This is a genomic window from Streptococcus sp. HF-1907, from assembly GCF_015594605.1.
Taxonomy (GTDB): domain Bacteria; phylum Bacillota; class Bacilli; order Lactobacillales; family Streptococcaceae; genus Streptococcus.
The window spans coordinates 1-47595 of the sequence record NZ_JADNQT010000015.1; the positions used below are offsets into that span (position 1 = coordinate 1).

Sequence of the window (47595 nt, forward strand, 5' to 3'; positions counted from 1 at the left end):
AACGCTTTTATTCACGGACTTTTAGGCAAACCTTGACTCCTAAGGAGATTGTTAAGAAAATTCTAGATTTATCGGACGAACTCCGCTATTACTATGAGCTGTATCAACTCTTATTATTCCATTTTCAAGAGAAAAATACCGACCATTTTATGGCACTGATTGACGACAACCTTCCCTTTGTCAATCCTATATTTACCGCTGTCTTTAAGACCTTCAAGAAATACAAATCCTACATCGCAAACGCCCTGGAGCTCCCTTATTCTAACGCCAAGCTAGAAGCCACTAACAAACTCATCAAGGACATTAAGCGTCAAGCTTTCGGCTTTCGAAACTTCAAGAACTTTAAAACAAAAATTCTCATCGCTTTGAACATCAAAATAGAGAGAACCAATCTGATTCTCTCTAGATGTTAGTGATAAATCACCCACTACAGTTGACAATGAGCCCTAACTTTTGGAGTGCGGTTCATTTTTACCATTAGGTTTTTATTTGGGAAGGTCAAAGAAGTCCTTATAGTTGCTAATATAATTCTTACCTTCGGTAAGGTCATATTGAATGAGTTTCAAATCATTTGCAACTTTCTTTTCAGACTTGGTAAGTTTCTTTTTATCAACGCTCGCCTTATTCAGAACTTCTGTCAATAGGGCATAATAAGGCGATACTTTTGAATTAGTATGCGCCAAGAGTTCCGCAGAAAAATCACTTGAATTAACCAGTGGATAATTCTGTTTCTCAGTCTTAAAGTTGCTCCAAATAAAGTAATCTGTCAAATATTGATTTTCTGGCTGATTTGCAAAGATAGAACTAGGATAAAAGCCCGGTAAGTGGTCGCCATAAAAAACAACTGTAATAGGCTTATCAATCTTAGATAATTCTGAAAGAAATTCTGCAGTGCTACTATCTGTATAAGTCAACATGCGTGCATAATTTGTCAGATTCTCATTTTGACCAGCAGTAAATCCATTACCTGTTCCAGTAACATTACTTAGATCTGTATGAGCCCAAGGGCTATGATTTTGCATCGTCATTACTGAAAAAAATTGGCTTTGATTTGTTTTAATATTGGATAAGATATTACGATAAGTTGAGGCATCGCTGTAATATGAGCCTAGTATCTCTGCACCTTCTGGACGTTCATCTGACCCCGAGGAAGCAATAAAATGTTTAAAACCTAAACGTTGATATACCGATTTTCGAGAATAATGTGATGCATCAGATAGATGAATAACGATACGATTAGCTGGACTAAAAGCATCACTAATAGAGGGAATGTAGGTCATATCTGGAATGATTTCTGTATATAATAATGAAATCATTTCATCGAAGTTGTACATCGGTAAGCCAGTCAAAGTTTGAAATTCCATATTGGCTGTTCCGCCGCCATAACCATCCGATTTCATCATTCCACTTGTCGTCTCTGACTTAATCTGATCAATTTTCGGCAAAACATTTTCTGAAAGAGTAATTCCTTGTATGTGATTAGGGTTGGACAAACTTTCACTTAAGAGATAAATAACCGTTTGGTCAGATAAATTATTTGAACGTGATTTGTTAATCTGCTCTGCCTCTAGTTTATATTTTTTATAAAGATTAGCAATTGCCTTTTGACTGTAATCTTTTGGCTTATCCATATCAGTCAGCGTCAATTGTTTTAACCATACAAAACTCAAAGACTTAAATCTTGCACTTGCATTTATCCCTAGCCAATTTATTAAATTGAAATTGTAAACCGAAGTCAAAATTGGAATATGCTCTGGAATCATTCCATTTTCTGAGTTAGAAAAAATTCCTGTTATTCCTCCCAACATTAGTATTGGTATAAACATAAGAGCTATTCTTCTTTTTAGACTTTGGACAATCTTCCCAGAAAGAATACGGTCTTTTAGATAGTATAGGATAATAATCAGCCAAATCAAAGCTATCACTGATAAGAGAACAGCATTTTCAGCAACATAATCTTTGAAAAAGCCAATATCTCCCAGCCAAGTAAGGTCAGCTGCCATCAATGGTTCATTTCTCAATGAATACTTGGTTGCATTAACATAACAAAGTAAGCTAGCAAGAATAATATTAAGTGCAGTCGCTACCAAGAAACGATTAATTAACAAGTAAGTAAAGAAAAATAGACTTGATAAAACTAAAATTTGAAAAATAGTTGCGCCTGAAACGATATAATAACCGTACTCTTTTCCTTGCTCAGTGATACCAGCTTGTAAGAAATAATTAAAGATGAAGCCTAATAAAAAACTGAAGAAAACTGGCTGAGAGAGACTGGTTTTATTACTGGCTAAGTCGACAATAGCCTTAGCAGAGAAATAAAAGAGAAAGCTAAAAAACAAATAAAATCCTAAACTATACCAAAAGAGGAACGTTAGAAAATGATAATTATCAACTTTATCAATTGAAATGAGATTATTAGTCAAGAAACGATTTCTATATAGAGAACTCGTCATGGCCAAAAGGACCAAATACTGACTGTAAACCAACTTTTTCCGCTGATTTGACAGAGCAATGATAGAAGCCTTTTTTGATGATTTAGAGAAATAGTTTAGCAAGAAGCTACCGATTAAAATTATTACTGTTGGTATTAACATCTGCCAATCATCAAAGAAATGCTTAAAATGTGTCCACTCAAACTTCACATTATTGAGGTTAAGTGTCATCCTCAAAAAGTATGTACCAATTAAAGATGCCAGATATATGAGGCTAATATAGAGAGTACTTATCCCACTAATGTTTTTGAAAATCTGAAAAATGTAGACTATCAAAAATAAGTAAAAGAGGGTTGGTAAGATTTCCCAACTTTCTCCCCCTTTTTTGCTTACGATTTGATAGGCCGACTGACAAAACATCAGACCAAATACAAGGATATAAGAAAGCACTTCCTTCCTATGATTAATTATCCAATGATAGGCAGTTGAAATACTTTCTTTAGCCTTGTCAATTTGCAAATTCAATGTATTGATTTTCCTTATTTTATTTTTTTGTAAATTCCTAGTAATCGTTCAAATATAGCGCTAGACAGATTGACTCCAAACACTCTTGAAAAAAGGCCGGTGTATTTAAAAAATCTATTTTCAAGTTTAGCAGAGTGTTTGAGGAGGTACTTATACCGTGCTAAAAGAGGTTCCACATCACTATCACGTTTATATTTAGACACAAAAGGTAAAATCGAGATGAAAGAGATGGCGTAATAAATTTCCAAAGCCTCCTCTTTTCCTAATTTCTTAATCTCAGCATCAGATAAGCCAATTTCAATACTCTTTAAAATATCGACTATATTTTTCTTTTTAATCTGATTAGTCAAGCTTCCTTGCCTATTTTGACGGTACATGTATTGTGGATTATCTAGTATTGCATAACTAGTCATTGACTTCAGCAGATTGCCACACCACAGACAGTCCTCCGAAATAAATCCCTGAGGGAAATACATATCTGTTGACTCAAAAAGCTTTCTATTAACACATTTATTCCAAGCTGGAGCCACAATCAATTCTTTAGTGACTAGCTCATTACAATTAGTCTCTAAATCAAAAGATAAGTTTGACGTGTTCAATAGCTTCTCTTTGGTGGTTGTCCCATCATAATAAAATGTATAAGGAAAAATGACAACATCAACTTCTTCACGCATTATCACAAAATTAAGGTCACTCAAGAAATGATCATCTGACCAAAAATCATCACCATCTAGGAAAATTAAATAGTCACCTTCTGAAGCTTTTATACCTAAATTGCGTGTAGCTGAAAGACCTTGATTAACTTGATGAATGACCTTAACCTGCTTATAGCCCTCGCTGAATCTATCAGCAATAGCTCCTGTATTATCTGTTGAACCATCATCTACAACAATAACCTCAAAATCTGAAAAATTTTGATTGACAACACTTGTTAAACACTCATCCAAATAATCAGAGACATTATATGCTGGGATAATTATTGAAAATTTTGACATACTGTACCTATCTACTTAGCCTTTACAATATAAATATGCGAATACTTTCATCAAGTGGAGCCTCTCGGTAAGTTGGAATAATAAAACAATCATTCTATTAAACAAGCTTTCACCACTGATTTTAGGAGACATAGGAGAAATATCACTTACTAAAGCATTTGCCTTTAGAAACTCTTTAACTTGACAATAATAATTAATAAAAGTTGCCTTGTCTGAAGAACGTCCCGAAAATAGCAGATACCAAATATAATAGCGTTCTATAAAATAAGTCAAATACTGATTGGGGTGTTTGTTCCATTTCAAAATTTCTTCTAACAGAACACGGATATCAACTGTTTCCTTCAATCCTCTTTGAGAAGTATTTGAGACACTTTCCTCGTTGTACATCCACTGATAACCTGAGTAGAAAATAATCTTGATTTTATCTGTTTTTGACAAGACTTTCAAATTAAAGACAACATCCTCGCCAATACCATAGTCAAAAAAAGTAATGTGATTGTCAATCAAAAAACTCTTCCGATAAATCCTAGCCCACGGAGCCATAATAATATACTTTGACCACTCTGTATCTTTGAGAAGTTCTTGATGAATGACCTCGCCATTATATTTCATACGTTTATAGCCTGAAATGACTAAATCAAAGTCCGAATCTTTTATAGCATGATAATGTGTCGCTAGATAGTCAGGCTCAATCTGATCATCATTATCAACGAAAACAATATAATCACCTTTAGCCATTCTAATGCCAAAATTACGCGTTTTAGATACGCCTTCATTTTCTTTGTCAATAAAAACGATATTGCTATACTTTTTAGCATATTCTCGACAAATATCGGCTGATTGGTCTTTTGAACCATCATTTAGAAGTATAATTTCATATAAATCATTTGATAAAGTCTGATTCAATAACGAATCTAGACAAGCTGATAAACGTTCTTGAGCATTATAAACAGGAACAATAACACTAATCATTCACTTTTACTCCTTATACCCAATAATATGCCCAAAGTACAGCAAATGAAGCAGCAACATTTGCCAAAATCATAAATACAGATAAATTGGTAATTAGTTTTTGGTCCACTTTCAAATTGAATTTTGAGCGACAAATACTAAATAAAGGTGCTAAGTAAATCAAAAATGGTGTAAAGTAGCGACCTTGTTCACCGTAAGCAATTCTATTTGCTGCAACATTATCAGGATTTGACCTTAATGTCCAAGCAAAGTACATTCCAATAGTAATAACAAGCACTTGAATTGGGAAAATCAATGCTGATGAAATTCCTTCTGTTTTAGTAACAGGAAGATGTTCACTTGAAAAAATTAAGATTAAAACTACAATATCAATAAATATTAACCATAATGGTAATTGAGTTGTTAACCAACCAAATTCACCAAAAATACCAATAGTTAATATACTATTCAAGTTAACATTTTCTTGATGCAAAAAGAATGTATTGAACATTACCCAGATGAAATGTCGCGTTCCACCCCATCCCTTTAAGAAAAAGAAGAAGCTAAATAATCCTAAGCACAATACAACCGCAACAAAATACCATCTATATTTTTGGAAGAATTTATAAAATGGATTAATAAATTTAAGAAATCCTTCAAATTCAAAATCACCCATAACTAAAAATGGTAATAAGAGCAGGTTGTTTGTCTTTGTAGAATAAAGGAATATAGTTAATAAAATCAGCTGAACAAATGACTTGTTTGTGAATTTTCTTTCTTTAATCAGATTTACGAAGAAAACAAAAAAACAAGCAATTGAGACATAATTTAAAACATCATACGAAAGTGATGCAGCTTGTTGCAACATCATTGGTAATAATGAAACAAACATTAACGCCAACTTACCATATTTAGCGAACTTAATGACAAAGTACATTCCAATAATGTAAACCAAAGCATTAACAACTCGTCCCATCAATAAGATAATACCAAACGATGGATAAATTGCTCTACCAATAAGCATTCCAATGAGCTGTGGAAGGTGAGCTAGGGCTTTAATTGACTTTTTTAATCTAAATGGTGCTGCTGAAAAATCTTGTTTTTCAGTAAAAAACTTATTTAATTTTTTCTTATTAAGAACAGCTGGAGCCTCAACAGAGTCATTAGAGATAACTTCCATTTGGTATTTAGCAAGCCACTGAAGTGAATCCTCTTTTGCTGCTTCATGTGTAATATCCCAAGCCAATATCGCATGTGTTGTCTCATCAGGAACCTGCGTTACAGGAACCAAAAACATAAACAGAGCTACACATGGAAGAGCTAATAATAAGAACAACTTTTCTATTTTCATTTTTTCTCCTTATACGAATCCTTAAAAATATTATAAATGATTAAAGAAACAAATAACCAAGTGATCATTGACAAAGTAAATGAGTATGATGCTCCAAGAATACCATAGTTCCTCACCAGAATATCTGCTGTCAAGTAAGACATGATAAAGCCACTTGCAAAAGAAATGACTAACAATTTTTGTTTTCTCAAAACAGTCAATATATTATCACAAACTGTTGCAAATGTGCTAGAGATTCCTCCTACTAGAAGGATAATAAAGCTCAAACAATATTTACCTAAGTCAACTGAATAAATGATATTTAAAATTGGAATACCAATAACAGAAAGTGAAACTAAAATAGCTACTGAACATAAAACCAATAATCTTAATAGTTTTTTTCGATAAGTAACAAACTGCTCAAATTCTTTTCGGTCCAAAAAAATAGCCATTTGCGTCATCATGGGTCTAAAGAAAATCATCGTCAAATTCATCGCAAACACTGGCATAAAGAGAATATTAAAATCTTTTTGCACACCAATTGCCACAATACCTTGCTCAAACATTTTGTCTAAAGCATATTTTGGCTGGTTATAGATAGAAACCAAAAGAAATGCATTGATAAACAGAGGACTACTCTCAATTAAAATCCCTTTGATCTGCTGAAAAGATAATTCAAAAAGATTTATTTTTTCAAAATATCTACTAAGTGGAAAATCAAAGCAGAAAATGAAAAGGAAGGAGGACAATACCATTACAATGATAGACACAGACAGATTTTTTGTGAAAATCAAAGCTAGGGTAAAAACAAGGAAAATAAGAATATTTCTATAAAACAATGACTTTCCAGCAACATCAAGTCTTTCGTGCTGCTGAAACAAGCCCTGAAAGACATCTGACAAAGCATCACTGACTCGATAAAGACAAATTAAGAAGACAGACAAGGCCTTGTAAAAGTCATACCGATGAAGAAAAATATAAACGATAGCAACGAGAATCATGACAATATTAGTTAGTAGCCGTGTTGAAAAATAGTTATTAAAAGAATATTTTTCTTTAACATCTGTTGCTTGGAAATCTCTGACTTGAAAAGTCGCTACCGTAATCAATAAATTTCCAACAGCATAGGCAATACTAAAAACATCTGAATCATAGTTATTGAGTGTCCTAGTCACAGACAAGAGCAGTAGGGTAGAGATAGCCGCAGAAGCGAGACTCCCCAGAATATTCCACAGAAAAACCTTACTTTGAGTCACTTGAGTATTGATAACTTTATTTTTCATTATTCTTTTCACTAAGGGCAAATTGTTGCGCTAATCTCTTAATCTTATGAGATTGAACTGAAATAATATTGGTCAGTATAAACATTATCCATAAACTTAGGCAAAAGCCAACAAAGAATACAAAATTCATTGGTGAATAAATACCAAAAAGGTGAGATAAATCTGTTAGAAGTTTTGGGAACCAAACTAAGATAAGTAGAATCAAGCAAAGAACGTACCAAGACAAAGAGTATTTGATAGACAACTTATCCTTTTTAATTAAATGTACAGTATAAATTACAAAAAGAACAATAACTGCTGAAATGAACAAACTAGCTGTTTTTGTCATACTATTTTCCTTTCAATTTTACAAATAAAATCGCCAGCGTCACCTTCACCATATAGTAAACAGATTTGGTTGCTGAAATAGACGATACCCCACCTTGGCGCTCATTCATAATGACTGGTATTTCCTTGATGCTATATCCTTTATTCAAAACGGAAACAATAGTCTCTGGTTCTGGGTAATCATCAGGATAATTATCAGCAAACAATTCAATTAGGCTTCGGTCAATCATGCGAAGACCTGATGTAGCATCGGTTACCTTTTTCTTAGTCAGTAGTTTAATTAACCACATAAAATACTTAATTCCTAGCCTCCTTGTAAAAGACGACTGGAAGCCTTCATTTTCTAAGAAGCGAGAACCAATGACCATGTTCACTTTGCTAGCCTCTAATTCTTCGACCATCTTAGCCAAAAAGGAAGGGTTGTGCTGACCATCGCCATCAACTTGAACAGCAAGATCATACCCATTTTGCTTAGCATATAGATAGCCAGTCTGTACGGCTCCTCCAATTCCAAGATTGATAGGTAGAGAAACAACATTAAAATGATTTTGTTGACAGATTTCTAATGTGTTATCAGTTGAACAATCATTGATAATGACATAGTCAAAATCTGGGGCATCTTTTTTAATTGCCTCAATGGTATTCTTGATATTACTACTTTCGTTATAGGCTGGAATAATAATTAACTTTTTTAGCAAATTCCTAATCTCCTAGTTATTTGAATTCTGACTTTTTTGATAAAATTTAATCAATAATTGAGCAATTGGCTTTGGCCACAAGAGTTGATACATATACAAATCTTCTTTTGTCCGTGTATTATCAGAAATGGTTGCAGAAGTTTCAGATTCCTCATGAATACGATGTAACATTAAGGGTTGATCAACATAAGAAAACTTTCCGTGATAATCTGATGAAATGGTATACCAAGCAAACCAATCCAAACTCGTCTTCATCTCCTCGTTAAATTTGAAACTCTTTAAGGCCTTCATATTATAAGTAACTGCTGGACAACAAATTGGATTCCCTAAGGATAATACACGATTGCGCCACCATTTATTGCCTGAAGCAAGTGACAATGTCTTTAGCATGAGACGCTTGATTTTCAAATTTTGATTACTTAAAATTAATTCAGTTTTATCTTCTTTGACTTTCAATTCCTTATAATCAGTATAAACAATGGTTGACTCGGGATTTGCTACAAAACTCTCAAGAACTTTTTCTGTAAAGTTTTTATCATACAAATCATCTTGATGCACAATTGTCGCAAAATCAGTTTCACAGTGAGATAGAGCCTGATTCCAATCAGCACCAATTGATTTTCGTTGACCAAGATAAAGTGGAAGATGGTATTTTTCAGCCAGTCCTTTTATATGGTCATTTGGTGTTGAAGTATAAATATAGATTTCTGAAAAGACTGTCTGATTTTTCACAGCTTGAATACATTCTTCTAAATAAGTACTGATACCATAGGCACAAATGACCATGGTGTGTTGCTTCCTTGACATTACTTTTTCCTTTTATATTTTTTTGTTAGATGACTGCGCCTTACGATATAATCAATTGCTAAACTAATTGCTTTTTTTTCGAATTGAAGAACCTGACTCAAGCTAGTGTGTCTCCAAAATTCATTGGGTAATCTAAACTCATTTTGAATATTAGCATGAAAGAAGGCGAATTCATGAATCAAATTAAGACTATTTTGACCTAATGGCAAAATCGAATAATCATAATGTTGCGCCCACACTAAGCTCACAATCAAGTGGCGTAATAGTTTAGGGTCTCCGGTTGGGACATTTTCCAAAATAAACTCCAAGACTTCTTTCCTAATCCAAAAAGTGGAATACTCCGCCTCTAGCCATGGCTGTCTGTTCAAGAAATCAATTTGCTTTTGCAGTCCCAGTTTCTTCCACAATTTTTCTGAAGATAAGGCAAGACTTTTAGAAAAATAAGCCGTTTCATCATAAGTAAAGAGAGACAACTCATCTGGTATGACAATACCAAGCTTTCCATTCTTTGAAAATTCAGCTAAAACGTCAGGGAGATTATCAAAAAAAGATTGATAAAGTTTTTCACTCAGTTGATAATCCACAATTTCTTTATTAAAAAGCCTATCGGTTGTAATGTGACCAACGACCTCATAAGCACCCACTAGGTCTCTAATTTCCTTTAATGCCTCTAAGTCATTGGCTTGCTCAATAGTCATTGAAGAACAGACAGGCAGAGAAAACTGACTTGCTTTTTTCTCTAAAAAAGAGGATGAATAGGTTAGAAAGTAATCGCAAAATTTAGCATATTGCTGAAGATGGGGGAAAATCAGCTGAAATTTTTCTAGATCTGTTACATGAACGTGCAAGGCGACTTTTTGATCATCTACATGCGAACCATCATTTTTTATAATCCTATAAGGTAATAAATAAATTGGTGCAGGTGGCGAGATAAGGGTCAAATGAGCAATCATTATTGACTTAGGATAAGTTGAACTTTTTGAAATTTCATCAAGAAGATAAGGAGATAGTAATGGATTGAAATTAAAAGCCTTAACTTTGATAAAAGGAATCTTATATTTAAGTAGGAGGTCAGGATGACACATTGAAAGATTTGGTTCCAAGTTCATTTCATTTTCTTCTAGAGTATCGCTTACTGCCTCAAAATGAAAATCTGAATCTACTAATTTTTGAGTCAAAGTCGCCTCATAGCTATCAATCACTTGTTGGACATTTTCTAGTTGCCCAACACTGCTCCAAAACTCTCCAAAGGCTTGACTGACAAATACTGACCTCGTAAAAACCATAAAATAGGATTGTAAATGTTCAGCAACGAACGATCCTCCCTTGATGTGACACTCAGGATGTCTCGTCATCCCCCAAAAATCAACTGTTTTTTTAGATTCAAATTTTTGATAAAGAGGCTCTAGATCCCACAGTGGTCCAAAGCAAGTATCATTCATTAAAGTCAATGATTCTATCTGACGCCACTCTTCAGCTATCAATAGTTCTACTCCCTGGCGCCATGCTGCAAAATCATAGCCTACATTGTCTCTCAGGATAACCTGATCTGCTAGTCCCCCCGGTTTGATTTTTTCTTGATCAGCTTGAGATAAGGGGCTATTTGAAATAAAAATAACTTTCGAAAAAATAGGACGAATCTTTTTTAGTTGATAAAGTACATGCTCAGATAATTGCTGATAAGGGTTAAAATGCACATAAACAAGAGCTCTAGACATTATTTTCTCCTAAAGAAATTGATAACCTTCGTAGGAATCTTCCAGCGTCTTGAATTGACAACCATATTGTATTCATTCAACCAAAAGTCGCGTTTATGCTCCAATTCGTCCATTTCTTGGCGTAATTGCTCAATATTTTTCTCAAGTTGTGATTTATTTGTCTCTAAATCTTGAATTAATTGACTATTTTTATTAATTTGATTTCTTTGCTCATAAATAATCTTTTCTTGCTCAGAGACTTCCGAAATCAAATAGCTACTAATTAGAGCGGTGTCAGCCGAAGCATTTTTCTGCAAATACTCTAACTGAGTTTCCTTTAAACGTTCAAAACGCTGTTTGGCTTTCTCGACAGATAGAGGATGAGAGTCCGAACCATCATGTAGACGATAAACAACTGTAGAATCTTCTAAAAAACTCAACTTAGTTTTATTAAACAATTCCAACTGCAAATTAAATGTGTCGTCCACAGCATCTGGAGCAATCAAATCATTCACTTCTTTCATTAGTTGGGTTTCAACTAGCCAAGAAGACGACATGGTCATGCCTTTGTAGGCTAATTCTTCCTCAAAACTTGACATTTTTCTAATGATACCATTTTTAATTGCTTTGGTATGAAGTAATTGACCACTTTCTGAAATAATATCAAAATCTGTACAAGACCACTTTGACTCTTGATTACTTTCTAATAAATTAATCTGTTTTTGCAGTTTTTCCGAATCAGTCCAGTAATCATCACCATCACATCTGGCAATATAATCTCCACTAACCTCTTTACAGACAGAAATCCAAGTTGCGGTAATTCCTTTATTAGTTTTATTGAAAAAAGCTTTTATACGGTCGGGATATTTTTCAGCATAGTCTCTGATAATTAAATCCGAACCGTCAGTTGAGGCATCATCTACAAGGATAATTTCATAGTCAAATTGACATTTTTGGTTCAAGAAACTTTGAATTGCCTCAGCAATCCACGGCTTTTTATTGTAATTCGTACAGATAATTGATATTTTAACCATATATTTCCTCAAATCTATTACAAAATAACTTAGGCTTTAAATGACCAACTTCCATTTCGTTGAATTAATCCCGTAGCAGAATCAACTTCCGATTCATTTTTATAATCAATGTCATCTCGATTCAATAAGATAATTGGGGACTGATTAGCACCAACAAAGCCAATCATTTGACCTTCTTTATCACGAACAGTCACTTCAAGTTTCAACTTCAAATCATTAACATTAGGAATATGACAAGAGTATTTGACTATCTTGTGACCTTTTCCTTGAGTCAGATATTCCATTGAATTATCATTATAAATCCAAATATTTCTATCAATATCGGTAAAAGATAAGGCAACATAAGTTTCTATATCATCTAGGACATCATAAGAAACTTCAAATTCAATTTTATCTTGCGGGGTGATACGATTAGCTGAAAGCAGCTTAATTTTTATGTTATCTGTTTGCTCATCAGCCGATAATTGTCGACCTTCTTCAACCGTTTCCTCATACTGTTGCTCAGTATTGTCATAACTGTATTGATTGGCTACATCGTAGGGTTCTCCGTAAGCCTTAACCAATCCATCTTCGATAAGAACTGCACGATTACAATATTTTTTAACGGCTCCCATATCATGGGTAACAAGAATTGTTGTTTTCCCCGATTTTTTACGTTCAAGGAAATAATCATTACACTTACGTTGGAAGGCTTCATCACCTACGGCAAGGACCTCATCCAAAATCAGGACATCTCCCTCTGCTTTGATAGCAACGGAAAAAGCCAAACGAACCTGCATACCGCTAGAATAATTTTTCAGTTTTTGGTTCATAAAATCACCAAGTTCTGCAAATTCAACGATATCGTCATACATAGCATCAATTTCTTCGGTTGTAAAACCAAGCATAGCGCCGTTCAAATAAACATTTTCACGACCAGTCAGTTCAGGATTAAAGCCGACACCAAGTTCAATGAAGGAGACCATTTTACCATTCACAGTCACTATACCTTTTTCAGGAACATAAATTTGAGAAATAATTTTTAACAGAGTTGATTTCCCAGAACCATTTCGCCCAACGATACCAAAAAAGTCTCCTTTTTCTACTTCAAAATTGATATCTTTAAGGACATGTTGTTCTTTGTACCCCTTAATTCCTCTAAAGCGATTAACCAAGGTTGTTCTCAAACTCTGTGTCGCTTCTGTTGGCAACTTAAAATACTTGCTGACATGTTCAACTTTTACTGCAATTTCTTTTTCTGACATTTATAGAATCTCCGCAAATCGTTTAGCATTTTTCTTAAAGATAACATAGCCAACAATGAAAATGATGACTGGTAAAAGGTAAGGAGTCAAGGCAATCAGTGGCTGACCAATCAAGTCCCAACCGCGTGTACTTCCTGAATAAACAATAAAGTGACGCAAGTCCTGTACAATCTGCGCTAGGGGATTCAACATCATCAGCTTAGCAATTGTCACATGCCCACGTTGTAAAATATAGGTTAGGGAGTAGATGATTGGGGTCGCATACATGCCTGCCTGCATGATGACCTCCCAAATAGGTCCGATATCTCGGTATCTTACAAACAAAGTTGATAGTATCAGAGCAATCCCCATTGACAAAAGGGTCAATTCAATAAAAATCGGAAAAATGACTAAAATTCCTAAAGAAGGATGAATCCCGTTAATCAAAGCAAAAATAAAGACTACAAGTAAATTGATAACATAGTTAATAGCCGCTCCAATAACCGATGAAAAGACGATTATTTCTTTAGAAAAATTAAGCTTTCGCAAAAGGTCGCCACGGCTAACAATGGACAGCATTCCCATGTTGGTTGCTTCAGCAAAGAAATTCCAAGTGACCATCCCAAGCAAAAGTCCTACCGCATAGTGAGGTGTCCCGTCATCAAATTTCAAGAATCGCACAAAGACAAGGTACATGATGGTAAAGAGCATAAGAGGCTTCAAAATAGACCAAAGATGCCCAATCAAGCTTCCTTGATAGCGCAATTTAAAATCTGTTTTGACCATTTCTCTTAGCAAAATGCGATTTTCTTTACTAAAAATGTTCATTTATTTTCTCCTATAACCAAATTTAGTGATAATCAACATTGAAAATACAAAGGTATGGAAGGCTTTATTTTTCCGTAAGTTGTATTTTTTTAAGGTTCGATAACGTTGGATAGGGGATTTTGACATGATGCTGATAAAGGCTTCTGCTAGCTCGCGGTCAGATGGACTCAAATCATCTGTGATAAGAGCCTGCGCTTGCTTTTGAGTCGCCTTAATCAAATCCCAGTATAGTTTAAACAAAAAGTGGGGGCGAAGCCATTTTTTTATTCGCTTACCCCAGGTTCTGGCACCTAGAACGTTATTATCATGCTGGCGATAAAGTTCCCCTGGTTTGTCAATATAAACTAGGCGCCCATAAGCCGTTGCCAATAGAGCTAAGTACCAATCGTGCATGATGATATTGTCTAGGCTCTGCCATTTTTCTGCCAAAGCGTAGTTAATCATAGCCACACCACCGGTTACCGTGTTCTCCGTCAACTCCTGAACAAACGCCGTGTTAGCGTGACCAGATTGGCTGCGAATCATACTGTCTGAGATGGTCTCTAACTGCTGGTTCACTACTTTGAGGTCCATATAAACCATTAGCAATTCATTTTTGGGATAGTTCTCAGCTTCTTTTAATTGAGTTTCCACTTTATCTGGCAACCAAACATCGTCCTGGTCGCTAAAAAAATAATAATCAGCCTTTTCATATTTGACCAAGGTATAAAAGGACTTGATAACACCATAATTATCATTTTGATTAGGATTGATGAACCTTATCCGTTCATCTTTTTCAGCATACTGGGCAATGAGCTGGCGCGTTTGGTCTGACGACCCATCGTCCCTAATCAGTAACTGCCAGTCGGTGTAAGTCTGATTTTGGATTGACTCAATTTGTTCAGCAAGGTAAGTCTCACCGTTGTAGGTTGACATTAGAATATTAACTTTCATGTAAAAATAAGTCCTCGTATTCTCCTACAATTTTGTCCCAAGTATAACGATCTCGAATAATATTTTTAGCACGATTGCCATAATTAGAATAGTCGATGCCTTTGTCAGCATCATTGATCAATTTGGTCAGATTTCCAGACTGTTTATTCCAATAAAAGCCACTCGGTCCAGCAACTGATTTATTAAAATCAACATCTAAAATCAGATTCAAATTGGTATGAGCTAGCGCCTCTAGGAGACCTGGGTTAGTTCCACCAACTTCATGACCATGGATATAAGCAAAAGCATTCTCACGAATATAGGCTAAAAATTCCTTATCATAAACCGTTCCAACGAATTTCACGCGCTTATCACGGTCAAAATGTGTCTTAGCTTTCAGTTGTTCAAGGTAAGCATTGCCGTCATGATTACAGATAATCACCAAATTTCTCTGACTATCTGATGCCATAAATTCACGGATAGCCGTCTCATAGTTATTTTCAGGCACAAAACGACCAACAATTAAATAATAGTGATTTTCTTTAATACCCCATTTTTCAAAGGTTGACCTAACCTGCTCTGAATCGTGAGAAAGGCTACTTGGTTTTACATCAGTGCCATAAGCGATAAAAGTGGTTTTTGCAGCTGGATAAGATGTCTTGATGTAGTCTTCAATAGCAACATTATCTGAAATAATCAAGTCAGCCCTATTAGCCATACACTTCTCTGCATATTTCAAATAAGCTTGAACTGGCTTAGCCCATTTGCTACGTTTCCACTCTAGACCGTCAGGATTGACATAGAGTTGACCGCCAACTTTATGGATTTTATTAGCATAGTGACTAATGAAAGCTCCAATCGTATTTCCCAAAATGTAAAAAATGGAAGACTCAATCTGCTGTTCTTTAATCACTTTCAAACTATAATCGATTGCCATCATGTCATAAGCAATTACACGCGCTGGTCCTAATTTAGGAGCCTTGATAGTAAAACAATCCACCCCTTGATAATCAAAGTGAGTCTGATGCTCCGCATCACTCAAACAAGCAACGTGGTAAGTGATTTCCGAAGAATTCTGATTAGCAACCAATTCGGCTACAAATGTCTCAAAACCTCCATATTTTGCAGGAAGCCCGCGACTTCCAATAATGAATACATGCTTCACTGCATACTCCTTCAGTTTAACTAAACAATCTTATTAATTATAGCATATTTTACATTTATTTGCGATTAAAAAAGGGAAGGCAACGCACCTCCCCTGATTAGTCAATTTATTTTTTAACTTCCTGTTTGTAAAATTCTTTCAAAGCATCTTGCCATGTTGGAATGACAAAACCTGTTGCTTTTGCCTTGGTTAAACTCATTGTTGAGTTGAGTGGACGTTTAGCCTTAGCAGGAAATTGACTTGAATCAACTGGTTTGACTTCAACGTCTGTATCCTTAAGAATTTCAACTGCAAAGTCATACCAAGTTGTATCTTCAGCAGCATCATTTGACAAGTGGTAGTAACCAAATTCTTTTTGGTTTTCTGCCAAGTAAGTCATAAATTCTGCCAAAGTACGCGTCCAAGTTGGACGACCGTGCTGGTCATTAACAACTGTCAATGTTTTGTGAGTTTTGGCAAGGTTTTGCATAGTAAAGACAAAGTTCTTACCGTAATTACCAAATACCCAAGCTGTGCGGATAATGTAGAATTTATCAGCGTATTTCTCAACTAATTCTTCACCCATACGTTTCGTACGACCGTACTCAGTTTTAGGGTCTGGCTGGTCATCTACTTCCCATTCTTGACCAACTGGTTTTTCACCATCAAAAACATAGTCAGTTGAAATGTAAACCAAGGTTGCACCATACTTAGCTGCCGCTTTTGCAACATTTTCAGTACCTGTCACATTGATAGCATAGTCAAGTTCTTTTCCTTCGTCTTCAGCCGCATCAACAGCTGTGTAAGCTGCACAGTGATAGACCAAGCTTGGTTTGACTTCTGCGAACACTTCGTCTACCTTCTCAGCATTTGTGATGTCCATCTCTGCTACGTCTACTGCTACATACTCTTCGTTGCGTTCGTCAAGAAGGTGACGAAGTTCAGTTCCGAGTTGACCATTTGCACCTGTTACTAGAATCATAATTTTCTCCTTGTATTTTCATTAATAGCAATTTTATTTTAACAAAAAAGTCAGAAAAAATCTGCTCTCATAAAATAAATTTTAATCACTTCATCACGACAAATAGTTGATTATCTTTCCTATAAATATCGTACAATTTGGTCGTTTCTAATTGTTTATATTCTAAATTTACGGTAGTCGCATCAAATGGTTTAAAGTCAGCATCTAATTTAGTAATCGCATTAAACCTCATTGTCATATCCCAAGAAACATTAGTATTAGGCATAATTAAACTTCTTATCATTGGATAAACTGAAGCTGCATTCTCATAAATAGGTGAATTAGCAACAAAATGATTAATATTTACCACATTATTTTTATCAGTTAAATACTTATTCAAGCTGTTCCCTAGCATAGTGCTTTGCACCGTGAATGTACTATTCTGTTGCTTTAAGTTGTCAACATAAATAAATGAAAAAGCAAGGAAGTAAAAAATAATTAAACTTGAAAATACTGATTTTAAAATATTAATAAATTGTTTTCTGTTGGTTATTCCCAGAGCAACTACTAAAACGATAGAAGAAAATATTCCGAACCCGTATTCATACCTAGGTCTCAATAGATAAAATTGTTCCGAAAGTATTAGATAACTTCCATAACTAAAAATACTTCCCAAAACAAGCCAAGCAGTTGTTAAAGCAAATGTGAAAATTTTCTTTTGCTTACTAGTACTTATAATATTGAATACCAATAAAACTATAACTACTAGAAATAGTAGAATCCAAATTTTTGAGCTTTGAAGATATATATTTTTTAGGTAACCTTTAGTATTCGCTAACATAATGCTAGGAAGACGCAATAAACTCGGGATACTCCCTTGATCAGCGAAAATTGGTGGCTTGATAGTAATTTGTATTTTATATAAAAACATACCTCCAATATAAGATGAAATTGAGCATATTAAGCACTTTATATTCAATTTACCGCTGTAGACTACCTCTAAAAAGAGAAGTGTGAGCGTCATGAGAATATAAATTCCCGATGATGCTTGGTATGAATTACACATAAGATAAATGCATACAACCGAACATAAACTAAATAGTTTCCTAGACTCCCAGAAGATAAAAGGAAGCATTGATACTAAAATACTAAGTGACATAAATGGGTTGTCAAACCTAAAACTCAAAGGCTCTAAAAACCAAGGATTTATGCCAATAACAGTTGATGCTAAAGCTAAAACAGGAGTAACCTTTTTCGATGGAAACAGTACAAATAACAATATAGTGCTTGCAAAGGTTAATATAAAGGCTGAGATAATATTTGTGGTTAAACCTGGATCTGTTAAATGAGTACCTCCCTGAATAAGTCGTGCTGAGACTTCACTCAAATATCTAGAATAATGTTGAGAGAATCCAGTATATCCCAAAAGTTGTCGACCTATATCATCAATATACGGAAACTCTGCTAAACTGATGTTAATGTTAACCAAGAGGTACAAACCTAAGATAAGAGATAAAACAAATTTATTTTTCCTAATATAGTTCTTTAAATTACTAAATACTCCTAAAAACTCTTCAAGCATTTTCAACCCTTCTCCTTAATTATATACACTGGTCGTTTCTTTGTTTCCAAGAAAATCTTGGAAATATAGTGACCGATGATACCAAGCGCTAAGAGCTGAATCCCTCCGATAAAGAGGATGATAGATACAAGACTTGCCCAACCAGCTACGCTTCCACCAATGGTCAACTTTCTGATGATGACAAAAACAATTCCAACTAAAGAAATCAAGAATGAGAAGGTTCCTGCCCATGTAGCTAGTTTCAAAGGAACTTCTGAAAAGTTGATAAAACCATCTAGAGAATACCTCAATAATTTCCAGAAAGACCACGAGGTTTCTCCGGCAACGCGTTCACGATTTTCATAAGAGACATAGGTCACATCAAAGCCAACCCATGAAAAGAGCCCTTTTGAAAAACGATTAACTTCTTTAAGCTCGAGGATGGCATCGACAACCTGACGAGTCATCAAGCGAAAATCACGCGCTCCATCGACCATTTCCGTGTCTGAAACTTTATTAATCAACCAATAGAAGGCCTTGGCAAAGAAGGAACGAATCGGCGGTTCACCCTTACGGTCGGCACGTCGTGTTCCAACAACATCATAGCCTTCTTGGATTTTGGCGTACATCTCGATGAGAAGTTCAGGTGGATCCTGAAGATCGGCATCCATAACAGTAACGTAGTCACCTTCAGCTGCCTCTAGTCCTGCAAGCAAGCCTGCTTCCTTCCCAAAGTTACGAGAGAAAGAGAGGTAGTGAACATTTTCAAATTGCTTTGAAACCTGTCTCAATACCTCTAAAGTTTTATCTTTAGAGCCATCATTCACAAAGTAATAGTTGAATGCTAGTTGATTGGCTATCTGCTTTTCAACGGCCTGGCAAGCCTCTAAAAATGGATGAATAGTCTCTTCTTCGTTATAACAGGGGACAACGATAGCCAGTGTTTTCATAAACGTTCTCCTAACGAATACCTAGGGCAATACGGGCATAACGACTGAGTTTGTCAACATTCCATGCTGGGTACCAAACCAGTTTAACTTCCAAATTTGTAACCTCTGGAACCTCACGCATAACATCGTGAATTTGGTCTGTCAACAAATCAGCTAACGGGCAACCCATTGTTGTCAAAGTCATATCAATCTCTGTATGACCATTATCTTCAAAACGAATATCATAAACCAAACCAAGGTTAACAATATCAATTCCCAATTCTGGGTCGATAACCATTTCCAAAGCTTCAAGAATACGATCCTTGATTTTTGCGACTTCTTCTTCCGTATATTTCTTTTCTTCTGACATAAGCGTCCTTTCTTTAGGATGTAATTTTTCAGCACTAATAACTCTTGCGATAGACGAGGTGACATAGGCCACAACTAGGTTAAGCACACCTAACTCTAATTTTCAGAGGTACCATCAACAAGTTTTACTAGTCTTCCATAAAATCTTTAAGCTGTTTACTACGACTTGGATGGCGAAGTTTACGAAGAGCTTTAGCTTCAATCTGACGAATACGTTCACGAGTAACGTTGAAAACTTTACCAACATCTTCAAGAGTGCGCATTTTACCATCATCAAGCCCAAAACGTAGGCGAAGCACATTTTCCTCACGGTCAGTGAGGGTATCTAGGACTTCGTCCAATTGCTCGCGCAAGACAACACGCGTCGTATAGTCCACTGGATTTTCAATGACTTCATCTTCGATGAAATCACCCAAATGACTATCATCCTCTTCACCGATAGGTGTTTCAAGCGATACAGGTTCTTGGGCAATCTTGAGGATTTCACGAACCTTATCTGGGGTCATATCCATTCGCTCCGCAATTTGTTCAGGAGTAGGGTCTTGTCCCAATTCTTGAAGAAGATTACGTTGTTCACGAACCAACTTATTAATTGTTTCAACCATGTGAACCGGGATACGGATAGTACGCGCTTGGTCAGCGATAGCACGCGTGATGGCTTGACGAATCCACCAAGTAGCATAAGTTGAAAATTTGAACCCTTTAGAGTAATCAAACTTATCAACGGCTTTCATAAGCCCCATATTTCCTTCTTGAATCAAGTCAAGAAATTGCATACCACGTCCGACATAACGTTTGGCAATAGAAACCACCAAACGCAAGTTTGCTTCAGCAAGACGTTGCTTAGCTTGCAAGTCACCTGCAGCAACAGCGACAGCCAACTCTTTTTCTTCTTCATTTGTTAAGAGTGGCACAACCCCAATCTCTTTAAGGTACATGCGTACTGGGTCGTTCACTTTGGCAGAATTGCTTCCGAGTAGCTCTTCGTCAGTTAATTCTTCAGGCTTAGGCTCTTCGACAACATATTTAGAAGACGGATTCCCTTCTTTATCTGTAATGGAAATACCACCATCCGTCAAACGTTCCAAAAGGTCATCGATTTGGTCCGCGTCAAGCACAAAAGGAATGACGAGCTTTTCAGTCACTTCATCATCAATTGCAGTCCCTGCTTGTTTGTGGTTACGAATAAAATCCGCAACTTGCACGTTAAAAGTTGCATTTCCTTTTTTATCTGCCATATTTCCTCACTCCATATTTCTTTTCTGGGCTATTAAATTTTCTAGGGCGGCTAGGGCACCCTCAACATCACCTTGGTTACTTGACTCTCTGATTAGCTGACTTTGCTTACGCAATTCTTGCTCACGCAGAAGATGGTCTCGTCTACTCTCTAGCGCAGCGATTTCCCCAGGTGCAACTTCGTCCGGCAATTGTTCTTCCAAAACACGATAGTACATTTGTTGCAAATCCTCGGATAGCTGAGACAGTTCATAAGAAGTAATTTCGCCATTTTGCTTCAATAAGAGATATAGTTGCTGTAGCTCTGGTGTTTGGAAGTAAAAATCATCTCTATTGCGGTAATCACTCAACAAATAAGTATGATGCAAGAGCCGGTGCATTAACTGACTTTCTGTTTTTACCAAAGCAGAGACACGCTTGGTCATTGGAAGTTCTGTCATCGTTTGCGTCGGACGCATCAAGTTCTGTTGCCGATTATTCCTATCTGCCAATCGTTGGTTATTAACCGATTGTTCAATTTGAAAATAATCAAAATCAGGTAAGAGCTCCGCTACTTTTGTGATATAGCTATTCTGCGCTATAATTGACGGTGACTTTGCAATGATGGCAGAAATTTTTTCAACATACTGAATTTCAGCCTGCAAATTATCCGTATTTTCCGGTTTTAGGTATTGAATGTAAAATTCCACATCACTGATGCGACCTTGTTCCAACAACTGAACTAAGGCCTCTGCTGAATTAGCACGACTGTACTCGTCAGGGTCCATCTGATTGGGAATACGAACAATGTCAACTGTCATATCAGATAGTAATGCTAACGACTTGCCTATTGCATGTTGTCCAGCAGAGTCCCCATCATAGGTCAATACAACCTTTTTAGTGAATTTTCTCAAATGCTGAACATGCTCTAGTGTCAATGCAGTTCCCATTGAAGCCACTGCATTTTCAATGCCCGAACGATAGGCTGCAATGACATCCATGAAACCTTCCATCAGATAAACCTCATGCTTTTTACCAATAACAGCACGCGCTTTATCTAGATGGTAAAGTTCAAACGATTTATTAAAAATCGGAGTAGACCGTGAATTCTTGTATTTTGCCTGCTTAGCTTCAATATCAGACTTAGTCCAAATTCGACCCGAAAAGGCGATAACATCTCCTCGGTCATTGGTCAAAGGGAACATGATTCGATTGCGAAAGGCATCGTAAAAGCGATTGCTATTTTCAGAGTAATTGAACAAACCAGATGTCGACAAGGTCATCTCATCGTAGCGATTTGAGACACGTTGATAGAGAAAATCCGTTTCATCGGGCGCTAACCCCAAATTAAAATGAACAATCAAGTCATCTGTCAGCCCTCGTTCAAGTAAGTAAGCACGCGCTTGTTTACCAATCTCGGTAGTCATCAAAATCGCGTGGTAAAACTTGGCTGCATCTTGATGAATATCGAGAAGTGTTTGATTCGGATTGCGACGAGCTGTCTCCTGCTCCTGCGCAGGCATCTGCACAGCAATACCGACCCTATCCGCAACCAGCCGCACACTTTCTAAAAAGCTGATTTGACGATATTCTTCCAAAAATTTAAAAACATCACCAGACTTTCCACAACCAAAACAATGAAAAAACTGCCTATCTTCAATGACATTAAAAGATGGCGTCTTCTCTTTGTGAAAAGGACAAAGTCCAAGGTAATTGCGACCTGTACGTGACAGACTGACAACTTCGCCAATAATATCAACAATATTGACGCTATTTTTGATTTCAGAAATCAATTCTTTATCAATTGCCAATCTACCACCTCCGCACAACAAACCCATTATAAGCTTTACACACCATTATAGCATTTCACAGATATTTTGTAAATTTTTTACTACTGGTATTATCGTACTTGGATGGCTTCGGGCAAGTAATTATAATTTGTTTTCAATTATTTTATTTTTAGAAGTCACATTGCTTGATAAAGCCGCCTCTTTTAGCTATAATAACGGGTGAAATCAATACTACTAAAGAGATTAGTTATCAATGCTTAAAGAGCTCAAAGAGTTTTTGTTTAAAGGAAATGTCCTAGACCTTGCTGTTGCGGTTGTTATGGGGGCTGCTTTCAATGCTATTATTAAGTCACTTGTTAGTGACATCATCACACCTCTTATCTTAAATCCAGCTTTAAAGGCAGCAAAAGTTCAAAATATTACACAACTAGCTTGGAACGGTGTTAAATATGGTAGCTTCCTTAGCGCTATCATCAACTTCCTCATCGTCGGTACAACTCTTTTCTTCGTTATCAAAGCTGCTAATCATGCTATGACTCTCGGTAAAAAAGAAGAAGTCGTTGAAGAAGAGCCAGCTCCAACTCAAGAAGAATTGCTCGCTGAAATTCGCGACCTTTTAGCTAAAAAATAAGCTATCGCTATAATACAAAAACAACCGAGAAAACTCGGTCGTTTTTTTGATATTCCCATATCACTGATAAAATAAAAGGTAGTCCTTTCGGACTACCTGATTCTAAAATTAGAACTTTTTACGTTTGCGAGCTGCTTCTGACTTACGTTTACGTTTTACAGAAGGTTTTTCATAGAATTCACGTTTACGTGATTCTTGAAGAGTACCAGCTTTAGTCACAGAACGTTTGAAGCGACGAAGTGCGTCGTCAAGTGATTCGTTTTTACGTACTACTGTTTTTGACATGGATTTCACCTCCTCAAGATAATGTAACATTTTCACGTTCCACACTAGCATACCTAATTTTTTCAAAAATGTCAAATCATTTACTTTAATTATTTTACATTTCCTGTCAAAAAGCTATCAATCAAATACGATTTTTTAATTTTTCAACAAATAAGTAGGCTGCGGGGCAAGTTAAAGTGTTCTTAATCGTAAGGTGATTGATCTGGTAAATTTTCTTACGATCTGTGTGTGGAAACTCACGACAAGCCTTTGGTCTCACATCATAAATGCTACAGAGATTATCGTCTCCAAGGAAGGGGCAGGGCATTGATTTGAAGACTTTATCGCCATCTTCGTCTACTTCAAGGTACATATCTTCAAAAGCCGACAGCTTCATTCGAAAGGCTTTCGAGATACGCTCAATATCCGCCTCCGTAAATAGTGGTCCCAAGGTCTTGCAGCAATTTGCGCAGGCGGTGCAGTCAATTTCGTTAAAGACTTCGGTGTGAACTTCTTGAACAATTTTATCCAGATTTTTTGGAGCTTTTTTCTTCAGGCTTGCTAAAAATTTGCGGTGCTCTTTTTGCTTTTGTTGAGCTAATTCTTTATAACGTTCAATATCGACAGTGGTTGACATATGCTATTTTCTCCTCAGTTTATTAGTCTATCATGACTAACGTGTTTTGTACAGATAAGAAAAGTAGCGATGCTGTCATCACTACTCCCTCTCTTTATTCTGTTACTTGCGTTCCTGTTAATTTAGCAGCATCAGAAATGAATGTTTTATATTTATCCTCTTTAGCCAACTTAGCAATCACTTTATTGACTGTTTTCTTCAATTTACCGCTATTTTTCTTCATAGCAACAGCTTTTGCATCTCCGTCACCTGTTTTTAGTGTGAAGTTAGCCAAGGTCAAATCTGAGTTTTGAGCCAAGTAACCTTCTGCAACTGGTTTTTCAAGGTCAACTGCTTGAACTTGGTCTGATTTCAATTCAGTAATAGCTTCACCCATCGCTGTCAATGAGACAAGATTTGATTTAGACATTTGGTCTTTGACCAAACCTTCTTCGATAGTTCCTTTTTGAACGGCTACTTTCTTACCAGCTAAGCTATCAACAGAAGTGTACTTGTTAACATCAGAAGATTTTACCAAGACAGCATTTTCTGTTTCGTAGTAGGCATCTGAGAAATCAAAGTTTTTCTCACGCGCTTTAGTTTTTGACAGACCTGAAATAGCCATGTCAGCTTTGCCTGATTGAACGCTTGACAAGACATTATTGAAACTCATTTGTGATAATTCTAACTTAACACCAAGCTCATCAGCAATAGCTTGGGCTAGTTCAATATCAGCACCAACGACTGTATCTTTACCATTGACTAGTGCTTTGAATTCAAATGGTGCATAGTCAGGACTGACTGCTACGACCAATTTCCCACTCTTTTCAATTTTACTTTGAGCGTCATTGTTAGATGATGAGCCACAGGCTGCCAAAGCGACGATAGAAGTAAGCGCAAGTGCTCCAAACAATAATTTTTTCAATTTCATGATAAATCTCTTTTCTTTTTTTCTACTCTTAAGATTATACAGCCTAGTGATTATTTTGTCAATAATTATACAAAACATTTTCTATTTTTATTCATTTAATTCTTGAGACAGCAAAGCCAAACCTTTTTTCAAGGTTTCTTGTGGGCAACAATAGCCGATTCTAACATGTCCTTCAATATCAAATCGGTTACCTGGAATCACCAAAACACCTCTCTTTTTCAAGAGATTTAGGCAAAAAGTTTCAATAGGAAGGTCTATTTTCAATTTTACAAAGGAGGTGGATACGGCAGCTGGTCGAATCAGCTCCGCCATTGGCTCTTGAGCCGCCCAATCCATCAAAATTGCAAGATTTTCACGAACAATCTTAGCATTACGCTCAAGAATTTTCTGGCGATTTTTGAGGGCAAGGCAAGCCACCATGTCGTCAAAGACACCTGCGCAAATCATAGTATAATCTCGGTAATCACGCAAAATGTCAGCAACTTCCTTATGCGAAGCCACCCAACCAACCCGAATACCAGGCAAAGAGTAAGTTTTGGACAAACTATTGACCGAAATACCCTTGTCATAGAGGTCAACGATGGCAGGGATATCTTTGTCGTCAAAAGAATGATAAACTTCGTCGGACAGAATATAGGCTCCACAAGACTGGGCAATGGCAACCAATTCTGTCAAATAGCTACGATCCATGATTGCACCCGTCGGATTGTTCGCGTTGTTGATGCAGATGAATTTCGTATTTGGCTTAATCATCTGGCGTAATTCATCGAGGTCAGGGAGCCAATTCAATTCCTCCTTGATTGGCCACAAATCAACTGTAGCTCCCAATGATTCTGGGATATCATAGAGTTGCTGATAGGTGGGGTAGAGGGAAATCACGTGGTCACTAGGTTCTACCATGGCATATAAAACAAGCATATTAGCCCCAGTTGCACCATTAGTTTGTAAAATATTCTCTTCTGCTACGTTCTCATAAAACTTCGCCACCTCTTTTTTGAACGTTGGTGAGCCTTCAATCCAACCATAATCTAAACGTTTCTGTGATAATTCTTGGTAAAAATCCTTGCTGTTCGTTTTTGTTAAGTCAAATAATTCTTGAACAGTTAAGGCTGAAATCGACACACCTGCAATATCATAGGTTGCCTCTTTTTCGTGTACATTTAGCCATTCTTCAACGCCAAAACGCGGTAATTTCATTTTTTCATCCCCTTCTCTCTTATACTTTGATAATACTTAATTTTCTGCTATTTATCAACCTAAAATATAGAAAGTCTGCGCAAAATTGCCCAGACTTTTCTCATCTTGAAATATTCTATTAGTCAGCTGATGAAACTGATAAATCGTAAGCTTCTTGAACTTGCTTGTCCAAAGTGCCATCTTTTTTCAATTTAGTGATGACTTTATCGATTTTTGCTTTCAAAGCTTTGCTACCTTTTGGCATAGCAACTGCATAGGCATCTGAATCACCTGATTTCAAGTCAATTTCTGAAATGGCAAGGTCTGAATTTTTATCAACATAGGCTTGCGCGATTGGTTTTTCAAAGACAACCGCATCCACTTGACCATTCTTCAACTCGTTAATCATTTCACCATTTTGAACCAAGGAAACGACTTTAGCACCTTTAAGCTGGTCTTTGGCAATATTTTCTTGGATAGTTCCTTTTTGTGTCGCAACTGATTTGTCTTTCAATGAAGTTGTCTTGGTATAATCAGCCAATTTATCCTTTTTTACGATAACAACATTTTTAGATTCATAGTAGCTAGTTGAGAAATCATAAACTTTTTGACGTTCTTTTGTCGCTGAAATCCCTGAGATAGCAATGTCAGCTTTGCCAGATTGAAGGCTAGCCAGAACGTTATTAAATGACATTGATGAGAATTTCACCTTAACGCCCAATTCTTTACCAATAGCTTTCGCCAATTCTACATCTGACCCAACAATAGTATCCTTACCGTTAACCAAAGTTTTAAATTCAAACGGTGCAAACTCTGGATTCATAGCAACGGTAATAGTTCCCTTTTTCTGAATATCTTTGACAGAAGTATCTTCCTTGGTTGAAGAGCCACAAGCTGTGAGTAAAAATGCAGATACTGCTAGGACTAAACCTGTTAAAATTCTTGTCTTTTTCATAGTTTTTCTCTTTTCTTAATTGATATGTATACATTTTATATTATAAATATTCACTTGTCAAGGTGGAATTTGATAAAATTCATATTTTTGAAAAATAATTTTGAAAAGCTATAAATAAACATTCATTTAGATTACTGCAAAAAAAGAAGCTGAGCCATGCCCAACTTCTTTGAGTTTGATGAGATTAGTTTGAATGCCAGATATCTTCGTTATATTGTTCAATAGTACGGTCAGATGAGAAGAATCCAGCTTTAGCAATGTTATGAATAACTTTGCGGTTCCAAGCATCATGGTCTTCGTAGTCAGCAAGAACTTGTTCTTTGACTTGGATGTATTCTTCTAAGTCAATTAAAGTCATGAACCAGTCTTTGTTGAGCAATTCTTGGTAGAGACGTTCAAGACGTTCTTCATTTCCGAGATTTAGCAACTCTTCACTGATGATAAAGTTAACAGCTTCTTTAATCACAGGGCTAGCTTCACAGTAATCTCTAGATACATAACCGTTTGTTGCGTAAAGGTTAATGATTGTATCTGAATCTTTACCGAATGTGTAGATGTTTTCTTGACCTACAAGCTCTGCAATTTCCACGTTAGCACCGTCCATAGTACCAAGTGTAAGCGCCCCGTTAAGCATGAATTTCATGTTACCAGTACCAGATGCTTCTTTTGAAGCCAATGAAATTTGTTCAGAGATATCAGTTGCAGGAATCAATTTTTCAGCAACGGTAACATTGTAGTTTTCTACCAAATGAACATTGAGGTATTTGTTCACTTCAGGGTCGTTGTTAATCAATTCAGACAAGCAAAGGATAAGGTGAATGATATCTTGTGCGATAGTGTAGGCTGGTGCAGCTTTACCACCAAAGATAACGGTTACTTTGCGTTTTGGAAGGTTACCACGTTTGATTTCCAAGTATTTGTGGATAACATACAAAGCGTTCATTTGTTGACGTTTGTATTCGTGGAAACGCTTGATTTGAGTATCGATGATTGAGTTTTCATCCAATTCGATACCTTTATTTTCTTTAAGGTAGCGTTTAAGAGCTAATTTATTTTTATACTTGATTGATGCCAATTTATCATGGACTTCATTGCTATCTGCGAATGCCATCAATTTTTCAAGTTTTGTAGCATCTGTTAGGTATTCGTCACCAATCAAATCTTTGATGTAATCTGCCAAGTCTTGGTTAGCAAATTCCAACCAACGACGGAAGGTGATACCATTTGTTTTGTTGTTGAATTTATCTGGGTAAATATCGTAGAAATGTTTCAACTCACTGTTTTTAAGGATTTCAGTGTGGAGGGCAGCAACACCGTTGACAGATGTTGAGAAGTGAATATCCATGTGTGCCATGTGAACACGGTTGTGTTCGTCAATAATTTGAACACTTGAATCATCGTATTTGCCACGAACGATGGCATCCAATTTCTTGATGATAACAACAAGATGTGGAACAACTTCTTCAAGGTAGTCAAGTGGCCATTTTTCTAGGGCTTCTGCCAAGATAGTGTGGTTTGTGTAACCAACCATTTGTGATACGACTGCAACTGCTTCGTCAAAGTCGAAACCATGTTTTTCAGTCAAAAGACGGATAAGTTCAGGAATGACCATTGATGGGTGAGTATCGTTGATTTGCACATAAGCATACTCTGGCAAGTCATGAAGGTTAGAACCACGTTCGATAGCTTCATCAATCAAAAGTTGTGCAGCATTTGATACCATGAAGTATTGTTGGTAAATGCGGAGCAATTCTCCGTTTTTATCTGAGTCATCTGGATAAAGGAAGAGGGTCAAGTTTTTCTTGATTTCTGTTTTATCAAATGATATACCGTCTTTAATCAAACCATAGTCAAGTCCGTCAATATCAAAAAGGTTGAGATAGTTTTTAGTATCTTTCTTGTAACCAAGGACATCAATACGGTCCAAGCGTGATTTCAAAGTGAAGTCACGGAATGGCACATCATAAGAAATATCAGTTGGTACAAGCCAAGAATTATTTTCAATCCAGTAGTTAGCTTCTGCTTCTTGTTGGTTGTTACGGAAGACTTGTTTGAAAAGCCCACAGTGGTAATTAAGTCCGACACCTTCACCGTTGATACCTAATGAAGCCATTGAATCGATGAAACATGATGCCAAACGTCCAAGACCACCATTACCAAGTGATGGTTCTGGTTCAACATCTTCGATTTGAGCGATAGATTTCCCAGCTGCTGCTAGTTCTTTTTTGATATCTTTGTAGATACCAAGGTTAATCAAGTTATTTGAAAGAAGTTTACCAATCAAAAACTCGGATGAGATGTAATAAACTTTACGTTTTCCAGTGTTTTTGCCTTTAGCTGCTGCTTCTTGTTTTACGTAGTTCAAAAGTGATACATAGATGTCTTCATTTGAAAGCTCAGCTAATGTTTTTCCTTGTTGTTCAACGTATGATGTGAATGTAGTTGTCATTTTTATTACCTTATTTTCCTCTGTTATAAATTGTTGTGATTTCCTTCAAGAAAGCTTTACGGTCATCTGTTAAATCTTCCTTGAGCATGCGCCATTCCCAGTTACCACCGACTGTATTTGGAATGTTCATACGGCTATCTGCTGCTTTATCAAGTAAGTCTTGCATGCAAGTGATGGTTACTTTACTTACAGATGCGTAAAGGGTGCGCAAAGCAGTTTCTGTAATTGGTTCACCTGGCAAACGACGCATGTAATTTTCAGCGTAAGCTTTTTGCTCATCTGTCAAGTTATCGAACCAACCGTTGATAACTTCGTTATCGTGTGTTCCTGCGTAAGCGATAGTATTCTCAGTGTAATTGTGAGGGATATCAACGCTATTGCCAGTTGTGTCGTAGAAACCAAATTCAAGAATTTTCATCCCTGGGAAGCCCGTGCCTTCAAGTAATTTTTCTGCTTTTTCATCGATGTAACCAAGGTTTTCAGCGATGATTGGAAGGTCACCGAGAACTTCTTTAACTTTCGCAAAGAGTTCTGGTCCTGGTGCTGGTTGCCATGAACCATCGTTGGCAGTTTCGTAATCGCCACGGATTTCCCAAAAATCTGAGAAACCTTTGAAGTGGTCGATACGAAGGTAATCATACATTTTGATACCTTCTTGAATACGGTAAATCCACCAAGCAAAGTCTGTTTTTTGGTGATTTTCCCAGTTGTAGATAGGATTTCCCCAAAGTTGACCATCATCTGAAAATTCATCAGCAGGGACACCAGCAATAGCAAGGGGACGTTTGTCTTCATCTAATTTGAAGAGATTTGGCATTGTCCAAACTTCTACACTGTCAGCTGAAACATAGATTGGCATGTCACCGATAATTTGGATACCGTTTTTGTTAGCGTAAGCTTTCAAAGCTGTCCATTGTTGGTTGAAGAAATATTGTGTTACCTTGTGGTAAGCAATTTTGTCTGCAAGTTTTTCACGGTAAGCTTCAAGAGCTTCTGCTTCACGGCGAATGACTGCTTTGTCATCCCATTCTTGAAGAGCTTTGTTGCTAAAGTATTCTTTGCAAGCCATGAATTCCGCAAAATCAATCACCCACTGAGCTTCTGCAACGAAGCTATCAAGTTTTTCAGCTGCGCCATCGCTTGCAAGGAAGTTAGCGACAGCTTTTTCCAAAACAGGACGACGTGCTTCGTAGATTTGTGCGTAGTCAACTTTTTCAGGATTTTGACCAAAGTCGACATCTTGGTAATCCTCTTCTGTGAGGTAACCTTCTTTGGTTAATAAGTCAAAGTCAATTAAATGTGTGTTTCCTGCGACTGCAGAGAAAGATTGGTAAGGAGAATCTCCATAACTTGTTGTTGTCAATGGAAGAATTTGCCAAAAACTTTGGTCAGTCTCTGCTAGGAAATCTACAAAGTTATAAGCCTCTTGTCCAAATGTTCCTACTCCTAATTCACCTGGAAGTGAAGTGATGTGCATCAACACACCGCTAGCACGTTTCTTCATAACTGTTCTCCTTTTTCATTTCGTATGTTTAAATTTTAACGCAATCGTTTGCATAAGTCAAGCAATTTTAGCAAAAAAACTTCTATTTCATATTGATAGAAGTCTTTTAACCATTGATTTTATACGATTTCTAGGCACTTATTTTTTTTTGAGATCTCGAACACTTTCTCGTTCTTTCAATAAAAATGGCACAATAATTTTTTCACTAAAGACCATTTTGGGCGTACGGATAATTTGTAGAAGTCGTCGAACACTTGTCCGCCCTAGGTTATTAACATTGATATCAAAGGTTGTTAAATAAGGGTGAATCAATTTCGAGAATGTCGAATTATTGAAAGTAATAATCGAAATATCGTGGGGGACATTGAGTTGATAGAATGAAAGAAATTGCATAAGACGGACAGATACCGTATCACCAATAACAATCAAACCAGTTGTCTGATTTTCTTTAATAGAATCAATTAGTTCCTCTAGCACGACAGGGTCATTGGAATCAAAGAGCTGAGCTGGGTGGCTAACGAGGTCTAGCTTTCCCGCCCCTCGGACATAACCGACATAGCGTTCTTCAGAAATTTCAGAATCTAAATCATCCGTAATAAATTGAATAGCTCGATGTCCTTTTTCGTAAAGGTATTCCAAGGCCATCTTCCCCATCAATTGATTATCATTATCAATATAAGTAATCTCTCGTTCAAATCCATCAGATGCACCAACAATCACAAAGGGCGTCTTTTGTTCCATCAAATATTGACGAACAAGATCCTTGCCGTCAGAGTAGAGAATAATAAAGCCATCAACACGCTTTTGCAGGTGCATCAGTTTTACTTGTTCTTCAAGCTCGTCCTTTGTCATACCAGTCGCAATCGAAACGGTGAATCCTTGCTCTTTCGCTTCATTCGTGATGGTCGTTAAAATTTGCATAAAGAAAGGTTCACTGAGTCGGTCCGGTGTCAATAGTGGGGGGAAGACCACTCCAATATTATAAGTTAGACCACTTGCCAACATCTGAGCAGCAACGTTAGGTACATAGCCTAGTTCAGCCATTGCGCCTCTGACTTTTTCTTTCGTCTTTTGAGAAATAGAAGCGTTATCCTTCAACACTCGACTTACTGTAGAAGGATTTACACCAGCTTTCGCAGCAACATCTTTAATTGTTACCATTGTTTTCCTCCTAATCATTTCATTTTCATACCATGGTAATTTAGTTTCTCAGCTTTTAATAGCAAAAGAACTATCTTCGTTACATTATACAGTAACTTTCAACAATTGCAAACGGTTGCTTGTGAATTTTAGAATCATTTTTACTTTTTTTGACATAATTGCCATTTTTCGAAAAAAAATTCACGTTTTTTAAAACTTTTTCAAAAAAACGCTTGACAAACTTTGCAAACGGTTGCATAATGTAGGTGTAAATAAAAAATTCTCTAGGAGGAGAAAATGATGGAAAAGAACACTTGGAAAAAATTACTTGTTAGCACAACTGCTCTTTCTGTAGTTGCGGGTGGCGCTATTGCCGCTAGCCAAGCAAAGCCTGTGGAAGCTGCTTCAAAAACAACAACTCTTAAACTTTGGGTTCCAACTGACACCAAAGAAACGTATACAGAGATTGTTAAAAACTTTGAAAAAGAAAATGCCGGCGTAAAAGTTAAAATTGTTGAGTCTAACACCGCTAATGCACAGGAAAATGTAAAAAAAGACCCAAGTAAAGCTGCTGATGTCTTCGCCCTTCCACACGACCAACTTGGCCAATTGGTAGAATCAGGTGTTATTCAAGAAGTACCTGCTAAGTATGCTAAGGAAGTTAAAGCCAACAACACAGGCCAAGCTGTTGCTGGTGCACAATACAAAGGTAAAACTTACGCATTCCCTTACGGTATTGAATCACAAGTTCTCTTCTACAACAAATCTAAGCTCTCTGCTGACGATGTTAAATCTTATGAAACCATCACATCAAAAGCAACATTTGGTGAAATGTTCAAAGAAATGAACGCTTACAAGACAGCACCTCTATTCCTTTCAGTTGGTGACACACTCTTCGGTAAAGATGGTGAAGATGCCAAAGGAACAAATTGGGGTAACGAAGCTGGTGTATCAGTTCTTAAATGGATTGCTGACCAAAAGAACAACAAAGGATTTGTTAACGTAACATCTGAAAACATCATGTCTAAATTCGGTGATGGTACTGTAGCTGCTATTCAATCAGGACCATGGGACTACGCAACTGCTGAAAAAGCTGTTGGTAAAGACAATATCGGTGTTGCTATCTATCCAACTATCAACATTGGTGGTAAAACTGTTCAACAAAAAGCCTTCATGGGTGTTCGTCTCTTCGCTGTCAACCAAGCACCTGCTGGTTCTAACACAAAACGTATCTCAGCAAGCTACAAACTTGCAGCTTACATCTCAAATGAAGAAAGTCAAAAGACTGTCTTTGAAAAAGTTAACACAATTCCAGCAAATACAAACGCACAAGAAACTGATTCAGTTCAATCATCAGACCTTGCCAAAGCAGTTATCACAATGGGTAGCTCAGATAAATATACTACTTTGATGCCTAAACTTAACCAAATGACAACATTCTGGACTGAAAGCAAAGCTATCCTCAGCGATACTTACAACGGCAAAATCAAAGAAAGCGACTACCTCAAACGCTTGAAACAATTTGACAAAGACCTTGCCAATACAAAATAAACCTATTTAACTAGCGAGATGAGATGAGTCAGTTCTCTTCATTACCATTGACGAGCTATGACTCATCTTTTCTTATATGCTGAATTTGGTTACAAATATTTTACCCAGATTCAGGACTACGAAGGAGATTCTCAATGAACAAAAAACTATTGTCTCTTGATGGTATGTCTCTAAAGGAACTTTTCCAAAAAGGAGATATTGGAACCAAGTTATCATTCTTAATCATGGGATTTGCTAACTTGAAAGAAAAACAATGGACTAAAGGATTGCTCTTCCTTCTTTCTGAAATTGTTTTCCTTATCGCTTTTGTCAATCAAGTCATCCCAGCCTTCCAAGGGTTAATCACTCTAGGAATTAAACAACAAGGGCTTACAACAAAAACTGTTGACGGTATTAAAATCCAAGTAGCAACGGAAGGTGACAACTCAATGTTGCTCTTGATTTTCGGTCTCGCATCACTCATCTTCTGTTGTGTGTTTGCTTACATCTACTGGTGCAATATCAAGAGCGCAGCTCATTTGATTACCTTGAAAGAAGAAGGACGTAAAGCTCCATCATTTAAAGAAGACCTTAAAACCTTGACTGATGGTCGTTTCCACATGACACTTATGGCTATTCCACTTATTGGTGTCCTTCTCTTCACTATTCTCCCTTTGATTTATATGGTCTGCTTAGCCTTCACCAACTACGATCACAACCACTTGCCTCCTAAGAGTCTTTTCGACTGGGTAGGGCTTACTAACTTTGGTAATGTCTTTAGCGGTCGTATGGCAGGAACTTTCTTCCCAGTTCTTTCTTGGACTTTGATTTGGGCAGTTTTCGCGACAGTTACCAACTTCTTCTTCGGTATCGTCCTTGCGCTCATTATCAATACTAAAGGACTGAAATGGAAAAAAATGTGGCGTACGATTTTCGTTATCACCATGGCTGTGCCACAGTTCATTTCCCTCCTCATCATGCGCAATTTGCTTAGTGATTCTGGTCCAGTTAATGCCCTTCTTGCTAAATGGGGCTGGATTTCAGCTTCACACCCACTCCCATTCTTGTCAGATCCTGTTTGGGCTAAATTCTCAATCATCTTCGTCAATATGTGGGTTGGTATCCCAGTTACTATGCTAGTCGCAACAGGTATCATCATGAACCTCCCTGCTGAACAAATCGAAGCAGCTGAGATTGATGGTGCCAACAAATTCCAAATTTTCCAATCTATCACTTTCCCTCAAATCTTGTTGATTATGACACCAACCTTGATTCAACAATTTATCGGAAACATCAACAACTTCAACGTTATCTACCTTCTTACTGGTGGTGGTCCTACTAACTCAACTTACTACCAAGCAGGTAGTACAGACCTTTTGGTAACATGGTTGTACAAATTGACCGTAACTGCGGCTGACTATAACCTAGCATCCGTTATCGGTATTTTAATCTTTGTTCTCTCTGCGGTATTCAGCTTACTTGCTTACACGAGAACAAATTCTTACAAGGAAGGGGCTGCTAAATAATGAATAAGAAAAAACGTCTTAATCTAACTTTTGTTTATATTTTATTGATTGTCCTTTCAATTATCTGGCTCTTCCCGATTGCCTGGGTTATTCTTACTAGCTTCCGTGGTGAAGGAACAGCCTATGTGTCTTACTTTATTCCTAAGACTTGGACATTTGACAACTATGTCAAACTCTTCAATCAATCAACCTTCCCATTTGGTCGATGGTTCATGAATACTTTGATTGTCGCAGTCTTCTCATGTATCATTTCAACCTTCATCACCGTTGCTATGGCTTACTCACTTAGCCGTATCAAATTCAAACACCGCAACGGCTTCTTGAAATTGGCTTTGGTTTTGAATATGTTCCCTGGTTTCATGTCTATGATTGCCGTTTACTATATTCTTAAAGCCCTCAACCTTGACCAAACACTGACAGCCCTTGTCCTTGTTTACTCATCAGGTGCTGCGCTTGGTTTCTACATTGCCAAAGGGTTCTTTGATACCATCCCTTACTCACTTGATGAATCTGCCATGATTGATGGTGCGACTCGCTTGGATATTTTCTTCAAGATTACCCTTCCATTGTCAAAACCAATCATCGTCTACACTGCCTTGATGGCTTTCATCGCACCTTGGATGGACTTCATCTTTGCTAAAGTTATCCTTGGTGACGTGACAAGTAAATACACTGTTGCCATTGGGCTCTTCTCAATGCTCCAACAAGATACCATCAACGACTGGTTCATGTCATTCACCGCTGGTTCTGTTATCATCGCCATCCCAATCACATTGCTCTTCATGTTCATGCAAAAATACTATGTGGAAGGTATTACTGGCGGTTCTGTTAAATAGTTATCACATTTTGATAAGACCTGAAAAGGAAGCCCGTTCTGGACTTCCTTTTTGGTTTGTAGACAAATGACTTCTGAGATGTCTCTGCTCAGTTTTCTTGAAGATAGTCAACAGCCTCCCGACGACTGGCGACAGTCTGAAAACTGAGTTTTGGGGTTTGAGGATTGGGTAGGGGAGCTTGAAACTAGCTGGATACTCAGTCAATAAGAGTTTTGAGACTAGTCCTAGACGAGAGTAACCTGTTTACCATGGTTTTTGACTTACTCCGAAGTGAATCGTTTGCCTCGGTTGGCGACTTACTCCTGACTAAGAGTAACTATTTACCGCAGTTTTCAAACTGCTCTCAGAGAATCCTTGGTCACATAACACGCTTGTGACACTAGTCCAAAAACGAGCGGTGCGGGCACTTCTTCTGTTGTTTTTGACTACCGCATAAAAAGCCTCTGCGGTTAAGACCGCAGGGCGCTAGCAGATTACCAAAACTCACGAACAAAATCGTCTTCTAAGCGTTCGGCATAGAATAGCTCTGACAGGTTGTCCTCATCAAAGATGCGCAGCAGGTTGAGCATGTCATAGGCCAAGTCCATCGTTGCCAGCTCACTACGCTTAACCCACTTGACTTCGCCTTCATTCGAGGAGCACAGTTGCCCCTCAAACTCTGTCGTCCGATAGAGAAAGACTAGGTAGCGGACACCCTCCTTGGTGTACCAGTGCTTCATGCCGACAAGTTTAGGGTTAGAAATCGTGAGACCCGTTTCTTCGTAAACCTCACGAACAACTGCTTCATGCAGAGATTCTTTTTCTTCGATGTGACCGCCAGGCAGGGCAGCACCTGACCAAGCATACCTTTCAGGGTCGCGAATTTGCATGACGATATTGTGGTTCTCATCTTCGATGAGACACATATTGGTTAAGATAACTTCTTGACTTCTTGCCATTTTATTCTCCTATTTTTTCGACTAATTTTTTAAAGGTGTTGGTATTGCGGACGGAGGCCTGCTTGTAGAAGGGGAGTTTGCCCAACTGCTTATGGTAGGCAGAACGGTTATAATCTTTCTGCTCTGCTATTGTCCAAAATAAAGCATAGTCCCCAAAGTAAAGGCGCTTACTCCCAGTCGCAGCGACTTGCTCTTGGGATAAAGCCACATCCGCCTCTGGCAGGTAAAAGAGGACATTTTTCCGATAAGCCTCCTCCTCCCACCAGTCGGGAAGGGCTTGCGCTTCTGCCAAAAGCTGAGCCTCACTCAACATCACAAAGGGGATGGGGAAATCATAGTGCTGCTCAAACAAATGAGTCAAGTACTCCCTGATAATTTTTTCAGACAAAGCCGACTGGAAAAAGAGATTGCCTGAGTTGATGTAAGAGCGCGGTTGGTCAAAACCAGCATCTAAGAGCTGATTCTTCAGCTCAGCCATGTCAACCTTATGATTGCCACCCACATTGATGCCACGTAATAACAAAACGTAATTCATCTTGCCTCCTACTATAAAAATAACGACTGAACCACATCAGTCGTTACTCTCTACATTATACCATTATTTCTTCATCAACTGTTGGAAGGTCTTTGACAAACCACTAAGGTAATATAAGATATAGGCTAGTACAGCACCAATAATAGAAGCTAAAATATCAAATGGAAGTTTCATGATAGCGTAAGCAGGAGTGGCATAAATAAAGGCACGCCCCAACCCATATCCGACAACTGTAATAACACTTCCTACTAACAGTGCAGTGAAAACTCGCCCTTTACTAGCCTTCCGAGCATCTCTAACAATGATACCAATAGTATAAGCAACTAAGCCTTGAACAATTAAAGACACAAACATCGGAGCAGGATAGAAGAAAAAGTCTCCTAAGAAGGCACCTATCCCAGCAATTAACATTGCCTCAGTGGGAGTAAAAATAAGGGCAGCTAAAAAGATAACTACCTTATTAAAATAAAAGTGACCACCCGGCACTGGAATGCTAAAGGATGATAGTATTATCGTTAATGCCATAAATAAAGCGGCGTAAGTCAACCGTTTTGTCATAGAAAATCTCGCTTTCTTAATTTAATAACCTTAGTATAGGCTCACTTCTCCATGATTTCAATAGGCTTGAATGCGAACTGTCTGGGTACGGATATCAGCAAAAAAGATGGGGAGCCCCATCTTCAATTGGTATTAGCTCGTGACCTTCAACTCAAGAACCATATCTACTTCCTCTGGAAAATAACTTTGAAACAAGGGCGCTATCTCTTCCCTCCCAAGTATCTCAGTCATTATAACATCAATAATACTTAGTAAAAAAGCTCTACCATTATGAAAAATAGCAAAGCTTTTTAGGTGATTAAGGGGTAAACTGACAGATTTCCTTGACTTGACCTTGCTCATCAATGGCAATGACCTTTAAGGCGTTAATCTGCCCCTTGTCATGTTCAAGTTTTTCAAACAATAAGTATAAATCATTGCCAACTTGTCCTCCTCAATACGATTGGCAATGGTCAGATGCGGAACCCAAATCTGGGGCGCATACTGTGAATCAGACGCAATCAATTTCCCAAGTAAATCATGAACCTGCTCATGTAGCTTCACTAATTCTGGCGTCTTTGTTGGACTCAGAAAAACAATGGAACTTCCTAAAAATGAACCGATAGATTGAAGAGGGAGAGCCAGAGACAGACTTAGATGAAGTTTGCCAGTCAGTTTTTCTAGAACCTCTTCAATAGCATCTGTTTCAAAATCAGCCAAAGTAATATGAGGCTCCCTGTCCTTAACTTGGTAAGCATAATCTGATAAAGACAAGCCTTTCAGTTCTCTCCATAAGCCTTTTATTTTCTGATTTGTCCTTTCATCTAAAGTTGCGATAACAGCATACATAAAGACTCCTTTATCTCATATAAGTTCCCTAATCCATCGCTTTCAACTCAAGAACCATATCCCGTAATTGCGCCGCTAACTCAAAGTCAAGCAACTCAGCTGCTTCCTGCATTTGTTTTTGTAGTTCTTTAATTTGAGCTTGGCGCTCTTTTTTGGACATGGTGCTGTAATCCACGGCTATTTCGGCGACATCAGCATCACTAGTTTTGGTAATGGCAATGAGGTCGCGGATTTCTTTCTTGATAGTTTGAGGGACGATGCCGTGTTCTTCATTGTAAGCCATTTGCAGAGTACGGCGACGAGCGGTTTCGTCCATGGCTTTTTGCATGGAATCTGTCACCTTGTCGGCGTACATGATAACGTGACCGTTACTATTTCGCGCAGCCCGTCCAATGGTTTGGATAAGTCCGCGTTCGTTGCGGAGGAAACCTTCCTTGTCAGCATCTAGGATGGCCACCAGTGATACTTCTGGTACGTCAATGCCCTCGCGCAGCAAATTGATCCCAATCAAAACATCAAAGACACCTAAACGAAGGTCGCGGATAATCTCAGTACGCTCCAAGGTCTTGATGTCGCTATGCATGTACTTGACCTTGACGCCCATTTCCTTGAGGTAATCGGTCAGGTCCTCTGCCATCTTCTTGGTGAGGGTGGTGATGAAGGTCCGCTCACCCTTGTCCACGCGCGCATTAATCTCGCCCAGTAGGTCATCCATTTGTCCCATAGTCGGACGAATTTCAACCTCTGGATCCAAAAGCCCTGTCGGACGGATGATTTGTTCAACAACCGTGTTGGTCTGCTCCATCTCATAGTCACCCGGAGTCGCTGACACGTAGACAATCTGGTGAACATGGCTTTCAAATTCTTCACGGCGAAGGGGACGGTTATCAAGAGCAGACGGCAAACGGAAACCGTAGTTGACCAACATTTCCTTACGAGAACGGTCACCGTTGTACATACCCTTGATTTGCCCCATGGTCATGTGACTTTCGTCAATCATGATGAGGAAATCATTAGGGAAGAAGTCAAGTAGCGTGAAAGGTGGCTCCCCTTCAGAACGACCGTCCATGTGGCGGGAATAGTTTTCAACACCATTTGTGTAGCCCATTTCACGAAGCATTTCCACGTCGTATTCAGTTCTCTGGCGAATACGCTGCGCTTCTATCAGCTTACCTTCTGACTCGAAGAGTTTGACCTGCTCTTGCATCTCAGTCATAATATTTTGAATAGCTTCTTCCATGTGTTCATCATTGGTCATGAAGTGGGTGGCTGGGAAGATGGCTAAATGGTCAACCTCTCCCAAAACACGCCCAGTCAAACTTTCGATTTCGCGGATGCGGTCAATTTCATCCCCAAAAAACTCTACTCGGAAAGCATGTTCGTCACGGCTAGCTGGGAAGATTTCCACCACGTCGCCCCGCACACGGAATTTTCCACGTTGGAAGTCAATGTCGTTGCGCTCAAATTGGATGTCCACCAAGTCATTGAGAAGCTGATCGCGGGAGATTTCTTGACCAGGACGCAGACTGACCACGCTGTCAGCATACTCTTTTGGCGACCCCAAACCGTAGATACAAGAAACGGATGCCACCACAATCACATCATTTCGCTCTAGAAGCGATGAGGTTGCCGAATGGCGGAGCTTATCAATCTCGTCATTGACCGAGCTATCCTTTTCGATGTAGGTGTCAGATGATGGCACATAGGCCTCAGGCTGATAATAATCGTAATAAGACACGAAGTACTCCACCGCATTATCTGGGAAAAACTCTTTGAACTCGCCGTAAAGCTGACCCGCTAGCGTCTTGTTGTGGGCGATAACAAGGGTGGGTTTATTAACACGCGCAATCACTTGGCTCATGGTGTAGGTCTTACCAGTCCCCGTTGCCCCCTTAAGAATCTGAGCTTTTTCTCCCCCTTCTATATTATCAACCAAGGTCTCAATAGCCTGTGGCTGGTCACCTGAAGGGGTATATTTAGAAACTAATTTGAACTGATTATCAGTCACACGTTCAATCATATGCTTATACACTTCTTTCTTGAATTTATACTGCTACCATTCTAACATAAATTACCATGATGTTGAGGCATTTAAATTCTCCTAACAATCGCATGACAGTTTATGTTAGGTTTTATGACACAAATTCTCGATTTATTTGCCTAAAACCTTAAATTTTGCTATAATGATAGACATATTATTAAAAGGAGACTAACATGAAGCACACATTTAAAGCTATTATGCTAGCAATGCTCTCAGTATTCTTTGTGTTTGGCGCTAAAGCCAGCGCTGATACGATTTCAATTGTTTCAGACACAGCTTACGCTCCATTCGAATTTAAAGATTCTGATCAAGTTTATAAAGGAATTGACGTTGATATTATCACGGAAGTTGCCAAACGTGCTGGATGGGATTACCAACAGACTTATCCAGGTTTTGATGCTGCGGTTAACGCCGTTCAATCAGGACAAGCTGACGCCCTCATGGCAGGAACAACTGTCACTGCTGCCCGTAAAAAAGTATTCACTTTCTCGGACACTTATTACGACACAGCTGTTGTGCTCTACACCAAGAGCAACAATAAAATTACGAAATACTCTCAACTTAAAGGAAAAACGGTTGGGGTGAAAAACGGGACCGCTGCTCAAGCCTTCCTTGATAAAAACAAGGACAAATACGGCTACACAGTAAAAACATTTGACACCAGCGATTTGATGAACAACAGTTTGGATTCTGGTTCTGTTGATGCTGCGATGGATGACCAACCTGTCGTTCAATACGCTATCAACCAAGGGAAAAACTATGCCATCAATATGGACGGTGAAAAAGTTGGTAGCTTTGCCTTTGGTGTTAAAAAAGGTAGCAAAAACGAACACCTCATCACTGAGTTCAACACTGCTTTGAAAGCGATGAAAGAAGATGGAACTTATGATTCTATCATGTCTAAATGGTTAGGAACAAGCTCAAGCACCTCTGAATTGAAATCAACAGGCGATGCCAAAGCTAAAGCGACACCTGTTAAATCAACATACAAAATCGTTTCTGACTCTTCATTTGCCCCATTTGAATACCAAGATAGCTCTAATAAATACACTGGCTTTGACATGGACTTGCTTAAAGCCATCGCTAAACAACAAGGTTTCAATCTAGAAATCTCAAACCCTGGTTTCGATGCGGCACTTAACGCTGTTCAATCAGGACAAGCTGACGCTGTTATCGCTGGTGCAACCATCACCGATGCCCGTAAAAAAATCTTCGACTTCTCAGATGCTTACTACACTGCCAATATTATCCTTGCAGTTAAATCTGGTAGCAAAGTCAAAGCCTACGATGACCTCAAAGGTGCCACTGTCGGTGCTAAAAATGGTACTGCCTCATACACATGGCTTGAAGAAAACAAAGATAAATATGGTTTCTCAATCAAGGCCTTTGATGAAGCGTCTACTATGTACGATAGCTTGAACTCAGGGTCAATCGATGCTCTGATGGATGACGAAGCTGTACTAGCTTATGCTATCAAACAAGGACGTAAATTTGAAACACCAATCAAAGGTGAATCCTCTGGTGAAATCGGATTTGCCGTTAAAAAAGGTTCTAACCCTGAGTTGATTGAAATGTTCAACAACGGTCTTGCTGCTCTTAAAGCTAACGGTACTTACGACAAACTCGTTAAGAAATACTTGTCAACTACAAGCACTTCATCAGCTTCAAGTTCAAGTAAAAAATCCTCTACCGCAGACGAAACAACCATCACTGGTTTGATCTCAAACAACTACAAACAATTGCTCGGTGGTCTTGGAACTACAATCAGCTTGACCTTGATTTCATTTGCCATCGCTATGGTCATCGGTATCCTCTTTGGTATGATGAGTGTGGCGCCAAGCAATGTTCTTCGTACAATCGCTGCTATCTTCGTTGATGTTGTCCGCGGTATTCCATTGATGATTGTGGCTGCCTTCATTTTCTGGGGTATTCCAAACCTTATTGAAAGCATCACTGGTCACCAAAGCCCTATTAATGACTTTGTTGCGGCAACTATCGCGCTTTCGCTCAATGGCGGAGCTTATATTGCCGAAATCGTCCGTGGTGGTATCGAAGCTGTTCCTAGCGGTCAAATGGAAGCCAGCCGCAGCTTGGGGATTTCCTATGGAACAACCATGCGCAAGGTTATCTTGCCACAAGCTGTTAAGCTCATGCTTCCAAACTTTATCAATCAGTTTGTCATCTCCCTCAAGGATACAACCATCGTATCTGCTATCGGTTTGGTAGAACTCTTCCAAACTGGTAAAATCATCATCGCTCGTAACTACCAATCCTTCCGTATGTATGCTATCTTGGCAGTTATCTACTTGATTATGATTACGATTTTGACAAAATTTGCTAAACGCTTAGAAAGGAAGATGAAATAATGGCTGACTTAAAAATTGATGTTCAAGATTTGCATAAATCTTACGGACAAAATGAAGTCCTCAAAGGCATTGACGCCAAATTCTACGAAGGCGATGTCGTTTGTATCATCGGTCCTTCTGGTTCTGGGAAATCAACTTTCCTTCGTACGCTCAACTTGCTTGAAACCATCACTAGCGGACGCGTTATCGTTGACGGTTATGAATTGTCAGATACTAAAACAGATCTCGACAAGGCGCGTGAAAATATCGGCATGGTATTCCAACACTTCAACCTCTTCCCCCACATGTCAGTGCTCGACAATATCACCTTTGCTCCTGTAGAGCTTGGGAAATATTCCAAAGAAGAGGCTGCAAAAGTCGGGATGGAATTGCTTGAAAAAGTTGGTTTGGCAGATAAGGCTGACGCGAAACCAGACAACCTGTCTGGTGGTCAGAAGCAACGTGTGGCTATCGCTCGTTCATTAGCCATGAATCCTGACATCATGCTCTTTGACGAACCAACCTCAGCCCTTGACCCTGAAATGGTCGGCGACGTTCTTAACGTTATGAAGGACTTGGCTGAACAAGGCATGACCATGCTCATCGTTACCCACGAAATGGGCTTTGCCCGCAAGGTTGCCAACCGCGTCATCTTCACAGACGGTGGCCAATTCATCGAAGACGGCACACCAGAAGACATCTTCGACCATCCAAAACACCCACGTTTGAAAGAATTCCTAGACAAGGTTTTGAACGTGTAATCGTACAAAAAAACGCTGAAACCAGCGTTTTTTTTGTGAGCTCTACAAGACTGTAAACATTTATAACATACCGCAAGTTGACAGTAAGACTATCTTAATAGCTTAACAAGTCCAAGCGCTGACTGACTTTGCTGAAACAAGAAAATCTCCCCAACCGTCATCATTTATGATGACCTCGTCTGGACAACTTCCCAAATAATCTGTGAACTTGATACCTGCCCATTTTTTTCCGATAAACATGGATTTATGACTAGCCTCATTATTGCTAATCAAAACTGCAAGGGGGGCATATTCTTCATCACCCAGTCTAGTCCAGCCGATACAGTTAGCATCGTCTTCTAAATAATCAGTTTGCTCACCATAGGACCTCGTCTGTCTCAATTCCAAGAGCCTATTAATAATGACTTGGAAGCTTTCTTGTGCAAATTCACCTTTAATACCATAGTAGTCTCCAAAGAAAACACAGGGAAGTCCTTCTTGACGCAGTAAAATCATGGCATAGGCGGCTGGTTTAAACCATTCTTCAACGGTTGATTCTAGCGCTTGTCCACGCTGTGTATCATGATTGTCAACAAAAGTGACCGCAGACATAGGATGGTTACTTGCTAAGCTTCCGTCAAAAATGTGACGTAAATCATATGCTTCACCTGATTGACTAGCTTCAAAAAAATTATGATGTAGCGTCACATCAATAAGGTCGAAACGATGATCGATGCTATCCAGATAATTATCGACAGCTTCCTCATCATTCTTCCAAAACTCACCAAAAACATAAAAATCGTCACCGTATTTTTCCTTGATATCACGGATAAAATTTTTCATGAAAAAAGAGTCGATATGCTTAACGGCATCAAGTCTGAAACCTTCAATACCTGTTGTCTCAATGAACCAATCTGCCCAGTCATAGATATTTTGAACGACCTCAGGGTGTTTGAAATCAAGGTCGGCGTACATGAGATAGTCGTAGTTGCCGTTCTCATCATCTACTAAATCATCATCTGCCCAACCTTTGTTATCACCTTGAATCTCGTATATACCTGTTTTTCCTGTTCTGTTATCAAAGTCCGTTCCTGTAAAATGATACCAATGCCACTCAAAGTCATTGTAAGCCTTATGCCTTCCCTCAAAGGTAAAGTTGGTCCACCCTTCAATTTCAAATGGCTCACTGACCTGACTTTTCCTATCATTGGCGTCAACTTCGATGACTTCAAAGCGTTCAGTATGATCTGCAGAAGCCTTGTGATTTAGCACAACATCTGCAATAGGGCTAATGCCATTGTCTTTTAAGGCTTGAATAGCAGCTAGATAATCATCTTTGCTGCCATACTTGGTACGAATGGTCCCTTTTTGATTAAATTCACCTAGGTCAAAAAGATCATAAACACCATAGCCAACATCACCAGAAGAAGTTCCCTTAAAAGCAGGTGGCATCCATACTTTTCGAATCCCTTTTTGAGCTAAATGCGGAGCATCCTCAGCCAAATGTTTCCAATGTTTTCCGTCATTTGGTAAATACCATTCAAAATATTGCATCAAGGTTTCATTTATCATTTTAACTACCTCTGACTTTCTATAGTTGATATTATAACATACTTCAAAAACCGTGTGATATGTATTTAAAAGGATTTGCAGTATCTGTAGTAGGTAAATCCTTCATGTTTAATGTCAATCTTTCAGATTATAAAGACTAGAATATTATAACCAAACCCCTCCTCTCTTCGGCTATCAAAATAGAGAGAATCACTGTGATTCTCTCTCAATGTTACTAATATGCCCCCCACTACAGTTGATAGTGGACCTCTTATAGTTAGTTGTTAACTCTAAGGACTGACTTACCTTTGGAGTGTCCGTTCTTCAGTTTGGCGATGACTTGGTTAATGTTTTTGAAGTCGTAGATGGTGTCGATTGAGACGGGGACTTGGCCTTCTATCAGGATTCTTGAAACATCTGCTAGGTCCTTGCCGCTTGACTGGGCGAAGATGAAGTCGTAGCGTTGATTGTTTTGGGATGCTACTTTGTCATATTTGCGTCCGACTAGGCCAAAGAGAAATTGTTTGAAGGCTGACATGCCCATACGTTTGGCGAAGACCTTGTTTGGCATGGCGTTGAGTGAGACCATAGCTCCGCCATTTTTTAAAATCTTAAAGAGTTTCATGGTGTCTTCGCCACCTAGGGTATCGATGACGTAATCAACATCTGACAAGACGTCGACGAAATCTTCTGTCTGGTAATCGATAAACTTGTCCACACCAAGTGCCATCAAGCGGTCTTTATGGGTCGCTCTGCCATTGGTCACCACACGCAAAACGTGAGCTTTAGCCAGTGGAATGGCTAGCGCGCCGGAACCGCCAGTCCCACCGGTGATGAAAATGGTCTTGCCAGCCTCGACCTTGAGCAAATCCAGCGCCTGATAGGCGGTCAGTGCGGTCAGCGGCACTCCTGCCGCCACTCTCTACCACTTCGGTATCCTCACTTCCAACGTTCACATTGCTTGGATGCGGACGGTGGCTGGTCGCCTTGAAATGCGTTACCAATATTCAGCAACTATTGTCTATAATAACTTCCCTTGACCTAGTCCATCAGATAAAGCCAAGGCCAAGATTGAGCAAACCGCGCAAGACATTCTTGATGCGCGTGCCCTTTATCCTGACAGCAGTCTAGCTGACCTCTATGATGAACTGACCATGCCAGCTGAACTCCGCCGTGCCCACCAAGCTAATGACAAGGCAGTCATGGAAGCCTACGGCTTGACCAAGGTTGCTGACGGCAAAAAAACTTGGCTGACCGAGAGCGAAACGGTTGAGAAACACTTTGAGATGTATGAGGAGATGACCAAGAAATAGCCCTCCTTAAGCTCTTGTTAGCAGTGTCATACTAAAAAAAACGCTGGTCATGAACTGCACCCCAAAAGTTAGACAGAAAAAATCTAACTTTTGGGGTGTTTTATAATGAAATTAACTTATGAAGATAAAGTTCAAATATATGAATTGAGAAAGCAAGGAGAGAGCTTTAGACAGCTT

Annotated in this window: 42 protein-coding genes and 2 pseudogenes; 9 read left to right on the forward strand and 35 right to left on the reverse strand. The window is 38.3% G+C overall.

Annotated elements, in window-relative coordinates; translation table 11 throughout:
- A partial coding sequence (locus IYQ92_RS08100; protein ID WP_195676186.1) for a transposase occupies window positions 1-413 on the forward strand: 413 nt, incomplete at its 5' end.
- Between the two features lie 72 nt (window positions 414-485).
- Here the strand turns inward: IYQ92_RS08100 and IYQ92_RS08105 are convergent.
- The 20 genes from IYQ92_RS08105 to dnaG all read right to left on the reverse strand — a co-directional run bounded on the left by IYQ92_RS08105 (window position 486) and on the right by dnaG (window position 23059).
- Window positions 486-2957, reverse strand: coding sequence for an LTA synthase family protein (locus IYQ92_RS08105; protein WP_229311357.1), 2472 nt, complete (start codon window positions 2955-2957; stop codon window positions 486-488).
- A gap of 14 nt (window positions 2958-2971) precedes the next feature.
- Entirely contained in the window at window positions 2972-3952 is a 981-nt protein-coding gene (locus IYQ92_RS08110) for a glycosyltransferase family 2 protein (protein WP_195676187.1), read from the reverse strand.
- Window positions 3953-3967: 15 nt separating this feature from the next.
- On the reverse strand, window positions 3968-4924 hold the full coding sequence (locus tag IYQ92_RS08115) for a glycosyltransferase family 2 protein (protein ID WP_195676188.1): 957 nt from the start codon (window positions 4922-4924) through the stop codon (window positions 3968-3970).
- 13 nt (window positions 4925-4937) lie between these two features.
- Window positions 4938-6254, reverse strand: coding sequence for a DUF2142 domain-containing protein (locus IYQ92_RS08120; RefSeq protein ID WP_195676189.1), 1317 nt, complete (start codon window positions 6252-6254; stop codon window positions 4938-4940).
- Window positions 6251-7516, reverse strand: coding sequence for a lipopolysaccharide biosynthesis protein (locus IYQ92_RS08125; protein ID WP_195676190.1), 1266 nt, complete (start codon window positions 7514-7516; stop codon window positions 6251-6253). Before IYQ92_RS08125 ends, IYQ92_RS08120 begins: the two co-directional genes overlap by 4 nt.
- The gene (locus tag IYQ92_RS08130; protein ID WP_195676191.1) at window positions 7506-7844 is read right to left on the reverse strand and encodes a DUF2304 domain-containing protein; all 339 of its coding nucleotides are present in this window, start codon (window positions 7842-7844) and stop codon (window positions 7506-7508) included. The genes IYQ92_RS08125 and IYQ92_RS08130 overlap by 11 nt, the downstream gene beginning before the upstream one ends.
- Before the next feature lies 1 nt (window position 7845).
- Window positions 7846-8541 (reverse strand): glycosyltransferase family 2 protein, encoded by a 696-nt coding sequence (locus tag IYQ92_RS08135; protein ID WP_195676192.1) that lies wholly within the window; start codon window positions 8539-8541, stop codon window positions 7846-7848.
- Window positions 8542-8553: 12 nt separating this feature from the next.
- Window positions 8554-9348 carry a glycosyltransferase gene (locus IYQ92_RS08140; RefSeq protein WP_195676193.1) on the reverse strand — a complete coding sequence of 265 codons (795 nt, stop codon included), beginning with the start codon at window positions 9346-9348 and terminating at the stop codon, window positions 8554-8556.
- Window positions 9348-11066: a rhamnan synthesis F family protein gene (locus tag IYQ92_RS08145; RefSeq protein WP_195676194.1), complete on the reverse strand. Its 1719-nt coding sequence runs from the start codon at window positions 11064-11066 to the stop codon at window positions 9348-9350. The genes IYQ92_RS08140 and IYQ92_RS08145 overlap by 1 nt, the downstream gene beginning before the upstream one ends.
- Entirely contained in the window at window positions 11066-12079 is a 1014-nt protein-coding gene (locus IYQ92_RS08150) for a glycosyltransferase (RefSeq protein ID WP_195676195.1), read from the reverse strand. The genes IYQ92_RS08145 and IYQ92_RS08150 overlap by 1 nt, the downstream gene beginning before the upstream one ends.
- A gap of 29 nt (window positions 12080-12108) precedes the next feature.
- Complete coding sequence (locus IYQ92_RS08155; protein ID WP_195676196.1) at window positions 12109-13323, reverse strand: ABC transporter ATP-binding protein; 1215 nt, start codon at window positions 13321-13323, stop codon at window positions 12109-12111.
- Window positions 13324-14130, reverse strand: a complete 807-nt coding sequence (locus IYQ92_RS08160; protein ID WP_195676197.1) for an ABC transporter permease — start codon at window positions 14128-14130, stop codon at window positions 13324-13326.
- Complete coding sequence (locus tag IYQ92_RS08165; RefSeq protein ID WP_195676198.1) at window positions 14131-15063, reverse strand: glycosyltransferase family 2 protein; 933 nt, start codon at window positions 15061-15063, stop codon at window positions 14131-14133.
- A complete protein-coding gene (gene cps2T / locus IYQ92_RS08170; RefSeq protein ID WP_195676199.1) occupies window positions 15053-16207 on the reverse strand; it encodes a beta 1-4 rhamnosyltransferase Cps2T in 1155 nt (384 codons plus the stop codon). Before cps2T ends, IYQ92_RS08165 begins: the two co-directional genes overlap by 11 nt.
- A 106-nt stretch (window positions 16208-16313) precedes the next feature.
- Complete coding sequence (gene rfbD, locus IYQ92_RS08175; protein ID WP_195676200.1) at window positions 16314-17168, reverse strand: dTDP-4-dehydrorhamnose reductase; 855 nt, start codon at window positions 17166-17168, stop codon at window positions 16314-16316.
- Window positions 17169-17253: 85 nt separating this feature from the next.
- A complete protein-coding gene (locus IYQ92_RS08180; protein ID WP_195676224.1) occupies window positions 17254-18729 on the reverse strand; it encodes a glucosyltransferase domain-containing protein in 1476 nt (491 codons plus the stop codon).
- A 2-nt stretch (window positions 18730-18731) separates the two neighbouring features.
- Window positions 18732-19658, reverse strand: coding sequence for a glycosyltransferase family 2 protein (locus IYQ92_RS08185; RefSeq protein ID WP_195676201.1), 927 nt, complete (start codon window positions 19656-19658; stop codon window positions 18732-18734).
- Window positions 19659-19668: 10 nt separating this feature from the next.
- Complete coding sequence (locus IYQ92_RS08190) at window positions 19669-20007, reverse strand: metal-sulfur cluster assembly factor (RefSeq protein ID WP_195676202.1); 339 nt, start codon at window positions 20005-20007, stop codon at window positions 19669-19671.
- Between the two features lie 127 nt (window positions 20008-20134).
- The gene (gene rpoD / locus IYQ92_RS08195) at window positions 20135-21244 is read right to left on the reverse strand and encodes an RNA polymerase sigma factor RpoD (RefSeq protein ID WP_195676203.1); all 1110 of its coding nucleotides are present in this window, start codon (window positions 21242-21244) and stop codon (window positions 20135-20137) included.
- Window positions 21245-21250: 6 nt separating this feature from the next.
- Window positions 21251-23059 (reverse strand): DNA primase, encoded by a 1809-nt coding sequence (dnaG, locus tag IYQ92_RS08200; RefSeq protein WP_195676204.1) that lies wholly within the window; start codon window positions 23057-23059, stop codon window positions 21251-21253.
- Between the two features lie 205 nt (window positions 23060-23264).
- Here dnaG and mscL point away from each other — a divergent pair, with 205 nt between their 5' ends.
- The gene (gene mscL, locus IYQ92_RS08205) at window positions 23265-23642 is read left to right on the forward strand and encodes a large conductance mechanosensitive channel protein MscL (protein WP_195676205.1); all 378 of its coding nucleotides are present in this window, start codon (window positions 23265-23267) and stop codon (window positions 23640-23642) included.
- A gap of 108 nt (window positions 23643-23750) precedes the next feature.
- On the opposite strand, the gene rpsU is transcribed toward mscL, so the two are convergent.
- The 8 genes from rpsU to IYQ92_RS08245 form a co-directional block, all read right to left on the reverse strand.
- The gene (rpsU, locus tag IYQ92_RS08210; RefSeq protein ID WP_000048058.1) at window positions 23751-23927 is read right to left on the reverse strand and encodes a 30S ribosomal protein S21; all 177 of its coding nucleotides are present in this window, start codon (window positions 23925-23927) and stop codon (window positions 23751-23753) included.
- Between the two features lie 121 nt (window positions 23928-24048).
- Window positions 24049-24543, reverse strand: a complete 495-nt coding sequence (locus IYQ92_RS08215; RefSeq protein ID WP_195676206.1) for a YkgJ family cysteine cluster protein — start codon at window positions 24541-24543, stop codon at window positions 24049-24051.
- A 94-nt stretch (window positions 24544-24637) separates the two neighbouring features.
- Window positions 24638-25453 (reverse strand): transporter substrate-binding domain-containing protein, encoded by an 816-nt coding sequence (locus tag IYQ92_RS08220; protein ID WP_195676207.1) that lies wholly within the window; start codon window positions 25451-25453, stop codon window positions 24638-24640.
- A gap of 87 nt (window positions 25454-25540) precedes the next feature.
- Window positions 25541-26650 (reverse strand): aminotransferase, encoded by a 1110-nt coding sequence (locus IYQ92_RS08225; protein WP_195676208.1) that lies wholly within the window; start codon window positions 26648-26650, stop codon window positions 25541-25543.
- 118 nt (window positions 26651-26768) lie between these two features.
- Window positions 26769-27584, reverse strand: a complete 816-nt coding sequence (locus tag IYQ92_RS08230) for a transporter substrate-binding domain-containing protein (protein ID WP_195676209.1) — start codon at window positions 27582-27584, stop codon at window positions 26769-26771.
- Between the two features lie 184 nt (window positions 27585-27768).
- On the reverse strand, window positions 27769-30033 hold the full coding sequence (glgP, locus tag IYQ92_RS08235) for a glycogen/starch/alpha-glucan family phosphorylase (protein WP_195676210.1): 2265 nt from the start codon (window positions 30031-30033) through the stop codon (window positions 27769-27771).
- Between the two features lie 10 nt (window positions 30034-30043).
- On the reverse strand, window positions 30044-31537 hold the full coding sequence (gene malQ / locus IYQ92_RS08240; protein ID WP_195676211.1) for a 4-alpha-glucanotransferase: 1494 nt from the start codon (window positions 31535-31537) through the stop codon (window positions 30044-30046).
- A 138-nt stretch (window positions 31538-31675) separates the two neighbouring features.
- Window positions 31676-32698, reverse strand: a complete 1023-nt coding sequence (locus tag IYQ92_RS08245) for a LacI family DNA-binding transcriptional regulator (RefSeq protein ID WP_195676212.1) — start codon at window positions 32696-32698, stop codon at window positions 31676-31678.
- 279 nt (window positions 32699-32977) lie between these two features.
- On the opposite strand from IYQ92_RS08245, the gene IYQ92_RS08250 reads away from it, so the two are divergent.
- From IYQ92_RS08250 to IYQ92_RS08260, 3 genes are all read left to right on the forward strand, one after another.
- Window positions 32978-34228, forward strand: coding sequence for an extracellular solute-binding protein (locus IYQ92_RS08250; protein ID WP_195676225.1), 1251 nt, complete (start codon window positions 32978-32980; stop codon window positions 34226-34228).
- Between the two features lie 134 nt (window positions 34229-34362).
- The gene (locus IYQ92_RS08255) at window positions 34363-35733 is read left to right on the forward strand and encodes a carbohydrate ABC transporter permease (RefSeq protein ID WP_195676213.1); all 1371 of its coding nucleotides are present in this window, start codon (window positions 34363-34365) and stop codon (window positions 35731-35733) included.
- A complete protein-coding gene (locus IYQ92_RS08260) occupies window positions 35733-36569 on the forward strand; it encodes a sugar ABC transporter permease (protein ID WP_195676214.1) in 837 nt (278 codons plus the stop codon). Before IYQ92_RS08255 ends, IYQ92_RS08260 begins: the two co-directional genes overlap by 1 nt.
- Window positions 36570-37042: 473 nt before the next feature.
- Here IYQ92_RS08260 and IYQ92_RS08265 read toward each other — a convergent pair whose 3' ends face one another.
- From IYQ92_RS08265 to uvrB, 5 genes are all read right to left on the reverse strand, one after another.
- The gene (locus IYQ92_RS08265) at window positions 37043-37507 is read right to left on the reverse strand and encodes an 8-oxo-dGTP diphosphatase (protein ID WP_195676215.1); all 465 of its coding nucleotides are present in this window, start codon (window positions 37505-37507) and stop codon (window positions 37043-37045) included.
- A gap of 1 nt (window position 37508) precedes the next feature.
- The gene (locus IYQ92_RS08270) at window positions 37509-38042 is read right to left on the reverse strand and encodes a DUF1697 domain-containing protein (protein WP_195676216.1); all 534 of its coding nucleotides are present in this window, start codon (window positions 38040-38042) and stop codon (window positions 37509-37511) included.
- A 63-nt stretch (window positions 38043-38105) separates the two neighbouring features.
- Window positions 38106-38600, reverse strand: coding sequence for an ECF transporter S component (locus IYQ92_RS08275; protein WP_195676217.1), 495 nt, complete (start codon window positions 38598-38600; stop codon window positions 38106-38108).
- A 357-nt stretch (window positions 38601-38957) separates the two neighbouring features.
- Window positions 38958-39428 (reverse strand): 2'-5' RNA ligase family protein, encoded by a 471-nt coding sequence (locus IYQ92_RS08280; RefSeq protein ID WP_195676218.1) that lies wholly within the window; start codon window positions 39426-39428, stop codon window positions 38958-38960.
- Window positions 39429-39456: 28 nt separating this feature from the next.
- Window positions 39457-41448, reverse strand: a complete 1992-nt coding sequence (uvrB, locus tag IYQ92_RS08285) for an excinuclease ABC subunit UvrB (protein WP_195676226.1) — start codon at window positions 41446-41448, stop codon at window positions 39457-39459.
- A 194-nt stretch (window positions 41449-41642) separates the two neighbouring features.
- On the opposite strand from uvrB, the gene IYQ92_RS08290 reads away from it, so the two are divergent.
- Together IYQ92_RS08290 and IYQ92_RS08295 are read left to right on the forward strand one after the other, a co-directional pair.
- Window positions 41643-43835, forward strand: coding sequence for an ABC transporter substrate-binding protein/permease (locus tag IYQ92_RS08290; protein WP_195676219.1), 2193 nt, complete (start codon window positions 41643-41645; stop codon window positions 43833-43835).
- Window positions 43835-44575, forward strand: a complete 741-nt coding sequence (locus IYQ92_RS08295; RefSeq protein ID WP_195676220.1) for an amino acid ABC transporter ATP-binding protein — start codon at window positions 43835-43837, stop codon at window positions 44573-44575. The genes IYQ92_RS08290 and IYQ92_RS08295 overlap by 1 nt, the downstream gene beginning before the upstream one ends.
- A gap of 102 nt (window positions 44576-44677) precedes the next feature.
- Here IYQ92_RS08295 and IYQ92_RS08300 read toward each other — a convergent pair whose 3' ends face one another.
- Both IYQ92_RS08300 and IYQ92_RS08305 read right to left on the reverse strand, forming a co-directional pair.
- A complete protein-coding gene (locus IYQ92_RS08300; protein WP_195676221.1) occupies window positions 44678-46126 on the reverse strand; it encodes an alpha-amylase in 1449 nt (482 codons plus the stop codon).
- 256 nt (window positions 46127-46382) lie between these two features.
- Window positions 46383-46835 carry a zinc-binding dehydrogenase gene (locus IYQ92_RS08305; protein ID WP_229311359.1) on the reverse strand — a complete coding sequence of 151 codons (453 nt, stop codon included), beginning with the start codon at window positions 46833-46835 and terminating at the stop codon, window positions 46383-46385.
- 178 nt (window positions 46836-47013) lie between these two features.
- Between IYQ92_RS08305 and IYQ92_RS08310 the strand changes: the two are divergent.
- Both IYQ92_RS08310 and IYQ92_RS08315 read left to right on the forward strand, forming a co-directional pair.
- Window positions 47014-47418 (forward strand): annotated as a pseudogene (locus IYQ92_RS08310) (type IIL restriction-modification enzyme MmeI); the annotation flags it as partial.
- Window positions 47419-47523: 105 nt separating this feature from the next.
- Window positions 47524-47595: pseudogene (locus IYQ92_RS08315) on the forward strand (transposase); the annotation flags it as partial.

Coding starts and splice junctions, on each gene's coding strand:
- IYQ92_RS08295 (WP_195676220.1), top strand. CDS start 43,835: ATGGCTGACTTAAAAATTGATGTTCAAGATTTGCATAAATCTTACGGA.
- IYQ92_RS08120 (WP_195676189.1), bottom strand. CDS start 6,254: ATGAAAATAGAAAAGTTGTTCTTATTATTAGCTCTTCCATGTGTAGCT.
- IYQ92_RS08255 (WP_195676213.1), top strand. CDS start 34,363: ATGAACAAAAAACTATTGTCTCTTGATGGTATGTCTCTAAAGGAACTT.
- mscL (WP_195676205.1), top strand. CDS start 23,265: ATGCTTAAAGAGCTCAAAGAGTTTTTGTTTAAAGGAAATGTCCTAGAC.
- IYQ92_RS08160 (WP_195676197.1), bottom strand. CDS start 14,130: ATGAACATTTTTAGTAAAGAAAATCGCATTTTGCTAAGAGAAATGGTC.
- IYQ92_RS08280 (WP_195676218.1), bottom strand. CDS start 39,428: ATGTATGCTGTTATCGCAACTTTAGATGAAAGGACAAATCAGAAAATA.
- IYQ92_RS08110 (WP_195676187.1), bottom strand. CDS start 3,952: ATGTCAAAATTTTCAATAATTATCCCAGCATATAATGTCTCTGATTAT.
- IYQ92_RS08230 (WP_195676209.1), bottom strand. CDS start 27,584: ATGAAAAAGACAAGAATTTTAACAGGTTTAGTCCTAGCAGTATCTGCA.
- dnaG (WP_195676204.1), bottom strand. CDS start 23,059: ATGGGTTTGTTGTGCGGAGGTGGTAGATTGGCAATTGATAAAGAATTG.
- IYQ92_RS08270 (WP_195676216.1), bottom strand. CDS start 38,042: ATGAATTACGTTTTGTTATTACGTGGCATCAATGTGGGTGGCAATCAT.
- IYQ92_RS08220 (WP_195676207.1), bottom strand. CDS start 25,453: ATGAAATTGAAAAAATTATTGTTTGGAGCACTTGCGCTTACTTCTATC.
- IYQ92_RS08225 (WP_195676208.1), bottom strand. CDS start 26,650: ATGAAATTACCGCGTTTTGGCGTTGAAGAATGGCTAAATGTACACGAA.
- IYQ92_RS08245 (WP_195676212.1), bottom strand. CDS start 32,698: ATGGTAACAATTAAAGATGTTGCTGCGAAAGCTGGTGTAAATCCTTCT.
- glgP (WP_195676210.1), bottom strand. CDS start 30,033: ATGACAACTACATTCACATCATACGTTGAACAACAAGGAAAAACATTA.
- IYQ92_RS08115 (WP_195676188.1), bottom strand. CDS start 4,924: ATGATTAGTGTTATTGTTCCTGTTTATAATGCTCAAGAACGTTTATCA.
- rpsU (WP_000048058.1), bottom strand. CDS start 23,927: ATGTCAAAAACAGTAGTACGTAAAAACGAATCACTTGACGACGCACTT.
- IYQ92_RS08150 (WP_195676195.1), bottom strand. CDS start 12,079: ATGGTTAAAATATCAATTATCTGTACGAATTACAATAAAAAGCCGTGG.
- IYQ92_RS08155 (WP_195676196.1), bottom strand. CDS start 13,323: ATGTCAGAAAAAGAAATTGCAGTAAAAGTTGAACATGTCAGCAAGTAT.
- malQ (WP_195676211.1), bottom strand. CDS start 31,537: ATGAAGAAACGTGCTAGCGGTGTGTTGATGCACATCACTTCACTTCCA.
- rfbD (WP_195676200.1), bottom strand. CDS start 17,168: ATGATTCTAGTAACAGGTGCAAATGGTCAACTCGGAACTGAACTTCGT.
- IYQ92_RS08130 (WP_195676191.1), bottom strand. CDS start 7,844: ATGACAAAAACAGCTAGTTTGTTCATTTCAGCAGTTATTGTTCTTTTT.
- IYQ92_RS08180 (WP_195676224.1), bottom strand. CDS start 18,729: ATGCTTGAAGAGTTTTTAGGAGTATTTAGTAATTTAAAGAACTATATT.
- IYQ92_RS08185 (WP_195676201.1), bottom strand. CDS start 19,658: ATGAAAACACTGGCTATCGTTGTCCCCTGTTATAACGAAGAAGAGACT.
- IYQ92_RS08140 (WP_195676193.1), bottom strand. CDS start 9,348: ATGTCAAGGAAGCAACACACCATGGTCATTTGTGCCTATGGTATCAGT.
- IYQ92_RS08190 (WP_195676202.1), bottom strand. CDS start 20,007: ATGTCAGAAGAAAAGAAATATACGGAAGAAGAAGTCGCAAAAATCAAG.
- rpoD (WP_195676203.1), bottom strand. CDS start 21,244: ATGGCAGATAAAAAAGGAAATGCAACTTTTAACGTGCAAGTTGCGGAT.
- uvrB (WP_195676226.1), bottom strand. CDS start 41,448: ATGATTGAACGTGTGACTGATAATCAGTTCAAATTAGTTTCTAAATAT.
- IYQ92_RS08275 (WP_195676217.1), bottom strand. CDS start 38,600: ATGACAAAACGGTTGACTTACGCCGCTTTATTTATGGCATTAACGATA.
- IYQ92_RS08165 (WP_195676198.1), bottom strand. CDS start 15,063: ATGAAAGTTAATATTCTAATGTCAACCTACAACGGTGAGACTTACCTT.
- IYQ92_RS08290 (WP_195676219.1), top strand. CDS start 41,643: ATGAAGCACACATTTAAAGCTATTATGCTAGCAATGCTCTCAGTATTC.
- IYQ92_RS08215 (WP_195676206.1), bottom strand. CDS start 24,543: ATGTCAACCACTGTCGATATTGAACGTTATAAAGAATTAGCTCAACAA.
- IYQ92_RS08265 (WP_195676215.1), bottom strand. CDS start 37,507: ATGGCAAGAAGTCAAGAAGTTATCTTAACCAATATGTGTCTCATCGAA.
- IYQ92_RS08305 (WP_229311359.1), bottom strand. CDS start 46,835: ATGGCACTTGGTGTGGACAAGTTTATCGATTACCAGACAGAAGATTTC.
- IYQ92_RS08125 (WP_195676190.1), bottom strand. CDS start 7,516: ATGAAAAATAAAGTTATCAATACTCAAGTGACTCAAAGTAAGGTTTTT.
- IYQ92_RS08300 (WP_195676221.1), bottom strand. CDS start 46,126: ATGATAAATGAAACCTTGATGCAATATTTTGAATGGTATTTACCAAAT.
- IYQ92_RS08145 (WP_195676194.1), bottom strand. CDS start 11,066: ATGTCTAGAGCTCTTGTTTATGTGCATTTTAACCCTTATCAGCAATTA.
- IYQ92_RS08260 (WP_195676214.1), top strand. CDS start 35,733: ATGAATAAGAAAAAACGTCTTAATCTAACTTTTGTTTATATTTTATTG.
- IYQ92_RS08250 (WP_195676225.1), top strand. CDS start 32,978: ATGGAAAAGAACACTTGGAAAAAATTACTTGTTAGCACAACTGCTCTT.